This window comes from Pseudarthrobacter sp. NIBRBAC000502771, assembly GCF_006517215.1.
In the GTDB taxonomy this organism is placed as follows: domain Bacteria; phylum Actinomycetota; class Actinomycetes; order Actinomycetales; family Micrococcaceae; genus Arthrobacter; species Arthrobacter niigatensis.
Genome location: NZ_CP041187.1, coordinates 2,879,572 through 2,936,112, shown reverse-complemented (window position 1 = coordinate 2,936,112; position 56,541 = coordinate 2,879,572). Strand labels below are relative to the sequence as shown.

The 56,541-nt window shown below is 67.1% G+C and carries 47 protein-coding genes, 3 tRNA genes, 1 pseudogene and 1 riboswitch (1 of these 52 only partly in view); of the genes and pseudogenes, 17 read left to right on the top strand and 34 right to left on the bottom strand.

Translation table 11 applies throughout. The features are described from left to right. From NIBR502771_RS13730 to NIBR502771_RS13685, 10 genes are all read right to left on the bottom strand, one after another. Positions 1-950 carry the 5' portion of a hypothetical protein gene (locus NIBR502771_RS13730; RefSeq protein WP_141160231.1) on the bottom strand. The gene continues 331 nt to the left of window position 1, outside the view, so only the first 950 of its 1,281 coding nucleotides appear in the window; the start codon lies at positions 948-950; the stop codon falls past the left edge of the window. A 7-nt stretch (positions 951-957) separates the two neighbouring features. Then, positions 958-1,572 carry a nicotinate-nucleotide adenylyltransferase gene (gene nadD, locus NIBR502771_RS13725; RefSeq protein WP_246839667.1) on the bottom strand — a complete coding sequence of 205 codons (615 nt, stop codon included), beginning with the start codon at positions 1,570-1,572 and terminating at the stop codon, positions 958-960. A 55-nt stretch (positions 1,573-1,627) separates the two neighbouring features. Then, on the bottom strand, positions 1,628-1,867 hold the full coding sequence (locus tag NIBR502771_RS13720; RefSeq protein WP_141160230.1) for a hypothetical protein: 240 nt from the start codon (positions 1,865-1,867) through the stop codon (positions 1,628-1,630). Between the two features lie 78 nt (positions 1,868-1,945). Next, positions 1,946-3,313 (bottom strand): glutamate-5-semialdehyde dehydrogenase, encoded by a 1,368-nt coding sequence (locus tag NIBR502771_RS13715; RefSeq protein WP_141160229.1) that lies wholly within the window; start codon positions 3,311-3,313, stop codon positions 1,946-1,948. 26 nt (positions 3,314-3,339) lie between these two features. Further along, positions 3,340-4,476, bottom strand: coding sequence for a glutamate 5-kinase (gene proB / locus NIBR502771_RS13710; RefSeq protein ID WP_210411223.1), 1,137 nt, complete (start codon positions 4,474-4,476; stop codon positions 3,340-3,342). A gap of 4 nt (positions 4,477-4,480) precedes the next feature. Then, on the bottom strand, positions 4,481-6,070 hold the full coding sequence (gene obgE, locus NIBR502771_RS13705) for a GTPase ObgE (RefSeq protein WP_141160227.1): 1,590 nt from the start codon (positions 6,068-6,070) through the stop codon (positions 4,481-4,483). A 117-nt stretch (positions 6,071-6,187) separates the two neighbouring features. Further along, positions 6,188-6,451, bottom strand: coding sequence for a 50S ribosomal protein L27 (rpmA, locus tag NIBR502771_RS13700; RefSeq protein ID WP_009372867.1), 264 nt, complete (start codon positions 6,449-6,451; stop codon positions 6,188-6,190). A 61-nt stretch (positions 6,452-6,512) separates the two neighbouring features. Next, positions 6,513-6,821 (bottom strand): 50S ribosomal protein L21, encoded by a 309-nt coding sequence (gene rplU / locus NIBR502771_RS13695; RefSeq protein ID WP_003803420.1) that lies wholly within the window; start codon positions 6,819-6,821, stop codon positions 6,513-6,515. Between the two features lie 262 nt (positions 6,822-7,083). After that, complete coding sequence (thiD, locus tag NIBR502771_RS13690; RefSeq protein WP_141161557.1) at positions 7,084-8,604, bottom strand: bifunctional hydroxymethylpyrimidine kinase/phosphomethylpyrimidine kinase; 1,521 nt, start codon at positions 8,602-8,604, stop codon at positions 7,084-7,086. Positions 8,605-8,611: 7 nt separating this feature from the next. Further along, positions 8,612-8,709: riboswitch (TPP riboswitch) on the bottom strand. 159 nt (positions 8,710-8,868) lie between these two features. Continuing rightward, on the bottom strand, positions 8,869-12,273 hold the full coding sequence (locus tag NIBR502771_RS13685; protein ID WP_141160226.1) for an Rne/Rng family ribonuclease: 3,405 nt from the start codon (positions 12,271-12,273) through the stop codon (positions 8,869-8,871). A 438-nt stretch (positions 12,274-12,711) separates the two neighbouring features. Here NIBR502771_RS13685 and NIBR502771_RS13680 point away from each other — a divergent pair, with 438 nt between their 5' ends. Then, positions 12,712-13,380, top strand: a complete 669-nt coding sequence (locus tag NIBR502771_RS13680; protein WP_141160225.1) for a vitamin K epoxide reductase family protein — start codon at positions 12,712-12,714, stop codon at positions 13,378-13,380. Between the two features lie 63 nt (positions 13,381-13,443). Here NIBR502771_RS13680 and ndk read toward each other — a convergent pair whose 3' ends face one another. From ndk to ileS, 4 genes are read right to left on the bottom strand one after another with little or no spacing between them, the layout of a single operon-like run. Beyond that, positions 13,444-13,863, bottom strand: a complete 420-nt coding sequence (ndk, locus tag NIBR502771_RS13675) for a nucleoside-diphosphate kinase (RefSeq protein ID WP_141160224.1) — start codon at positions 13,861-13,863, stop codon at positions 13,444-13,446. A gap of 51 nt (positions 13,864-13,914) precedes the next feature. Then, positions 13,915-14,379 (bottom strand): DUF4233 domain-containing protein, encoded by a 465-nt coding sequence (locus tag NIBR502771_RS13670; RefSeq protein WP_141161556.1) that lies wholly within the window; start codon positions 14,377-14,379, stop codon positions 13,915-13,917. 2 nt (positions 14,380-14,381) lie between these two features. After that, positions 14,382-15,740 carry a folylpolyglutamate synthase/dihydrofolate synthase family protein gene (locus NIBR502771_RS13665; protein ID WP_141160223.1) on the bottom strand — a complete coding sequence of 453 codons (1,359 nt, stop codon included), beginning with the start codon at positions 15,738-15,740 and terminating at the stop codon, positions 14,382-14,384. Between the two features lie 3 nt (positions 15,741-15,743). After that, positions 15,744-19,061, bottom strand: coding sequence for an isoleucine--tRNA ligase (ileS, locus tag NIBR502771_RS13660; RefSeq protein WP_141160222.1), 3,318 nt, complete (start codon positions 19,059-19,061; stop codon positions 15,744-15,746). Between the two features lie 480 nt (positions 19,062-19,541). On the opposite strand from ileS, the gene NIBR502771_RS13655 reads away from it, so the two are divergent. Further along, entirely contained in the window at positions 19,542-20,618 is a 1,077-nt protein-coding gene (locus NIBR502771_RS13655) for an endonuclease/exonuclease/phosphatase family protein (protein WP_141160221.1), read from the top strand. 38 nt (positions 20,619-20,656) lie between these two features. Next, entirely contained in the window at positions 20,657-21,619 is a 963-nt protein-coding gene (locus tag NIBR502771_RS13650) for an endonuclease/exonuclease/phosphatase family protein (protein WP_246839666.1), read from the top strand. Here NIBR502771_RS13650 and NIBR502771_RS13645 read toward each other — a convergent pair. Continuing rightward, a complete protein-coding gene (locus tag NIBR502771_RS13645; protein WP_141160219.1) occupies positions 21,616-22,374 on the bottom strand; it encodes an SDR family oxidoreductase in 759 nt (252 codons plus the stop codon). The two genes, NIBR502771_RS13650 and NIBR502771_RS13645, sit on opposite strands and share 4 nt — an antisense overlap. Before the next feature lie 224 nt (positions 22,375-22,598). On the opposite strand from NIBR502771_RS13645, the gene valS reads away from it, so the two are divergent. Then, entirely contained in the window at positions 22,599-25,220 is a 2,622-nt protein-coding gene (valS, locus tag NIBR502771_RS13640; RefSeq protein WP_141160218.1) for a valine--tRNA ligase, read from the top strand. Between the two features lie 344 nt (positions 25,221-25,564). Here the strand turns inward: valS and NIBR502771_RS13635 are convergent, their stop codons facing one another. The 6 genes from NIBR502771_RS13635 to NIBR502771_RS13610 all read right to left on the bottom strand — a co-directional run bounded on the left by NIBR502771_RS13635 (position 25,565) and on the right by NIBR502771_RS13610 (position 30,749). Further along, positions 25,565-26,179 (bottom strand): DsbA family protein, encoded by a 615-nt coding sequence (locus NIBR502771_RS13635; RefSeq protein WP_141160217.1) that lies wholly within the window; start codon positions 26,177-26,179, stop codon positions 25,565-25,567. A 14-nt stretch (positions 26,180-26,193) separates the two neighbouring features. Further along, a complete protein-coding gene (gene clpX, locus NIBR502771_RS13630) occupies positions 26,194-27,474 on the bottom strand; it encodes an ATP-dependent Clp protease ATP-binding subunit ClpX (RefSeq protein ID WP_141160216.1) in 1,281 nt (426 codons plus the stop codon). A 175-nt stretch (positions 27,475-27,649) separates the two neighbouring features. After that, positions 27,650-28,309, bottom strand: coding sequence for an ATP-dependent Clp protease proteolytic subunit (locus NIBR502771_RS13625; RefSeq protein ID WP_018769476.1), 660 nt, complete (start codon positions 28,307-28,309; stop codon positions 27,650-27,652). A gap of 38 nt (positions 28,310-28,347) precedes the next feature. Beyond that, positions 28,348-28,971: an ATP-dependent Clp protease proteolytic subunit gene (locus NIBR502771_RS13620; RefSeq protein WP_018761581.1), complete on the bottom strand. Its 624-nt coding sequence runs from the start codon at positions 28,969-28,971 to the stop codon at positions 28,348-28,350. A 233-nt stretch (positions 28,972-29,204) separates the two neighbouring features. Further along, entirely contained in the window at positions 29,205-30,596 is a 1,392-nt protein-coding gene (gene tig, locus NIBR502771_RS13615; RefSeq protein WP_141160215.1) for a trigger factor, read from the bottom strand. 78 nt (positions 30,597-30,674) lie between these two features. After that, a tRNA-Pro gene (locus NIBR502771_RS13610) sits at positions 30,675-30,749 on the bottom strand. Positions 30,750-30,880: 131 nt separating this feature from the next. Between NIBR502771_RS13610 and NIBR502771_RS13605 the strand changes: the two genes are divergently transcribed. Next, a tRNA-Gly gene (locus NIBR502771_RS13605) sits at positions 30,881-30,954 on the top strand. A 46-nt stretch (positions 30,955-31,000) separates the two neighbouring features. Here NIBR502771_RS13605 and NIBR502771_RS13600 read toward each other — a convergent pair. The 3 genes from NIBR502771_RS13600 to NIBR502771_RS13590 form a co-directional block, all read right to left on the bottom strand. Further along, complete coding sequence (locus NIBR502771_RS13600; protein WP_141160214.1) at positions 31,001-31,960, bottom strand: Fpg/Nei family DNA glycosylase; 960 nt, start codon at positions 31,958-31,960, stop codon at positions 31,001-31,003. Next, on the bottom strand, positions 31,960-32,454 hold the full coding sequence (locus tag NIBR502771_RS13595; RefSeq protein ID WP_141160213.1) for a ribose-5-phosphate isomerase: 495 nt from the start codon (positions 32,452-32,454) through the stop codon (positions 31,960-31,962). The genes NIBR502771_RS13600 and NIBR502771_RS13595 overlap by 1 nt, the downstream gene beginning before the upstream one ends. 86 nt (positions 32,455-32,540) lie before the next feature. After that, the gene (locus NIBR502771_RS13590) at positions 32,541-33,554 is read right to left on the bottom strand and encodes a hypothetical protein (RefSeq protein WP_141160212.1); all 1,014 of its coding nucleotides are present in this window, start codon (positions 33,552-33,554) and stop codon (positions 32,541-32,543) included. A 172-nt stretch (positions 33,555-33,726) separates the two neighbouring features. Here NIBR502771_RS13590 and pepN point away from each other — a divergent pair, with 172 nt between their 5' ends. From pepN to NIBR502771_RS13570, 4 genes are all read left to right on the top strand, one after another. Then, the gene (gene pepN, locus NIBR502771_RS13585; RefSeq protein WP_141160211.1) at positions 33,727-36,300 is read left to right on the top strand and encodes an aminopeptidase N; all 2,574 of its coding nucleotides are present in this window, start codon (positions 33,727-33,729) and stop codon (positions 36,298-36,300) included. Next, positions 36,297-36,770: an OsmC family protein gene (locus NIBR502771_RS13580; RefSeq protein ID WP_141160210.1), complete on the top strand. Its 474-nt coding sequence runs from the start codon at positions 36,297-36,299 to the stop codon at positions 36,768-36,770. The genes pepN and NIBR502771_RS13580 overlap by 4 nt, the downstream gene beginning before the upstream one ends. A gap of 171 nt (positions 36,771-36,941) precedes the next feature. Beyond that, positions 36,942-37,625, top strand: a complete 684-nt coding sequence (locus tag NIBR502771_RS13575; protein ID WP_141160209.1) for a mechanosensitive ion channel family protein — start codon at positions 36,942-36,944, stop codon at positions 37,623-37,625. Between the two features lies 1 nt (position 37,626). Beyond that, positions 37,627-38,085, top strand: a complete 459-nt coding sequence (locus NIBR502771_RS13570) for a globin (RefSeq protein ID WP_141160208.1) — start codon at positions 37,627-37,629, stop codon at positions 38,083-38,085. Between the two features lie 32 nt (positions 38,086-38,117). Here the strand turns inward: NIBR502771_RS13570 and NIBR502771_RS13565 are convergent, their stop codons facing one another. Further along, positions 38,118-38,777 carry a hypothetical protein gene (locus NIBR502771_RS13565; RefSeq protein WP_141160207.1) on the bottom strand — a complete coding sequence of 220 codons (660 nt, stop codon included), beginning with the start codon at positions 38,775-38,777 and terminating at the stop codon, positions 38,118-38,120. 64 nt (positions 38,778-38,841) lie between these two features. Between NIBR502771_RS13565 and NIBR502771_RS13560 the strand changes: the two genes are divergently transcribed. Beyond that, on the top strand, positions 38,842-39,762 hold the full coding sequence (locus tag NIBR502771_RS13560; protein WP_141160206.1) for an acyl-CoA thioesterase II: 921 nt from the start codon (positions 38,842-38,844) through the stop codon (positions 39,760-39,762). A gap of 96 nt (positions 39,763-39,858) precedes the next feature. Here NIBR502771_RS13560 and ettA read toward each other — a convergent pair. From ettA to NIBR502771_RS13545, 3 genes and pseudogenes are all read right to left on the bottom strand, one after another. Further along, positions 39,859-41,540 (bottom strand): annotated as a pseudogene (ettA, locus tag NIBR502771_RS13555) (energy-dependent translational throttle protein EttA). 61 nt (positions 41,541-41,601) lie between these two features. Beyond that, on the bottom strand, positions 41,602-42,147 hold the full coding sequence (locus NIBR502771_RS13550; RefSeq protein ID WP_141160205.1) for a hypothetical protein: 546 nt from the start codon (positions 42,145-42,147) through the stop codon (positions 41,602-41,604). Between the two features lie 170 nt (positions 42,148-42,317). Continuing rightward, positions 42,318-42,869 carry a single-stranded DNA-binding protein gene (locus tag NIBR502771_RS13545; RefSeq protein ID WP_141160204.1) on the bottom strand — a complete coding sequence of 184 codons (552 nt, stop codon included), beginning with the start codon at positions 42,867-42,869 and terminating at the stop codon, positions 42,318-42,320. A 207-nt stretch (positions 42,870-43,076) separates the two neighbouring features. Between NIBR502771_RS13545 and NIBR502771_RS13540 the strand changes: the two genes are divergently transcribed. Beyond that, positions 43,077-43,149: transfer RNA gene (locus NIBR502771_RS13540), tRNA-Arg, on the top strand. Positions 43,150-43,200: 51 nt separating this feature from the next. Here the strand turns inward: NIBR502771_RS13540 and NIBR502771_RS13535 are convergent. Then, entirely contained in the window at positions 43,201-44,427 is a 1,227-nt protein-coding gene (locus tag NIBR502771_RS13535; RefSeq protein WP_141160203.1) for an ROK family protein, read from the bottom strand. Between the two features lie 148 nt (positions 44,428-44,575). Between NIBR502771_RS13535 and xylA the strand changes: the two genes are divergently transcribed. Together xylA and xylB are read left to right on the top strand one after the other, a co-directional pair. Continuing rightward, complete coding sequence (xylA, locus tag NIBR502771_RS13530) at positions 44,576-45,763, top strand: xylose isomerase (RefSeq protein WP_141160202.1); 1,188 nt, start codon at positions 44,576-44,578, stop codon at positions 45,761-45,763. 3 nt (positions 45,764-45,766) lie between these two features. Continuing rightward, entirely contained in the window at positions 45,767-47,185 is a 1,419-nt protein-coding gene (gene xylB / locus NIBR502771_RS13525; RefSeq protein WP_141160201.1) for a xylulokinase, read from the top strand. A 73-nt stretch (positions 47,186-47,258) separates the two neighbouring features. Here xylB and NIBR502771_RS13520 read toward each other — a convergent pair whose 3' ends face one another. The 3 genes from NIBR502771_RS13520 to NIBR502771_RS13510 are packed head-to-tail and all read right to left on the bottom strand — an operon-like array spanning position 47,259 to position 50,478. After that, complete coding sequence (locus NIBR502771_RS13520; protein WP_141160200.1) at positions 47,259-48,098, bottom strand: sugar phosphate isomerase/epimerase; 840 nt, start codon at positions 48,096-48,098, stop codon at positions 47,259-47,261. Beyond that, positions 48,095-49,309, bottom strand: a complete 1,215-nt coding sequence (locus NIBR502771_RS13515) for a dihydrodipicolinate synthase family protein (protein WP_141160199.1) — start codon at positions 49,307-49,309, stop codon at positions 48,095-48,097. Before NIBR502771_RS13515 ends, NIBR502771_RS13520 begins: the two co-directional genes overlap by 4 nt. Continuing rightward, complete coding sequence (locus tag NIBR502771_RS13510; protein WP_141160198.1) at positions 49,306-50,478, bottom strand: Gfo/Idh/MocA family protein; 1,173 nt, start codon at positions 50,476-50,478, stop codon at positions 49,306-49,308. The genes NIBR502771_RS13515 and NIBR502771_RS13510 overlap by 4 nt, the downstream gene beginning before the upstream one ends. A 167-nt stretch (positions 50,479-50,645) precedes the next feature. On the opposite strand from NIBR502771_RS13510, the gene NIBR502771_RS13505 reads away from it, so the two are divergent. After that, positions 50,646-51,728, top strand: coding sequence for a LacI family DNA-binding transcriptional regulator (locus tag NIBR502771_RS13505; protein ID WP_141160197.1), 1,083 nt, complete (start codon positions 50,646-50,648; stop codon positions 51,726-51,728). Next, positions 51,728-52,495 (top strand): alpha/beta hydrolase, encoded by a 768-nt coding sequence (locus tag NIBR502771_RS13500; protein WP_141160196.1) that lies wholly within the window; start codon positions 51,728-51,730, stop codon positions 52,493-52,495. The genes NIBR502771_RS13505 and NIBR502771_RS13500 overlap by 1 nt, the downstream gene beginning before the upstream one ends. Here NIBR502771_RS13500 and NIBR502771_RS13495 read toward each other — a convergent pair. Next, the gene (locus tag NIBR502771_RS13495) at positions 52,492-53,394 is read right to left on the bottom strand and encodes an aldose 1-epimerase family protein (RefSeq protein ID WP_141160195.1); all 903 of its coding nucleotides are present in this window, start codon (positions 53,392-53,394) and stop codon (positions 52,492-52,494) included. The two genes, NIBR502771_RS13500 and NIBR502771_RS13495, sit on opposite strands and share 4 nt — an antisense overlap. Before the next feature lie 79 nt (positions 53,395-53,473). Between NIBR502771_RS13495 and NIBR502771_RS13490 the strand changes: the two genes are divergently transcribed. Then, entirely contained in the window at positions 53,474-54,190 is a 717-nt protein-coding gene (locus NIBR502771_RS13490; RefSeq protein ID WP_141160194.1) for a DNA alkylation repair protein, read from the top strand. On the opposite strand, the gene mptB is transcribed toward NIBR502771_RS13490, so the two are convergent. Beyond that, positions 54,187-55,743 carry a polyprenol phosphomannose-dependent alpha 1,6 mannosyltransferase MptB gene (gene mptB / locus NIBR502771_RS13485; RefSeq protein WP_210411222.1) on the bottom strand — a complete coding sequence of 519 codons (1,557 nt, stop codon included), beginning with the start codon at positions 55,741-55,743 and terminating at the stop codon, positions 54,187-54,189. The two genes, NIBR502771_RS13490 and mptB, sit on opposite strands and share 4 nt — an antisense overlap. Positions 55,744-55,940: 197 nt before the next feature. Between mptB and orn the strand changes: the two genes are divergently transcribed. After that, positions 55,941-56,528, top strand: coding sequence for an oligoribonuclease (orn, locus tag NIBR502771_RS13480; RefSeq protein WP_246839907.1), 588 nt, complete (start codon positions 55,941-55,943; stop codon positions 56,526-56,528). The last annotated feature ends 13 nt before the right edge of the window (positions 56,529-56,541 follow it).

Below are 56,541 nucleotides of genomic sequence, written 5' to 3'. Positions count from 1 at the left end.
GCGCCCGGTACTTTCGTGCCGGGCACCTTGGTACCGGGCCGGGTGGTCACCGGAACGTGGGAGGTGGCCGGCGGTTTCATGACCGGCCGCTCCACGCCCGGCACCTGGACGAACTCCAGGGGCGTCACCATCGCGAGGTTGCTGGCCGTTGACGGGCCCGCGGTGTCCTTTTGCGCCGGAGCGTTGCGGGGGGCGCCGGCGGGATTGCCGGCCTGCTCGGCAAGTTTCTGCCGGGCCATGGCGCGGCGGTTCAGGACGGCGGCCCGTTCGGCCAACGCAATTTGCTCAGCCAGGATTTCGGGATCCACGGCTTCCGGATCCAGGGAAGCGATGTGCTCCATCTTGGCAATCTGGTTCCTGGCCTGCGCGGCGATGAGTGCGCGCGCTTCCAGGGCCTGTTCCACCGTCATGCCCTCCGGGGCGCCGGCGGGGGCATGGGCAGGGTTGATTGCGTTGGTATTGTCCGCGCCCTCTCCTGCCCCGCCGGTGTCTTTGCCTGGCGCGGCAGGCTTGGGGGTACCTGGCGTGGCCGCCTCGCCCGCAGGAGGAGGGGCGGCCGGAACGATGGGGTTGGCGGACGTCAGGGCCTGCTCCTTGAGCTGCTGCAAGCGCAGCTGGCGCCGGGTGGGGGGCCCGCCGGCAGCAAGCTGCCCTTCCTTTTCCTCAAGCTCCTTGATGGTGCGCAGTGCGGCACGGTCGCGGGCGCGGATCTGGGAGGAGCGTTGCATGGCGGCCTGGTCCGACGGCGCCTGGGGGCGGGCTGCCGGGGCGGCTCCCCCTGCGGAACCGGAGGCGGGCGCCGAGTCCTGGCCGTCCCGTGAGGGTGCAATGTCAGCCGGCCGGTTAGCGGCCGGTGGGCGCTGCTCCGTGGCAGGCAAGGTGGCCTGCTGGGCGTCCCTGGCCTTCCGGAGTTCCCGGCGGCTGCGGATTGGGGGCTGTTCCTGACTCATTGAGAACTCATTCAGTACTGGCTGGTTCGCGTGCTTCGGACGTTGCGTCATCCGCGCCTGCCGGTGCGTCCGAGTACAGACCGTACTTGGCGATGTACTGGACCACCCCGTCCGGGACGAGGTACCAGACCGGGCTGTTGGAGGCTACCCGGGCGCGGCAGTCCGTCGACGAGATGGCCATGGCGGGCACTTCCAGGAGGCTGACGTCGTCCCGGCCCATGCCGTCCAGAACGTGCCCGGGCCGGGTCACGCCAACGAAGTGGGCGAGCGACCAGAGTTCGTCGATGTCCTTCCACGACAGGATCTGCGCCAGCGCATCCGCGCCGGTGATGAAGAACAGGTCGGCGTCCGGGCGCTGCGCCCTGAGGTCGCGCAGGGTGTCGATGGTGTACGTGGGACCGGGGCGGTCGACGTCGACACGGCTGACGGTGAAGCGTGGATTGGAGGCCGTGGCGATGACGGTCATCAGGTAGCGGTGTTCGGGCTCGCTGACCTGTTTATGGGACTTCTGCCATGGCTGCCCGGTGGGAACGAAGACCACCTCGTCAAGGTCGAACTCCGCTGCGACTTCGCTGGCCGCCACAAGGTGGCCGTGGTGGATGGGATCGAAAGTCCCGCCCATCACGCCCAGCCGCAGCCTCCCCCGGGCCCCATTGCGTTGCAGGTTGTGGGAAATGTTAGTGGCCCTGCCCGCGATCGTGCTTGTTGGGGTGCTGGCGGTGCGGATCCGCGTGCTCATCCGTGGCAGCGTGCCGGTTGCCCAGGTTGTTGTAGGACCAGGCAATGAGCATCAGCACCACCAGGATGCCGAACATGGACACGCCGAAGACCCACGGCTCGGCCCACAGGGGCGCGAGCTCCTCGTGGCCTGATTCGCCTGCAGCGGCGACGGACGTGGCAATCTGCTGGAGCAGCATTTTCTCCCCTTGTTCAAGGATTTACAGGCAGCGGAACCTTCCGCTGCTTTCCGGGTTCTGGTCTATGTTACCGCGTTGCTACCCGCGGACCTGGCCTTCGCCCTGGACGATCCACTTCGTGGTGGTGAGTTCGGTCAGGCCCATGGGACCGCGGGCATGCAGCTTCTGCGTGGAGATGCCAACCTCCGCACCCAGGCCCAGTTCCCCGCCGTCGGTGAACCGGGTGGAGGCGTTGACGATTACGGCAGCGGAGTCAACCTCGGCGATGAAACGCTCGGCGTTGGCGAGGCTGTTGGTGAGGATCGCCTCGGTGTGGCCGGTGGACCAGGTCCGGATGTGCTGGACGGCTTCGTCCAGGCTGTCCACCATTGCCACGGCCAGGTCCAGGTCCATGTACTCCGTTTCCCAGTCCGCGTTCGTCGCCGGTTCGGTTTCGACCGTGGCGGGCAGTGCGGCACTGATGCGCCCGTCCACGTGGAGCCGGACACCGGCGCTGCGAAGGGCGGAGGCGACGGCGGGAAGCACCGTTGAGCCGGAATGGACCAGCAGTGTCTCCACGGTATTGCAGACACTGGGCCGCTGGGTCTTGGCGTTGAGCAGGATCTCCACGGCCATGTTCTCGTCGGCGGACTCATCGATGAAGATGTGGACGTTTCCCTCCCCTGTTTCGATGACCGGCACGGCGGAGTTGGTGACCACGGTCTGGATCAGGTCCCGGCCGCCCCGGGGAACCAGGACATCCACCCTTCCGCGGGCTTTCATGAGGACGGTGGCGCCTGCACGGCCGTACTGGTCCACGGTCTGGACTGCGTCAGCCGGCAGGCCAACGGATTCCAGGGCTTCGCGGAGGATCCGGACCAGCACCTGGTTGGTGGCTTCTGCCGCGCTGCCGCCGCGGAGGATGACGGCATTGCCACTCTTGAGGGCAAGTCCTGCGATGTCAACAGTGACATTGGGCCGTGCCTCGTAGATGGCAGCAACCACCCCCATGGGCACATTGACCTGGCGGAGGCGCAGCCCGTTGGGGAGGGTCTGCCCGCGCACCACGTTGCCCACGGGGTCCGGAAGGCCGGCCAGGTTTTCCAGGGCCGCCACCAGCCCGGCGACGCGGGATTCGGTGAGGGTGAGCCGGTCCAGGAGGGCAGCGGAGGTCCCGTTGGCCTTGCCCCGCTGCACATCCATGGCGTTGGCAGCGAGGATGGCCGGGACATTCTCCTGCAGGGCGGCGCCCACGGCACGGAGGGCACGGTCTTTCCAGGCCCGGTTGGCGGTGGCCATTCGACGGGCGGCCAGGCGGGCGCGATCGGTGATGGCGTGGACGGCCGACTCCACCCCGGCAGCGGACAAGGGTGCCTCGGCCGATTCCGGTCCTGCTGCGGGAACCGGCTGCTCCTGCGCAGCGGTGGTTCCGGAATGTTCAGCAGCGTGGATCAGGGCGTCAGTCATGATCCAAGTTTAGGCGAGGTGGCAGCTCAGACCAGCACCAGGTCATCAACATGAACAACTTCACGGTTGTAGCCGCTGCCCATTTCCTCGCCCAGCTCATGCGTTGACCGTCCCAGCATCCGCGGCAGCTCCTCGGAGGAGTAGTTCACCAGGCCGCGGGCAATAATGGTGCCGTCGGCTCCGGCCAGCTCAACGGCGTCGCCGGCTTCAAATTCGCCATGCACGGCGGAGATGCCGGCCGGCAGCAGGGACGTGCGGTGGTGCCGCACAGCGCGGACTGCCCCCTCGTCCAGGACCAGCCGGCCCTGGACCGACGCAACGTGCGCCAGCCACAGGAGGCGGACCGGTTTTCGGGAGCCGTTGACGGCGAACCACGTGCCCACGTCCTCGCCGTTCAAGGCCGCTGCGGCATTGGGTGTGGACGTCACCAAGGCGTGGATTCCCGATCCTGCCGCCATGCCGGCGGCCTCCACTTTGGTCATCATGCCCCCGGTGCCCACGCCCGCCTTGCCCGCCTTGCCAAGGGATACGCCCTCGAGGTCGTGGGCGCCGGTGACCAGCGGGATGCGCCTGGCACCCTGGGAAGGTGGGCCGTCATAGAGGGAGTCGACGTCGGACAGCAGCACGAGTGCGTCGGCGCGCACCAGGTGGGCCACCAGGGCGGCCAGCCGGTCGTTGTCGCCGAAGCGGATCTCATGGGTGGCCACGGTGTCGTTTTCGTTGACCACCGGGACTACCCCAAGGTTCAGCAGCCGGTCCATGGCGCGGAGGGCGTTGGTGTGCTGGCTGCGGCGCATCAGGTCCTCGGCGGTCAGCAGGACCTGGCTGACGGTGACCCCATGGGCACCGAAGGCCTGGGTGTACCGGGCCATCAGGAGCCCCTGGCCCACGCTGGCAGCGGCCTGCTGGGTGGCCAGGTCGCGGGGCCGTTTGGCCAGACCAAGCGGCGCCAGGCCTGCGGCGATGGCGCCCGAGGACACCAGGATGATCTCGGCGCCTGCATTGCGCTTGGCCGCCAGGGCGTCAGCGAGGGCGGTCAGTGATTCCTCCGAGATGCCGCCCTTGATGCTGGTCAGCGACGAGGAGCCTACCTTGACCACGATCCGGCGGGCCCCGGCCAGCGCGCTCCTGTCCCCCGCGGGCACGGCGGGTACTGCAGTCATGCCCCTAGAGGTCATCGTCCGCTTCCAGTCCGCTTTCCTTGACGGGCTGGGCGGCACGGCGGCCGCTGACGGACTCGGTCCAGATCCCGGCCTTCCGCTCTGCCTCGAGCTCCGCCCGGGCGGCAGCCTTGGCGTCGCGGCGCTCCTGCTGCTCTTCGCGCTTCTGGCTGCGGGTGGGGCGGTCGCCGATATCGGCGAACCGGACGTCGGTGCCGCGCGGCGACGCCAGGAGCTCAGCCCCTGCCATCATGGTGGGCTCCCAGTCGAACACCACGCCGTCGTCCTCGCCAATGACCACGGTGTCACCGGGCTTGGCGCCCTGCTTGAACAGTTCGGTTTCAACGCCGAGCCGGGCGAGCCGGTCCGCCAGGTAGCCGATGGCCTCTTCGTTGGTGAAGTCGGTCTGCTTGACCCAGCGCACGGGCTTTTCGCCCAGGACGCGGAACAGCGGTTCCAGGTTCTTTTCCTCGCGGCGGATCTTGAACCCGGCTTCGTTGACTGCACGCGGCCGCAGCACCGCGGGCTGCACCTTGGGCGGTGCGGCAGCCACCGCATCCCGGGCTGCCTTGACGATCTCCGCCATGGCGAAACCGAGCTGGCGCAGGCCCTCATGGCTGGTGGCGGATACTTCGAACACACGGTAGCCGCGCGACTCGAGTTCCGGACGCACGAATTCCGCCATGTCCTTGCCGTCGGGCAGGTCCACCTTGTTCAGCGCGACCAGCCGTGGGCGGTGGTTCAGGGGAACCACTTCACCGTCCTGGCCGGCATAGCTCATGTCGACGGCGTATTTCTCCAGCTCACCCTCGATGATGGCGAGGTCCGTGAGCGGGTCCCGGTCCGATTCAAGGGTGCCGCAGTCCAGCACGTGGACCAGGGCCGCACAGCGCTCGACGTGGCGGAGGAAGTTGTGGCCCAGGCCCCGCCCCTCACTGGCGCCCTCGATGAGGCCGGGGACGTCGGCGATGGTGAACCGTACGTCGCCGGCCTGCACCACGCCGAGGTTGGGAACCAGGGTGGTGAACGGGTAGTCGGCGATCTTGGGCCGGGCGGCGGACATGGCTGCAATCAAGCTGGACTTGCCCGCTGACGGGAAGCCCACCAGCGCGATGTCGGCAATGCTCTTGAGTTCCAGGACGATGTCCCGGGAATCCCCCTCGATGCCGAGCAGCGCGAAGCCGGGGGCGCGGCGCTTCTGTGAGGACAGGGCAGCGTTGCCGAGCCCGCCCAGGCCGCCGGCGGCTGCCACGAACTCGGCGCCTTCCCCCACGAGGTCGGCCAGGACTTCGCCGTCCTTGGTCTTGACCACCGTGCCGTCCGGAACGGGGAGGATCAGGGTCTCGCCGTTCTTGCCGCCGCGCCAGTCGCCCATGCCGGGACCGCCGTTGCTCGCGTGCCGGTGCGGTGCGTGGTGGTAGTCGAGGAGCGTAGTGGTCTGGTGGTCCACGCGCAGGATCACGTCGCCGCCGTTGCCGCCGTTCCCGCCGTCGGGACCGCCGAGTGGCTTGAACTTCTCGCGGTGGACGGAGACGCAACCATGGCCGCCGGTTCCGCCGGATACATGCAGTACTACCCGGTCTACAAAGCTGGCCACGTGGATCTCCTCAGGTGCTGTTTATGGGGCGCCCGGGGACGCCACATCGATTGTAATGCTGTTAAAAGAACAGTGGAGCGGACCCTCAGGCCCGCTCCACCGCTTCAGAACTGGTTGTTACTCTGCAGCTGCAGCAGCAACGATGTTGACTACGCGACGACCGCGGCGGGTGCCGAATTCAACGGCGCCCGGGGTCAGTGCGAACAGGGTGTCGTCACCGCCACGGCCAACGCCGGCGCCGGGGTGGAAGTGGGTGCCACGCTGGCGGACGATGATCTCGCCGGCGGAAACAACCTGGCCGCCGAAGCGCTTGACGCCGAGGTACTGAGCGTTGGAATCGCGACCGTTGCGAGTGGAGCTCGCGCCCTTTTTATGTGCCATCTGAAATGCCTGCCTCTAAATTCTGGGGAATCTGTTGAAATACCTGAACAGTAACCGGTGGTTACTTGATGCCGGTGATCTTGACCTTGGTCAGTTCCTGGCGGTGACCCTGGCGCTTCTTGTAGCCGGTCTTGTTCTTGAACTTCTGGATGACAATCTTAGGACCACGCAGGTCCTGGAGGATTTCAGCCGTAACAGTTACCTTGGCCAGGTCAGCGGCGGCAGAGGTGACCTTGTCACCATCAACCAGGAGCAGTGCGGGCAGCTCAATGGTGCTGCCGGCTCCACCGGCGACGCGGTTCAGGGTAACGAAGTCTCCAACGGAAACCTTCTCTTGGCGGCCGCCTGCGCGGACAATCGCGTACACCACTTGGGAACTCACTTCTCTCGACGTTTATTACAAAATTTGCGTGCGGAACCGACTCAAAAAAGCCAGGGTTCGCGCTGTGCCTCAACGCCGTGGGGTCATAACCCAAGTGTTGGCGTAAGCACCGAAGATCCAGAATACGCTAAATCCATCTACGGCCGCAAATGAGGCTGGTTCCGGCGGCCCGGGTGTGGTAGTAACCACACTCCGACAGGCAGCACCGCAACCATGGACTCCATCATAGCGGCGGCGCTGCCCGGAGGGTTCAGGAATGCAACCTCGGCGCGTCGAAGAATTCCACTTCCAGGCGGCAGGACTGCTTGAACGCAGTCACCATCGCCGCGCGTTCGTGGTCGGAGGCCCTCCGTCCTGCTGCGTCCACGATGGCGATGGCCCGGCGGGTGGCCTCGGCGAAGCCCTCGTCCGCGTAGGTCCGGAGCCAGGCTGCGTAGGCGTGGCCGCCCGGCTCTCCCGAGGCAAGGAACCGGGCGTGCAGCTTTTCCCCGACTTCGGCGTAAAGCCAGAAGCAGGGCAGGACGGCGGCGGCCAGGACGGCGTAGCTTCCCGACGCCGATGCTGCGGTGAGGTGGTCCACGTAGGCCTTGGTGACGGGGCCAAGTCCGCCCTGGGCGGGGCGGGTGCTGAGCCACGAGCGGTGCAGTTCCGACTCCACCTCCAGGCACTGCTGCGATGATCCGGCCCAGAACAGCTGCTCCCCTTCTGACGGGGCCAGGGCACTCGCCCGGGCAAGGACCCGGGAGTAGCCGTTCAGGTACAGGGCATCCTGCGCCAGGTAGTAGGCGAAGTCCTTCTCGGCCAGGTCCCCGGCGGCCAGGCCGTGGATGAAGTCCAGGGCGTAGATGTCCGCCAGGTCCTGCTGGGCTTCCGTCCACAGCCGGGCAGCGAAAGCGCCTTCCGCGAGGGCCGGCCGCACATGGTGGAAATGGTGCACCGGGCCGTTTCCCCAGCCCACTTCAAGCTGCTCCGACTTCTCAAGGGCGACGGCCAGCCATGGCTTGACCGTTCGGAGCGATGCCTCCCAGTCGCCAAGGCGTGCCTGGACGGTGGCCATCGCGGAGGACAGGGAACAGCCGGTGCCGTGGCTGTTGCGCGTGTCGATGCGGTTTCCCTGCACCTCCACCACTTCCCCTGGCAGGAGGCCTGCCGTATTGACCAGCGCATCCGGGCAGTCCGCACCCGCCAGGTGCCCGCCCTTGACAAGGATGGTGGCGCCGGTGGCATCCGCCAGGCGCCTCCCCTGCTCCAGCGCAGCCGCCCAGCTGTCTGCTGGATCCGCGCCCACCAGCATGGCAAGCTCCGGCAGGTTGGGGGTAATGAGGTGGGCCAGGGGCAAGAGGTCCCGGAGGGCGGCCTCGGCGGACTCTTTCAGCAGCCGGTCGCCGCTGGTGGCCACCATCACCGGGTCCAGGACAACGACGGCGGGACGGACCTTCTCCAGCCAAAGCCGGACAGTGCCGATCACGGCCTCGTCCCCCAGCATGCCGATCTTGACGGCGTCAATGGAGATATCATCGCTGACCGCGTCCAGCTGCTTCGCCAGGAAGGCCGCGGGAGGAACGTGGACTGCCTGTACACCGCACGTGTTCTGCGCCGTCAGGGCCGTGATAGCAGCCATGCCGTAACCGCCGTGGGCGGCAATGCTTTTCAGGTCGGCCTGGATGCCTGCGCCCCCTGACGGGTCGGAGCCGGCGATGGACAGGACCCGCGGGACTTCCCGGCCGGTTGGCAGCCCGGTGCTGGCGGCGGAGGAAGCTGGCAGGGGCATGGAAAGGGTCGAAGACAAGAGACATCCCTTCGCCGGTACTAGCCGGACAGGTTCAACGGGTCTGGATCTCAGCCGGCCTGCTGCGCGGCACCCCGTGTCGGTTCCTACCCTAGCCCGTGTGCCGCACCCGGGAAAAAGGTGACAACGGCCGCCGCAAAAATGGGCCATCCCGCAACGGCAGGAATCCCCGCCCCGCACGGTACCCCCGGTAATCCGGGTGGACCGATGCGCAGGACGGGGATTCCTGGCTGGAAGCTCCTGTGCCTAGAGTTCCGAGGCAGGCACCCCGACGCCGAGGATGATGGGTTCCTCGGCCGCCTTCCGCGGTTCCGGCTGGTCCTTCGCGGGTTCGGGGGCCTTCGCTGCGTGCGAGTGCCCACCGGCATCAGCCTGGACGTTTTCATGGTGCTGGACGGCGGTCTCGTTGGCGGCACCCTGGGCACGGCTGGCGGCCCGGTGGCGCCGGGGCCGGCGCTGCCGGGACTGCTCCAGCGTGTGGTCCGAATAGTCCTTTTCAGGGGACGCCTCAGGAGCGGCACCGGCGCGGGCTCCCGCCGCCCCTGCCCCGGCCGGCTGCTCCGGTGCTGCCTCTTCTGCTGCCTGCAGAGCCTCTGCCTGACTGGCAGGCGCGTCCCCCACAGGGGAGGCCGGCTGGCCCAGGTGTGCGAATGCTTCCGCAAGCCGGTCCAGCGTCAGGGCAGGCTTCGGATGCTGTTCCCCGGCGTGCTCCACGAACGGAAGCGGGACTTCCTCGCCGCCGAACGTGAGGACGGCTGCGGGACGTGCCGGGGCATCGGCGTCGTGCTTCTCCTCAACGGGTACCTGCGCAGGCTCCGCGGCCGGCACCTGCCGGGCAGCCGCTACCTCGTCGTCGTGCAGGTGGGCCGCATGGGCGGCAGCGGCGATGTTCGCCAGGGCAAGCCTGGTTGCCTCCGCCTTGGCGTGCCGCTCGGCGTCGGACGGGTCCGGCTGGACGGTGTGGACATGGACGGCAGGTGCCGGGGCAGCCTCGGGCTGCTGGCCGCCGCGTCCCCGCCGCCGCTTGCGTTCGGACCGGACGCCGGGCTGGGCGTCGTTCCGCTGCGCTTCCGGGCGGGCCTCCGCACGGGTTTCGGGCCGGTTGTCGGTGCGCTGGACGTGGTGCTCGGCCGCCACCGTGTTGGCCCGGCGGTGCTCCACGGGGTCGTCGTGGGTCACGACGCCCCGGCCGGCGCAGGCCTCGCACTGCTCGCCGAACACCTCCAGCAGGCCGGTGCCCATGCGCTTGCGCGTCATCTGGACCAGTCCGAGTGAGGTCACTTCGGCAACCTGGTGCTTGGTCCGGTCGCGGCCCAGGCACTCAACCAGGCGGCGCAGGACCAGGTCGCGGTTGGATTCGAGCACCATGTCGATGAAGTCGATCACGATGATGCCGCCGATGTCGCGCAGCCGCAGCTGGCGCACCACTTCCTCGGCCGCTTCGAGGTTGTTCTTGGTGACGGTTTCCTCGAGGTTGCCGCCGCTGCCGGTGAACTTGCCCGTGTTGACGTCCACCACGGTCATGGCCTCGGTGCGGTCGATCACCAGGGAGCCGCCGGAGGGCAGGAAGACCTTCCGTTCGAGGGCTTTGTGGATCTGTTCGTCGATTCGCCAGGCGGAGAAGATGTCCTGGTCCTTGGTCCACTTCTCGAGCCGGCCCACAAGGTCCGGCGCCACGTAGGTGACGTAGGCCTCGATGGTGTCCCAGGCCTCCTCGCCGGAAACGATGAGCTTGGAGAAGTCCTCGTTGAAGACGTCACGGACCACCTTGATGGTCAGGTCGGGTTCGCCGTAGAGGAGCTCGGGGGCCAGGATCTTGGTGGAGGTGGACTGGCTTTCGATGCCTTCCCACTGGGCGCGCAGCCGGTTGATGTCGTGCGTGAGCTCTTCCTCGGAAGCGCCCTCGGCGGCGGTGCGGACAATGACGCCGGCGTGCTCGGGAAGGCGGTCCTTGAGGATGCGCTTGAGCCGGTTGCGTTCGACGTCGGGCAGCTTCCGGGAGATGCCCGTCATGGAACCGCCGGGGACGTACACCAGGTAGCGGCCGGGCAGCGAGATCTGGCTGGTGAGGCGGGCACCCTTGTGGCCCACCGGGTCCTTGGTGACCTGGACCAGCACGGTGTCGCCGGACTTGAGCGCGTTCTCAATGCGCCGCTGCTTGCCCTCAAGGTTGACGGCTTCCCAGTTGACCTCGCCGGCGTACAGGACGGCGTTGCGGCCGCGCCCGATGTCCACGAACGCCGCTTCCATGGATGGCAGCACGTTCTGGACCTTGCCCAGGTACACGTTGCCGATCAACGAATCCTGCTGGGTCTTGGACACGAAGTGCTCTGCCAGGACGCCGTCTTCGAGGACGCCGATCTGGATTCTGTCATCGCGCTGGCGCACGATCATCTGGCGGTCCACGGATTCGCGGCGGGCCAGGAACTCGGCTTCGGTGATCACCGTGCGGCGGCGGCCGGTGTCGCGGGATTCGCGGCGGCGCTGCTTCTTGGCCTCAAGGCGGGTGGAGCCCTTGACGCTGGTGACCCGGTTGTTGACCGGCGCTTCACTGACCGCGCGCGGCGCACGGACCCTCGTCACGGTATTGGGCGGATCGTCGTCTTCCCCACCGGTCAGCTCAAGGTCCTGGTCACCGCGGCGGCGGCGACGGCGGCGGCGGGACGTCACGCCGTCTTCAACCTGGCCTGCGTTGTCCTCGTCGGACTCGTCCTCAGCATCAGAACCGCTGTCCTCGTTGTCCTCCTCCGCCGTACCACCGATGCGGCTGCGGCCCCTGCGGCCACGGCTGCGGCGACGGCGGCGGCTGGAGGAATCCTCGGCGTCTTCGGATTCTTCTTCCTCAGGCTCCGCGGCGGCCGGCGCTGCGGGCCGGACTACGGTGCTGAGGTCCGGGGCCTGGAAGAGTACTGAGGTGGGGGAAGCGGGTTCCAGGAACAGGGAGCCGAAGGGGCTGGCGGCAGCGGCGGCCTCGCCGTCTTCCACTGCCGGCGCTTCCGTGGGCTGCTCCGGTGCCGGAGCCCCTTCCGTTGCAGGAACGGCTTCCTGCCCGGCGGGCACGTTCGCCTGCTCCACGTCCTGTTCCGCGATCTGGTCAGCGGCCTCCGGCAGCACTGCCTCCGGGGCTGCGGAGGCAGGTGTTTCACCAGCCGTTCCCGCGGAGTCGGCTGCGGGGGCGACGGCTGGAGAGGCAGCCTTGCGGGTGGCTACCCGACGGCGGCGGACCGGCTTGGTTTCGGGATCTGCCGTTGCCTCCTGGGCAGGAACGGCAGGGCTGTCGGCGCCGGGGTCCGGAACTGCGGCCGGCGCGTCAACGGTCGCCACTTCGGCAGCACGCTCCGCGTCAGCGGCGAAGGCAGGCAGGGGTTCCGCGGTGTCGGCCTTCTTCCGGGCCCGGGTGCGCCGGGCGGGCGCCTCCTGCGCAGTGCCGGCTTCTTCGGCAGCGGTTGCGTCCACAGTGGTTGCTTCAACCGCGGTTTCTTGACCGGCCGGGTCTCCACCGGGGGCCGAATCGGCATCCGGTGCGCTGGTCACGGCATCCGCAGGGGCATGCCCGGTTTTGGGTGCCGCCTTGCGGCGGGTCCGCGGTGCCCTCTTGGGCGCGGCAGCCGCTGCTTCATCGTTAACGGCGAGTTCCTGGTCATTCTCCATATGTGGCAACACTCCTGCCCCTGACGTACCGCCACATCCGGCACCCATTGGGGCACATATTGTCAACACCCGCAGGCATTGACAGAAGTCAAGTGGATACTCCCAGGTTCGCACCGTCGTTGGGGTGCGGCAGCCCGTGGGAGCCGGCGGATGTTCTGAAAACCCGTTGTTCTGCGTGCTACAACCAGGTGCCGCCCAATGGAGTCGCGGGTGTGCCGGAAGAATCCGAAGCCTGCCCTGCTCATCATTGGCGGTCTTGGGAACAAACCACCGGACCGGAGTCCGAATGTGGATCGGCTTCCAGCCACGTTCATTCTCTCATACCCGCGCCGGATCGCAGCGGAAGCGGGCGTTGCTGTTCCTTTGCCTGTGTGGTGGCTCCAGCCGGCGGCGTTACAATCAGGCACAGGAGCACCGGACGAAAAGGACGCCATACCCATGCCCAGCATCTCCCCCGTCAGCGCCCACCAGCAGGAACGGGCCGCCGAGCCGCAGACCAGCGCCGCCGGAAGCCTTCCGCGGATGGCGCGCAACCGGCCCTTTGGTTGGTTGCTGGTCATCACCGGAATCGTCGGCTGGCTCGCTTCCGGAACCCTGGTCCTGGAAAAATTCGAGGTACTCAAGGACCCCAACCACACCACCGTGTGCGACGTGAATCCGTGGATCTCCTGCGGCCAGGTCATGCAGACCTGGCAAAGTTCCCTCTTCGGCTTCCCCAACATGTTTATCGGCATCGTGGCCTTCGCCATCACCATCACGGTGGGCATGGCCCTGCTGTCCGGAGCGACCTTTGCCCGCTGGTACTGGCTCGGGCTGCAGGCAGGAGTCACGCTCGGCTTCGCGTTCGTCGTCTGGCTGTGGTCCCAGGCCCTGTACTCCATCCACATCCTGTGCCCGTTCTGCATGATCGTCTGGGCGGCCATGATCCCGCTCTTCGTGTGGACCACCATCCGGAACATCACGGCCGGCGTCATCCCCCTGCCCGCCCGGGCAACCCGCATCCTTGGCGATTCCGGCTGGATCATCACGGCGCTGCTGTATGTTGCCGTCATCGCCACCATCTTCTTCGCGTTCATCCAGGTGTTCGCGGGTACCTCGGGCTTTTAGGCCGCAGACGACAGAAGCCCTTGGTTCCGAAGAACCAAGGGCTTCTTGCTGTTCCGGGGCCGCTCAGCCCTGGAACCAGATCTTGATCTCCCGGTCGGCTGACTCAGTCGAGTCGGAGCCGTGGACCAGGTTCTGCTGCACCTTCAGGCCCCAGTCCCGGCCGAAGTCGCCGCGGATGGTGCCGGGGGCCGCCGTCGTGGGGTCCGTGGTGCCCGCCAGGGAGCGGAAGCCTTCGATGACACGGTGGCCTTCGAAAATGGCCGCCACCACGGGGCCGCTGAGCATGAATTCCACCAGGGGCTCGTAGAACGGCTTGCCAACGTGCTCCTCGTAGTGCTGCTCCAGGAGCTCACGGGTGGCGTCAACCTTCTTCAGCTCAACAAGGCTGTAGCCCTTGGCTTCGATGCGGGCCAGGATGGCCCCGGTCAGGTTACGGGCGACGCCGTCGGGCTTGATCAGGACGAGGGTGCGCTCAGTGGTCACAACTGCTCCAATGCGTTGGTGGGGTTTCGGGACAAGTCTACGGGGACTGGCTTATGGGGTCTGCGGTTGGGCGGGACCCGCGGCCTGGTCGGGGTGCGTGGCTTCCCATTCGGCCTGTTCGCGGGCGCGCTGGGCGGCTTCCCGGTCCAGCCGGATGCCGGTGCGGATGCCGTACCACCAGGCCACCGCAAAGAGGGCGCCCACCAGGAACATGGCCGGCTCGAAAATGCCGGTCAGGATCAGGACGATCTGCAGGACCCATCCAAGGCCGATGCCCCAGGGCTTGTTGAGGACCGCGCAGGCGAAGACCATGACCACGCTGAGGGCAATGCCGACGCCGAGGATCAGGGCGGGCGGGAATTCCCCGCGGCGCAGCCCAAACACCACCAGCGTGGCAAAGAACATGACAAACGCTTCGAGCAGCAGCACGGTGGAGGCGAACATGACCTTGGTGGAACGCCGCTTCCTGGGCATGCCGGGCCGCCACTCGCGCTGCGCTTTTGTCAGTCTGGCCATGGTCATGCCTCCGTTTTTCCGAGCAGGATCCGCGCCTCGGCCACCAGGGTGATCGAGCCTGTGACCAGCACGCCGCCGGAAAGGTCGTCGTTGGCCTCGGCCCGTTCCACAGCCCATTCCAGTGCATCGTCCAGTTTCTCGGCGACGTGGACGTTGTCCTCGCCGAAGCCCAGGTCGATGGCCAGCTCCGCCAGTTCCGCCGCGGGAACGGCGCGCGGGGAGTTGGACTGGGTGAAGCAGTATTCCCCAGCCACGCCCCCCAGGGATTCCTTGAGCTGGCGAAGGATCTCCTCTGCGTCTTTCTCCTTGAGCACTCCCACCACCGGAACCAGCCGGGTGAAGGTGAACGCTTCCTGCAGCGCGGCGGCCGAGGCCTTGATGCCGTCGGGGTTGTGGGCGGCGTCCACGATGATGGTGGGCGCGGTGCGGACCACTTCGAGGCGCCCGGGTGACGTCACCGCGGCGAACCCTTCCTGCAGGACCTCGAAGTCGAGTTCCTTTTCGCCCCCGAAGAATGCTTCCAGGGCTGCCACGGCCACGGCGGCGTTCTGCGCCTGGTGGGCGCCGTGCAGCGGTACCAGCAGGTCCGGGTAGCGGCCGGCGATGCCCTGGATGGTGACCATCTGCCCGCCCACGGCCACTGCCCGTGACTCGACGCCGAACTCAACGCCCTCGAAGCGGAAAGGCACACCCACTTCCTTGGCCTTTTCCAGCAGAACCTGGGCCGCGTCAAGGGGTTGCGCTGCGCTGATGAGGTAGCCGCCGGGCTTGATGATGCCGGCCTTTTCGTAGGCGATGTCCTCGGTGGTGTCGCCCAGCAGGTCCGTGTGGTCCAGCGAAATCGGCGTCACCACCGATACCTGGCCGTCGCCCACGTTGGTGGCGTCGGTGATGCCGCCAAGGCCCACTTCGATGATGGCCACGTTGACGGGCTGGTCGGCGAAGATGGCGAAGCCCAGGATGGTGAGGCACTCGAAGTAGGTCAGGCGGGGCTGGCCCTCGGCTTCCAGTTCGGAGTCCACGATCTGCAGGTAGGGCCTGATCTCGTCCCAGATCCGAACGAACGTCTCATCGGACACGGGGTGGCCGTCGATGCTGATCCGTTCGGTGACCTTGGACAGGTGCGGGCTGGTGTACCGCCCCGTACTCAGGCCATGGGCGCGGAGCACGGATTCGATCATCCGCGAGGTGGAGGTCTTGCCGTTGGTTCCGGTGACGTGGATGATCGGGTACGCCTTGTTGGGCTCGCCGAGCACGTCCATGGCGCGGAACAGCGGAGCAAGCCGGGGTTCCATCTTGTTTTCCGGCGCACGTCCCAGGAGTTCGGCGTAGACGCTTTCCACGGAGAATTCGTCGGTCATGTCCTAGGCCTCCACTTTTTCGACTGCGACGGCGGGTTCGGACACGTCGCCCGGCCCTGCGGCCAGCTCTACCGTCAGCGTCTCGCCCTTGACCAGTTCAGCGTTGGCCAGCAGGGCATCCACCACGTGCTGCGCGGCTGTGACCGTTGTCCGGATCCGGTCGCTGACGTTGAGCCCGGCGTCCTTCCGGGCCTGCTGGATGGCGCGGACCATGTCGCGTGCCAGGCCTTCGGCCTCCAGTTCGGGGGTGACCTCCGTGTTCAGGACCACGAACCCGCCTCCGGGCAGCACGGCAACAGCGGCAGACCCGCCCTCGGACTCAGCCACCACCGTCTCCAGCGTGTACTCCTGGGGCTCCAGTTGCAGCCCACCCGCGGTGACCACACCGGCGTCGTCCACGGACCAGTCGCCGGACTTGGATCCCTTGATGGCCACCTGGACGTTCTTGCCCAGGCGCGGGCCCGCGGCACGGGCGTTCACCACCAGCTTCTGCTGGATGCCGAACTCTTCAGGGGAAGCGGTGGCCGCGTCGAGCAGGCGCACGGAGCGCAGGTTGAGTTCATCGGCGACGACGGCGGCGAAGCCTTCCAGCACATCCGCCCCGGGTGCCACGACGGTGAGTTCCTGGAGGGGAAGGCGGACCCGCAGGTTGGCTGCCTTGCGGAGCGAGGACCCGGTGGAGCAGATCTGCTGGACCCGGTCCATGGCCTCCACCAGCGCGGGGTTGGCGGGGAAGAGGTCCGCGTCCGGCCAGTCGGCCAGGTGCACGGAGCGGCCGCCGGTCAGGCCGCGCCAGATCTCCTCGGAGACCAGCGGGAGCAGCGGGGCTGCGGCGCGGGTGACGGTCTCCAGCGCGGTGAACAGGGCGTCAAAGGCGTCCTGGTCCTCGTCGAAGAACCTCTGCCGGCTGCGGCGGACGTACCAGTTGGTGAGCATGTCCAGGTAGCTGCGGAGCGAGTCGCAGGCACCGGAGATGTCATAGGTGTCCAGCTGCACGGTCATGTTTCGCACCAGGTCGCCGGTGTTGGCCAGCAGGTACTGGTCCAGGGTGTCCGCATAGCCGTCGTAGCGCAGCTTCGCATCGTAGCCCTGTCCTGCGGCGGCAGCGTTGGTGTAGAGCGTGAAGAAGCTGTACACGTTCCAGAGCGGCAGGATCACCTGGCGCACGCCGTCGCGGATGCCTTGCTCGGTGACGATCAGGTTGCCGCCGCGCAGGATGGGGCTGGACATCAGGAACCAGCGCATGGCGTCGGAGCCGTCGCGGTCCAGGACCTCGGAGACGTCCGGGTAGTTGCGCAGGCTCTTGGACATCTTCTGCCCGTCCGAGCCCAGCACGATGCCGTGGCTGATGACGTTCCGGAACGCCGGCCGGTCGAACAGCGCGGTGGACAGGATGTGCAGCATGTAGAACCAGCCGCGGGTCTGACCGATGTATTCGACGATGAAGTCAGCAGGGTTATGCGTGTTGAACCAGGCCTCGTTCTCAAATGGGTAGTGCACCTGGCCGTACGGCATCGAGCCGGAGTCGAACCAGACATCCAGGACGTCTTCCACCCGGCGCATTACAGACTGGCCCTCTTCGGGCGTGCGGGGATCGTCCGGGTTGGGCCTGGTGAGCTCGTCGATGAACGGGCGGTGCAGGTCCACCTGTCCGTCCTTGTTCAGCGGCAGCCGGCCAAAGTCGGCTTCGATTTCCGCCAGGGAGCCATAAACGTCCGTGCGCGGGTACTCGGGGTCCGTGGACTGCCAGACGGGGATGGGGCTGCCCCAGAAGCGGTTGCGGCTGATGGACCAGTCGCGCGCGTTCTCGAGCCACTTGCCGAACTGGCCGTCCTTGACATTGCCGGGGATCCAGTTGATCTCCTGGTTCAGTTCGGACATCCGGTCCTTGAACTTGGTGACCTCCACGTACCAGGAGGACACGGCACGGTAGATCAGGGGGTTGCGGCAGCGCCAGCAGTGCGGGTAGCTGTGCTCGTAGCTGGCCTGGCGGACCAGGCGGCCCTGGGCACGGAGCACCTGGGTGATCGGCTTGTTGGCCTCGAAGACCTGCAGCCCCACGATGTCGTGGAGGTCGCCGTGCTTGAACAACGGCAGGAACTTAGCGCCCTCGTCCACGGAGAGCACCACGGGGATGCCTGCCTCCTCGCAGACTTTCTGGTCATCTTCACCGTAGGCGGGCGCCTGGTGCACGATGCCGGTGCCATCCGTGGTGGTGACGTAGTCGGCCACCACGAAGCGCCAGGCGTTCTCCATGCCGTATTTCTCGTTGTCGGCGAAGTCGTCCCAGAGGCGCTGGTATTCCAGACCCTCCAGCTCGGCGCCGGTGTGGGTGGATACGACGGCGGCTTCAGCATCCTCGAAGCTGTCATAGCCAAGGTCCTTGGCGTAGCTGCCCAGCAGGTCCGCTGCAAGCATGAAGCTCCCGGTAACCGGGGCGTCGGCGGAGGCCGCCTTGATGCCGTTGGGGCCTGCCGGCAGCACGGCGTAGGTGATGGAAGGCCCGACGGCGAGCGCGGCGTTGGTGGGCAGCGTCCAGGGGGTGGTGGTCCAGGCGAGGGCCTGCACGCCGTCGAGCTGCTTGGACAGCGCGGAGTCGCCGGCCAGGATGGGGAACGTGACGGTGACGGTCTGGTCCTGGCGGTTCTTGTAGACGTCGTCGTCCATGCGCAGCTCGTGGTTGGACAGCGGCGTTTCGTCCTTCCAGCAGTAGGGCAGGACCCGGTAGCCGTTGTAGGTCAGCCCTTTGTCGTGCAGCTGCTTGAACGCCCAGAGGACCGACTCCATGTACTCGACGTTGAGGGTCTTGTAGTCGTTGTCGAAGTCCACCCAGCGTGCCTGGCGGGTGACGTAGCTGCGCCATTCGTCGGCGTACTTCATCACGGACGCGCGGCAGGCGTCGTTGAACTTGTCGATGCCCATGGCCTCGATCTGGGTCTTGTCCGTCATCCCCAGCTGTTTCATGGCCTCGAGCTCGGCAGGCAGGCCGTGGGTGTCCCAGCCGAAGCGGCGCTCCACGCGCTTGCCGCGCTGGGTCTGGTAGCGGCCCACCAAGTCCTTGGCGTAGCCGGTGAGGAGGTGGCCGTAGTGCGGCAGGCCGTTGGCGAAGGGCGGGCCGTCGTAGAAGACGAATTCGTTGCTGCCGGGCTCGCCGCCGGGGGCGTCGGCACTGCGCTGGTCGATGCTGGCCTGGAAGGTGCCGTCCTGGTCCCAGTACTTCAGGATGCGCTCTTCGATCTCCGGGAACTTCACGGAGGCGGAAACGCCGGCGCTGCCGTTGGAACCGGTGCTGGAGGCTGAGGCCTTGGGGTAAAACGTCATGTTCGACATCCTGGGTTGAGCGTGGTGAACCCCGGCAGGACCGGATGTTCCGTTCAGGATGCGAGGACGGCTGCCGTGCCGTCTTTGAAAGACTTCACGCCCACCGCGGTACCACCTCACTTACCGGCGCCGCGTGTCTTCCGCAAGGAACACGCGCTGCCCCGGCCTCTCATTACTGCTGTGACGGGCTTACCCGTCCGGTTCTACTGGCGCGGCCACCCTTTACCTGGGCCGCGTGTTCTTCCGGAAGCTCACCGGTGATTGCCGGGTCATCGCCAACCCAGATTCTACTATCGCCATGGCGTCCCGTGCCATTCCGGTCCGTCGCACCGCATCCCGTTCCCGGTCCGGAGGCTCCGGGACCCGGTGCCTCCCGGGGAACCGGTGCAGGGAACTGGTGGTGACGGGGTGCGGAATTAGGGAGGCAGTTACGGGCAGCGACCGCTGTCCGGCCCGGACCGGGCCGCGAATAATGGACAGATGCAAGCGGTGCAGCCATCCGTGCCGGGCATGCGGCCCAGCCTTTTGCGCCGGGCGGGTTCGTGGACCTGCTGGTCAATCGCGGCCGTCCTGTGGCTGCCCGCAGCAGGACTGACCATCGTGCGCCTTGCCGGCGGGTCCGGCACTCCGTGGGTCCAGTTGCTGTCCCTGTTCCCCGCCAGTTTGTTCGCGTCCCTTGCCGCGGCGGCAGCCGCACTGGCCGCCGTTGCCCTGGAACTCCGGGGTGCGCGCATTGTGCTGGCCGTGTTGGCCACCTGTCTCCTGCTAGGCCACATGTCGATAGTGGCGCCGCGCATCGTCCCGGCGTCCGCGGCCCCGGGCACACTCTTTGAGCGGCCGGCCCACGCCGGTGCGGCCGCAAGCCATGCCGGTGTCCACCCACTGACCGTGATGGCATTGAACGTGGGATCCACGGGCGTGGATCCCACCGTCCTGCTGGGGCAGGCCCGGGCACGGGACGTGGACATTCTCGCCCTTCCTGAACTGGCACTGGAAGGCCTGGCAGGCCTTGAGGCGGCAGGAATTGGCGTGGACTTTCCGTACCGGGTCATCGACGTTGACGGAGCCGGCACCGGCAACGCCATCTTCTCCCGCTATCCACTCGTGCCGATGCCGCGGGTGCCCGGTACGTCCTTCTACCAGACCCGCGCCGTCGCCGATGTCCCGGGCACCGCCGGCGGCATCCGGCTGACCTCGGTGCACGTTGACTCCCCCCGCCCTGGACATACGCCATCCTGGCGGGCGGAACTCGACCAGCTGGCAGGCCTGCAGCAGGGACTACCGGCGGACGGGAGCTCAGTCCTGCTGGGCGACTTCAACGCCGGGCAGGACCATGCAGAGTTCCGGAACCTGCTCACCACCGGCCTTACCGATGCCGCCGGGACCGTAGGGATGGGCCTGGTCCCCACCTGGCCCATGAATGCGCCGGTCCCCGCCTTTACTGCGATCGACCACATCCTTGTGAGCCGCGGCATCAGGGTGGCGGGGTTCAGCACCGTCGGATTCCCCGGGACGGACCACGCCGCCGTCGTCGGCATACTGGACACCTGGCCTTGAACCGCGCCCCTGTCCCGTGCCGGAGGAGGGCGGCCACCGTGTGCCGGTGGCTGTTCGTACCGGTTGCGTTGCCGGTGGCTGCCGTGTCGGCCGTCCGCGCCATACCGGTGGAATGGCCCGTCCTGGGGGTGCAGCTGGTGGCGTTCATGCCCTGGGTTGCCGCGCCTGCCGCGGCAGCCTTGCTCCTCGCATTACTGGGGCGTAGCCGGTGGCAGCGGGTCCTGGCTGCATCGCTGATGGGCTGCCAGGCCTTCTGGCTGCTTCCGCTGGATGTCCGCGGGCCCACCGCCGAGGCGGCCGGACGGCCGGTCACCTTGGTGGCCATGAGCATCAACGCGGAACTGGGCGGCGCGGACGCAGGGAAGATCGTGGACCTGGTCCGTGAACGGCGCGTGGGCCTGCTGGCAGTGCAGGAGTACACGCCCCAGCTCTCGCTGAAGCTGACGGCGGCGGGGCTGGACGGACTGCTTCCGCACCGGATTGCCCACGCCAGGGAAGGCGCCGGGGGAACTGCGGTCTACTCGTCGTCCATGCTAGAGGACGCCGGGGTGCTTCCGGACACCCGGTTCAGCATGCCGGTTGTCCGGCTCGACCTGGGCGGTGGCGGGGGTGCAACCCTTCGTGTCGTGGCCGTGCACACCCTGGCGCCGGTGGGCAGCGCCGTGAACCAGTGGCGCAAGGAACTGGCCACAGTGGCCGGGGCCGGCACCGGCTCCGGTCCCCTGCTGTTGGCCGGAGACTTCAACGCAACCTATGACCACCGGGAATTCCGCTCGCTGCTGGCCGGGGCTGGGGGCGCCCGGACCCTGGTGGACGTGGCGGCGTCAGCGGGCAGCAGGCTGGTGCCCACCTGGCCCATGCGCGGCTACCACCTGCCGGGCATTGCCCTGGACCACCTGGTGACCACCCGCGACATCACCGGCTCCGGCTACTCGGTCCACCCGATCGCTGGGACGGACCACGCCGCCGTGGTGGCCACCCCGCACGTCCAGGTCCCCTAGCCCTTCCGGATCAGCTTGTGCGTGGCTGCCTGCGCCACCGGCCGGACGACGATCTGGTCAAGGTTGACGTGGTGTGGGGCGCTGACGGCGTAACGGACGACGTCGGCCACGTCTTCTGCGGTAAGCGGCTTCTCCACGCCCTGGTAGACCTTTTCTGCGGACTGCGCATTCCCGAGCCGGTTGAGGGCGAACTCCTCGGTCTGCACCAGCCCCGGCGCCACCTCGATGACCCGCACATTGTGCTCGGCCTCTTCGAGCCGGAGGGCGTTGGTCATGGCGTGCTGCCCGAACTTGGCAGCGTTGTAGCCGCCCCCGCCTTCGTAGGCGTCCAATCCGGCGGTGGAGGTGAGGTTCAGGACGGTGCCCTCACCGGTGGACCGCAGCATCGGAAGGAACGCGCGGGTGAGCTTGAGGGTTCCCAGGACGTTGACCCGGTACATCCACTCCCAGTCGGCGGTGTTGGCATCGCCCACCTTGTCTGCACCCCTGGCACCACCGGCGATGTTGATCAGCGTGTCAATGCCGCCTGCTTCGGTGACCTGGGCGAGGAGCCGGGACACGTCGTCGTCCTCTGCGATATCGGCCGGGATCGCCACGGCGCCTGTCTCCCTTTCCAGTGCCGCCAGCCGCTCCGCCCGGCGTGCCACCGCGAAGACCGTCCACCCGCCGGCGCGAAGCGCACGCACCGTTGCCTCTCCGATTCCGCTGCTCGCGCCGGTCACCAATGCTGCCTTTTTCTGCAAGTCCTCAGTCATGGCACCACCCTAGCGGGATCAGCCGCCGGGCCGTCCCAGGAGGTAATCAAGCAGGACCCGCGGGTGGTTGGCGTCAGTATCACCGGCGGGCGCAGGTCGACGGCGGCGTTTTCCCTGGCCATCCCCCGCGGCCCGGGCCGGTCCACCAGCACCCGGAAGCCGTCGTCGTCGTCCCCCGGGGTGACGGGTTGGGTGGGATGGAGCCAGCATGAAAGAATTGCCCAATGGCTGAAGACACGCAGGGTACAGACACGCCCACCACCGCCCCCATCAAAGTTCCGGACAAGCCGGCCCTCGAAGGCCTCGAAGCCGCGCTCACCCGGCGCTGGCTGTCCGAAGGAACCTACAAGTTCAACCCCGACACCACCCGGGAGCAGGTCTACTCGATCGACACTCCCCCGCCCACCGCGTCGGGATCGCTGCATGTGGGGCACATGTTCTCCTTCACCCAGACTGACGTCCAGGCACGCTACATGCGCATGACCGGCAGGAACGTCTTCTACCCCATGGGCTGGGATGACAACGGCCTGCCCACCGAACGCCGGGTCCAGAACTACTACGGTGTCCGCTGCGATCCGGCCATCCCGTACAACGCCGACTACCAGCCGCCCGCGCAGCCGGCCAAGAACCAGCGCGATTTCGACGTCGTGTCCCGGCAGAACTTCATCGAACTGTGCGAAGAACTGGCCGTTGAGGACGAGAAGGTCTTCGAAAACCTGTTCCAGACCCTGGGCCTGTCCGTTGACTGGGACCTGACCTACCGCACCATCGATGACACTTCCCGCGCAGTGTCCCAGCGCGCCTTCCTGGCCAACCTGGCGGCCGGGGACGCCTACATGGCCGAAGCTCCCACACTGTGGGACGTCACCTTCCGCACGGCCGTGGCGCAGGCCGAGCTTGAGGACCGCGAAGTCGCCGGGGCCTACTACCGCTACCCTTTCTTCACCGAAGACGGGGACAAGGTCTTCATTGAGACCACCCGTCCGGAACTGCTGGCGGCGTGTGCCGCATTGGTGGCGAACCCCGACGACGAACGGTACCAGCCGCTGTTCGGCAAGACCGTGAAGTCCCCGCTGTTCGATGTTGAACTCGAGGTCAAGGCCCACCCCCTGGCAAAGGCGGACAAGGGCTCCGGCATCGCCATGGTCTGCACCTTCGGTGACCTGACCGACGTCACCTGGTGGCGCGAACTGCAGCTTCCCACCCGTGCCATCATGGGCCGCGACGGCCGCATCATCGCCGAAACGCCCGAGTGGATCACCAGCGGGGCCGGCAAGGAGGCGTACGCCGCCATCGCCGGGAAGACTGCTTTTTCCGCCAAGGAAGCCGTGGTGGAACTGCTCAAGGAAGCCGGCCTGCTGGACGGTGAGCCCAAGAAGATCACGCATCCGGTGAACTTCTTCGAAAAGGGCGACAAGCCCCTGGAAGTCGTTACGTCCCGCCAGTGGTACATCCGCAACGGCGGCCGTGACGAGGACCGCCGCGAACGCCTCATTGGCCGGGGCAAGGACATCGACTTCCACCCGTCGTTCATGCGTTCCCGCTATGAAAACTGGATCGCCGGCCTGAACGGTGACTGGCTGGTCTCCCGCCAGCGGTTCTTCGGCGTGCCCATTCCCGTCTGGTACCCGCTCGACGCGCAGGGAAACCCGGACTACGACAACCCCATCCTGCCCTCCGACGAGCTCCTGCCCGTCGACCCTGCCGCCGACGCCGCCCCGGGCTTCGACGAGGCACAGCGCGACCAGCCCAACGGCTTCACCGGCGACGCCGACGTCCTGGACACCTGGGCGACGTCCTCCCTGACCCCGCAGATCGTGGGTGGCTGGAGCCGGGACGAGGACCTGTTCGCCAAGGTCTATCCGTTCGACCTGCGCCCCCAGGGCCACGACATCATCCGCACCTGGCTGTTCTCCTCGGTGGTCCGCGCGGACTCCCTGCAGGACTGTGCCCCCTGGAAGCACGCCGCCATCTCCGGCTGGATCCTTGACCCGGACCGCAAGAAGATGTCCAAGTCCAAGGGCAACGTGGTGGTCCCCACGGACGTCCTGAACGAGTACGGCTCCGACGCCGTCCGCTACTGGGCCGCCTCTGCACGGCTGGGCGCAGACACCGCCTACGAGATCGCGCAGATGAAAATCGGCCGCCGGCTCGCCATCAAGCTCCTGAACGCCTCCAAGTTCGTCCTGAACCTGGGCGCCACAGAGAACTCGGTGCTTTCGGGCGATCTTGCCGTGCTGACGAACCCCCTGGACCGTGCGCTCCTGGCCCAGCTGGCCGACGTCGTGGCCCAGTCCACCAAGGCATTCGACAACTATGACTACGCCCGGGCGCTGCAGCTCACGGAGTCGTTCTTCTGGCAGTTCACGGATGACTACGTGGAGCTGATCAAGGACCGCGCCTACGGAGCTGCGGGAGATCCCGAGCAGGCCTCGGTTCTCGCCGCCCTGGCCACCACACTGGACACCCTGCTGCGGCTGTTCGCCCCGTTCCTGCCGTTCGCCACGGAGGAAGTGTGGAGCTGGTGGCGAAACGGGTCCGTGCACCGGGCCGAATGGCCGGCTGCACTGGAGATCCCGGACGGCGACACCACCATGCTGGCAACGGTGGGGGTGGCACTCAGCGGTGTCCGCAAGGCCAAGTCCGAGGCCAAGGTCAAGCAGCGCACCGAGGTGCTGTCCGCCAAGATCACTGCGCCGGAAGCGCTGACAGCGCAACTGCAGGCCGGGCTGGCTGATTTGAAGGCTGCGTCCAACGCCCGGGAGATCACCCTGGCGGTGGGCAGCGGCGACCTCACGGTCTCCGACGTTGCTTTGGCACCCAGCGACGAGCCGGCCAAGGCCTGACGCCGGACCATAGCCAGGTCAGCCTTTTCGAGGCAAAGGGGAAGCCCCATCAGCGTTTTGCCGTTGGTGGGGCTTCGACTTTTCGGCCATCCGGTGACGTGCTCTGATGGTCTGGCAGGATCCGCTGATCTTCAGGTCTTACTACCCCGTCACTGGTAGCTTGCATTCAACTTTGCCGATGGCTGCGTTAACTGACAAATCACTGAATCTTTGGTTCCTGCGTCCCCTTCTTTCGAAGTGGTAGGACCTATTGTTCTCCTGCGCCGGACCACGTGCAAGGGCCCCGGGATAACTACATTCAGGTAGTTTTCCCGGGGCCCTCCCAGAGCGTCAGTGCCCGGCGTTCAGTCGAATTCCGGGCTCTCGGTGCGGCTGCGCTTCAACTCGAAGAAATGCGGGTAGGCAGCGATGGCCGTGGTGGCGTCCCAGATCCTGCCGGCTTCCTCACCGCGGGGGATACGCGTCAGCACCGGGCCGAAGAACGCGGTGCCATTGAAGGCGACCACCGGGGTGCCGACGTCCTGGCCCACCAGCGAGATACCTTCCTCGTGGCTGGCCCGGAGCTTCTGGTCGTACGCGTCGGAGGTGGCGGCATCGGCCAGGGAGGCGGGGAGCCCGCACTCCGCAAGGGCTTTGGTGATGACCTCGGTGCGGTCTTTTTCGCCCTGGTTGTGGATCAGCGTGCCCATGGCATCGTAGAGCGGCTTGATGACCTGCGGTCCATGCTCTTCACGGGCGGCGATGATCACCCGGACCATGCCCCAGGCGTTGTCCATGGATTCACGGTAGCCGGGGTCCAGGTCCCGTCCCTCGTTCAGGACTGCCAGGCTCATGACGTGCCACTCGGTCTCGATGTCCCGCACCGTTTCCACTTCCCCGATCCAGCGGGAGGTCACCCATGCGAACGGGCAGAGGGGGTCGAACCAGAAATCGGCTTTGTTCTTGGCGGGTACAGTCACGGAGGTCCTCTCGGTCAGGCAGACTTACGGCGCTTGGCCACGTGCGGAATCATGGTGGGTTCGGCGCCCCTCAGGACCACGTCCTCGGTGATCACCACGCTGGCCACGTCCTCGCGGCTGGGAAGATCGAACATCACGGGAAGCAGGACTTCCTCCAGGATCGCGCGCAGGCCGCGGGCGCCGGTGCCCCGTTCCAGGGCCTGGTCGGCAATGGCATCCAGGGCGGTGTCGTCGAACACCAGCTCCACGCCGTCGATCTGGAACATCTTCTGGTACTGCTTCACCAGGGCGTTCTTGGGTGTGGAAAGGATTTGGATCAGTGCATCGCGGTCCAGGTTGGACACGGTGGTGATGACGGGGAGCCGGCCGATGAATTCGGGGATCAGGCCGAACTTCAGCAGGTCCTCCGGCATGACTTCACCGTAGGAGTCCACCTTCTTGCTGGCCTCGTTCAGTGGAGCGCCGAAACCGATGCCCTTGCGGCCGGAGCGGGAGCCAATGATCTCTTCCAGGCCGGCAAAAGCGCCGGCCACGATGAACAGGACGTTGGTGGTGTCGATCTGGATGAATTCCTGGTGCGGGTGCTTCCGTCCGCCCTGCGGAGGCACGGATGCGACCGTACCTTCGAGGATCTTCAGGAGGGCCTGCTGCACGCCCTCGCCGGACACGTCGCGGGTGATGGACGGGTTCTCGCTCTTGCGGGAGATCTTATCGATCTCGTCGATGTAGATGATGCCCTGTTCGGCCTTCTTGACGTCGTAGTCAGCGGCCTGGATGAGCTTGAGGAGGATGTTCTCCACGTCTTCGCCCACGTATCCGGCCTCGGTCAGGGCAGTGGCGTCGGCGACGGCGAACGGGACGTTCAGCCGGCGGGCGAGGGTCTGCGCAAGGTAGGTCTTGCCGCAGCCGGTGGGACCAATGAGGAGGATGTTCGACTTGGCGATCTCGACGTCGTCGTGGTGGGCGCCGTCCCCGAGGTTCCCGGACTTAGGGGCGTGGCCGGCCTGGATGCGCTTGTAGTGGTTGTACACCGCGACGGCGAGGGACCGCTTGGCGGGCTCCTGGCCGATGACGTATTCCTGCAGGAAGTCGAAGATTTCGCGCGGTTTGGGAAGCTCGAAGCTGCCGAGGTCGGCGACCTCCGCCAGCTCTTCCTCAATGATTTCGTTGCACAACTCGATGCATTCATCGCAGATGTAGACACCGGGGCCGGCAATCAGCTTGCGCACCTGCTTCTGGCTCTTTCCGCAGAAAGAGCACTTCAGCAGATCCGTGCTCTCGCCAATCCGAGCCATATGTGAACCCCTTAGTATCCTGCTGCCTGGCAGCCTTGCACCATTGCTGAAATCTCTCCCGGGCCGCACGGCCCGGTTTGTGACAACATCCACTCTAGGTCACATTGGGCCCCAAGGGTGGAATGAAAAGGCCGGTGCGGCCAAATGAACTGGACCGCACCGGCTTCCGGTACTGCTACCTCGTGATTGCCTGGGGCTTGATCTTGCGGGAGTCAAGAACCTGGTCGATGAGGCCGTATGCCTGGGCTTCTTCGGCGGTAAGGATCTTGTCGCGCTCGATGTCGTTGTTGACCTGCTCCGACGTGCGTCCGGAGTGGTGGGCCAGGGTGTCCTCCAGCCAGGAGCGCATGCGCATGACCTCTGCGGCCTGGATCTCCAGGTCGGAGGCCTGTCCGCCCTGGCCGCCGGACAATGCGGGCTGGTGGATGAGGACGCGGGCGTTGGGCAGCGCCAGCCGCTTGCCGGGCGTGCCCGCAGCGAGCAGGACGGCAGCCGCGCTGGCGGCCTGGCCGAGGCAGACGGTCTGGATCTCGGGGCGGATGTACTGCATGGTGTCGTAGATCGCCGTCATGGCCGTGAAGGAGCCACCGGGCGAGTTGATGTAGAGGGTGATGTCGCGGTCCGGGTCCGTGGACTCCAGGACCAGCAGCTGGGCCATGATGTCGTCAGCGGAAGCGTCGTCCACCTGCACGCCGAGGAAGATGATGCGGTCCTCGAAGAGCTTGGTGTAGGGGTCCTGGCGCTTGAAGCCGTAGGGGGTGCGTTCCTCGAACTGCGGCAGGACGTAGCGGCTGGACGGAAGATTACCGGCTGACCACCCGAAGTTGTAGTTCATTGTGTTTGCTCCTGATCGAAAGGGGTTCTGGATGCCGGTTAGTTCTGGGAGGCTGATTCGCCGGAGGAACCGTTGGACGTTCCGCCGCCGCCTGAGACGGAGCCGGCGTGCGCGGCGATCTTGTCGAAGAAACCGTATTCGAGGGCTTCGGTGGCTGTGAACCACTTGTCGCGGTCGTTGTCCTTGAGGATGGTTTCAACGGTCTGGCCGGTCTGCTCGGCGGTGAGTTCCGCCATGACCTTCTTCATGTGCAGGATGAGCTCGGCCTGGATCTTGATATCGGAAGCGGTGCCGCCGATGCCACCGGACGGCTGGTGCATCAGCACGCGGGCGTTGGGCGTGGCGTAGCGCTTGCCCTTGGTGCCGGAGGAGAGCAGGAACTGTCCCATGGATGCGGCCAGGCCGGTGGCGACGGTCACGACGTCGTTCGGGATGAACTGCATGGTGTCGTAGATGGCCATGCCTGCAGTGACGGAGCCGCCGGGAGAGTTGATGTAGAGGTAGATGTCCTTTTCCGGGTTTTCGGCCGAGAGCAGGAGCAGCTGCGAGCAGATCGCGTTGGCGTTGTCATCACGCACCTCCGAGCCCAGCCAGATGATCCGCTCCTTGAGGAGGCGGTTGTAAATGTAGTTGTCCTGGGCTGCAGGATCGACGGTCGCCATCCGGGGGGCCTCTGAGTGCTGTGACATGTTTACTTACCTCTCACTGGTGACGGTGACATCACTGAAAATCACTACTTGGACACTAACCGGTTTCACGGGTGTTTTGTTCGCGCACCGACGGCTGTTCGCTGACGGCGCACGATCACCGAACCGGCAGCGGGCTGCTTCCCGCAGAACGCGAACGGCCCCCGGATCGAAGGGATCCGGGGGCCGTTGCTGCGGGTCAGGAAGGACTACGCCTTGGCGTCAGCCGTAGTGTCCTCGGCTTCGACAACCTCTGCCTCGGCAGCCTCGGCCTCAACACCCTCGGCGTCGGCGGCGGGAGCCTCTTCACCGGCGGGGCGGACGAAGTCGCTGAGGTCAACGGTGTTGCCCTCGGTGTCGGTCACGGTGGCCTGGCCCAGGACGACGGCCAGTGCCTTGCGGCGGCGCACCTCGGAAACCATCATGGGGACCTGGCCGCTCTGGTCGATGATCTGGGCGAACTGGTTGGGGTCCATGCCGTACTGGCTGGCGGTGGTGACGATGTAGTCGATCAGCTCGCTCTGGCTGACGTTGACTTCTTCCTTTTCCGCGATGGCGTCGAGGATGATTTCGTTCTGGAAGGCGCGGGCCGTGTTGGCGCGGACCTCTTCGCGGTGCTCTTCGGTGTCGTGCTCGCCGTCGCCGTGGCCGTTGCCCTCCTGGAAGTGGGCTTCGAGCTGCTCTTCGACGACGGAGTCCGGAACGGGAACCTCTACGAGTTCAACCAGCTTGTCCAGGACCTTGTCGCGGGCTTCAACACCCTGCTCAACGATCTTGGACTCGGCGGCCTGCTTTGCCAGGTCTTCGCGCAGTTCGGCGAGGGTGTCGAACTCGGAGGCCAGCTGGGCGAAGTCATCGTTCGCCTCAGGCAGTTCGCGTTCCTTGACGGCCTTGACCACTACCTTGACCTGGGCGGCTTCGCCGGCGTGGTCGCCGCCCACCAGGGTGGTGTCGAAGATGGCGTCTTCGTCGGCGCTGAGGCCGGTTACGGCTTCGTCCATACCCTCGAGCATGGTGCCGGCGCCTACCTGGTAGGACAGGCCGGCCGCGGAGTCGACCTCTTCGCCGTCGATCGTGGCGGTGATGTCGATGGTGAGGAAGTCGCCGTCGGCGGCCGGACGGTCAACGGACTTCAGGGTGCCGAAGCGGCCGCGCAGTTCGTCCAGGGCCTTGTCCACGTCGGCGTCGGAGGATTCCGCAGCGGCAACCTGGACCTCGAGGCCGGCGTAGTCCGGGAGTTCGATCTCGGGGCGGACGTCGACCTCGGCGGCGAACTTCAGGCCACCGTCGGTGGCGGTGGGGTCGGGAACCTCGGTGATTTCCACCTCGGGCCGGCTCAGCGGGCGGATGCCGGATTCCTGCACGGCAGCCTGGTACCAGCCGTTGAGGCCGTCATTGATAGCGGTCTCCAGGACGTAGCCACGGCCGACGCGCTGGTCGATGAGCTTGGCGGGAACCTTGCCCTTGCGGAACCCGGGAACCTGGATCTGCGACGCGACGGTCTTGTAGGCCGAGTCGATGCTGGGCTTCAGTTCCTCAAAGGGGACCTCAACATTGAGCTTGACCCGCGTGGGGGTGAGGTTCTCGACAGCGCTCTTCACGGTCTAAGTACTCCTGGGTTGTGGGATGGGTTTCTGCAACGCAATGTGTGTCCAGGCCGGCTGGTCCTGGCCGCAGAGTCGGGGTGACAGGATTTGAACCTGCGACTTCCTGCTCCCAAAGCAGGCGCTCTAGCCAAGCTGAGCTACACCCCGTAAGTGCACAGGCAAGTCTACGGTGATACGCGTCGCGAATGCACATTTGACACGTAGGCCATGGATTAGGTTTAGTTGTATCCGGCTTGGACAGCCAGCCCGGAGTTTCCGCGAAAAACGGATCTTCCTTCGGGGACGTAGCTTAATGGTAAAGCCTCAGTCTTCCAAACTGATTACGCGGGTTCGATTCCCGTCGTCCCCTCCATGGCAAAAGGACCCCTCGGTTGAGGGGTCCTTTTGTGCGTTTGCCCCTAGGCCTGCGGCTGCTGGCAGTAGGGGCACCAGTAGAGGTTCCGCCCGGCGAGGTCGGCCATGAGCACGATGGTGCGGCATACCCGGCAGGGCAGACCGTGCCGTTTGTACACGAAATGGACGTCGTCACGGTGCGGGAAGTGCGCGCTCCTGGCCGGCACCGGTTCCCCTGCCGCGGCCGCCTTGGCCGCCGTGGTGCCGTTGAGCGTCCAGTATTTCGGCGGGGTGGTGATGATCCGCCCATCGGCGACGCCGTCGTTCATGACGGTAACGACGTCGCGCCACAGCCTGCGGGCGTCGGCCTCCGGCAACTCAGCCCCGGGAAGGAGCGGATCGAGGCGGCGGCGGAACAGGACTTCGGCGCGGTACACGTTTCCGACGCCGGCAATCACCTTCTGGTCCATGAGCAGGGCCGCCAGCGGGGTCTTCCGGGTCCGGACATTGGCGGCGAACCGCCCGGCGTCGCCGCGAAGGTTCCGCAGCGGATCAGGTCCCAGCCGCGCCAGGACCGCGTCGGCCTCCGCTGCGGTGATGGTTTCGCAGGTGGTGGCCCCGCGCAGGTCCGCCCAGCCGTGGCTTCCGGCGAGCCGGACCCGGACGGCCCCGACGGGCGCCGGCGGACCTGCGTAGGCGGCGCCGCCGTCGTCGTCCCCGTCAGTGAAGGCCTCCCGCTCCCCTACCCGCCGCGGCGCACCGATGCTTGACGCGCCGGTGAAGGTGCTGTCGCCGCCGAAGCTCCAGGCCCCGTAAAGGCCGAGGTGGACGTGCAGCACCAGCGAGTGGTCGAAGTGCAGGAACAGGTGTTTGCCGTGCGCCTCTGCGGCGACCATGGCGTGGCCGTCCAACAGCGCCGCTCCCCCGCTGAACCGGCCCTGGGGACTGGAGACAGCAAGTACTTCGCCGGTGAAGACGTCCCCGAACTGGCGGGCGAGCCGGCGGACGGAATGGCCCTCGGGCACTACTCGATGACCTCGCCGGTCGCTTCGTAGGCCGCGATCTTGCCGATCCTGCGCACGTGCCGTTCGTCATTGCTGAACGGTTCGGACAGGAACGCCTCGATCAGTTCGGTGGCTTCCTCCACCGTGTGCTGGCGTCCGCCCACCGCCACGACATTCGCGTCATTGTGCTCGCGGGCAAGGGTGGCGGTGGAGAGGTTCCAGGCCAGCGCGGCGCGCACGCCCTTGACCTTGTTGGCGGCTATCTGCTCGCCGTTGCCGGACCCGCCCAGGACGATGCCCAGGGCGTGTACGCCCGCCTGCTGGTCTGCGACCACGGCGAGGGCGGCGTTGATGCAGAACGAGGGGTAGTCGTCCTGGGCGTCGTAAGCCTTGGGCCCGTGGTCCACCACCTCGTATCCCTTCCCGGTCAGGTGGGACACCAGGTGGGCGCTGAGCTCCATGCCTGCATGGTCGGTGGCAATGTGGACCCGCGGGAAGGCAGGGGTAGTGGTCACGTGCTGATTCCGTTCGTTGGTGGGGCTGGCAGGCCGCCGGTGGGGGCCGGAACGACACCGATAAGGATACTAGGGCGGCGGTGGGGTCAGGGGTTCCGGACATCCGGTGGCGGCGGACCACCGCCACGGGCCCTGGCCGCCACCCGGGTGAGCACTTCGGCAAGCCGCGCGGCCGAGGCCTGGCTGCCGCCGCTGACGGCAAGGCGCTGGCCGTCGGTCTTGCTGACGACGACGGCGGGCCCGCTGCCGACGAGCATGGCGGCGGTTCCGCCGTGGTGCCGGTAGCCCCACCCGCCGTAATCGGCGGCCCTCACGTCGGCCGCGCTGGCGTCGGAAATGGCACCGGCGGGTACGTCCATCACCGGCACCACGCCGGCGAGCAGGACCTTCAGCCCACGCCGGTCCGCGCGGACGCGGGCGAAAAGGAATGCCGCACCCAGGAGGGCCAGGATCACCAGGAGGATCCCCAGCCAGGGCACCACGACCGCGATCAGGGCCGCCGGGAACAGGGAGGCGATGGCGATCATCACGAACACCGAACTGCGGGCGTGGACCCAGAGCCGGATGCTGTCCCGGGCAAGGTCCGGGTCCAGTTCCCTGGCGATGGCGACCTGGAGCGCGCGGTCATCATCAGGGGACCACTGCCGGTCGGCCTTGTACACCATAGCCATGGTCACGCCGAGGGAAACAGCCGCACCGCTCCCCAGGGCGAGGACCGTCATGTCCACGTGCGACTGCCGGGCGTCAGCCAGCCCCGTTTGGCCGATCAGGCCTGCGGCGAGCGCGGAGGTGATGAACAAGCTAAGGAAAAGCCCGGCACCCATCATGATCCTGCGCATCAGGACGGGCCGGCTTAGCGGCGCGGCCTGGAGCAGGACCAGCCACCCGGACACGATGATTCCCGCGGCGCCGGCCCCCACGTAGGCGCCGAAGGGCGCGAAGGCGGCGCCGCCGCTGTCCGTCCACTGGACCGCAAGCGGCTCCGGCAGATCCGGGCGCAGCAGGAACGCGCAGTAAACAAAGGCGGCAGCCAGGACGACAGGAAACCCGACGGCGAACCGCAGGGCCCTGGCATCCACCGAATCCAGCAGCTTTCCCATGCATCCAACGCTACCCCGCGGCTGCCGGGGCCGCCGCCCGGGCCTGCCCCATCCCCGCTGTGGGCTGCGCTACTTGCCATGGGAGGCAAGGGTGGAAGAATGCATCACAGTGCCGGCACCGGAACCACCGGCCGGCAGCCGAAAATTCTTTGGAGGACCTCCTTTGCCAGGCATGAACCTGACGCGCGCCGAAGCCCGTGAGCGCGCCGAACTGATTTCCGTCGAGTCCTACGATGTCAGCCTTGACCTGACCCGCGGCGGAGAGGTCTTTGGCAGCACCACCACCGTGAAATTCACGGCGGTTCCCGGAACGTCCAGTTTCATTGACGCCGTCACCCGCACGGTACACAGCGTGACCCTCAACGGCCGCGCCCTTGATCCGGACACCGTGGCCGACGGCGTGCGGATCCAGCTGGCGGACCTGGCGGAGCACAACGAGCTGACTGTGGTGGCGGACATGCCCTACATGAACACCGGCGAAGGCCTCCACCGGTTCGTGGACCCCGTGGACAACGAGGTCTACCTCTACACCCAGTTCGAGGTTCCGGATTCCCGCAGGATGTTCACCGTCTTCGAGCAGCCCGACCTGAAGGCGACGTTCGCCTTCACCGTTACGGCTCCGTCCCACTGGGATGTTGTGTCCAACTCCCCCACCCCCGAACCGGCACAGGCACAGGCCGCCGAAGACGGCGCCGCCCGGTCCGTCTGGACCTTTGCCCCCACACCGCGGTTGTCCTCGTACGTCACTGCCCTGGTCGCCGGCCCGTACCAGTCCGTCCGCAGCGAGGTCACCAGCTCGGATGGCCGCGTGATCCCGCTCGGGGTCTTCGCACGGAAGTCGCTGATGCAGTACCTGGACGCAGACAACATCTTCGAGCTCACGCGGCAGGGCTTCGGGTTCTTCGAGGAACAGTTCGGCTGCCCCTACCCGTTCGAGAAGTACGACCAGCTGTTCGTGCCGGAATTCAACGCCGGTGCGATGGAAAATGCCGGTGCGGTGACCATACTGGAAGGCTACGTTTTCCGCAGCAAGGTCACCGGGGCGCAGATCGAGCGGCGCGCCATTACCGTGCTCCACGAACTGGCGCACATGTGGTTCGGCGACCTGGTGACAATGCGCTGGTGGAACGACTTGTGGCTCAACGAGTCCTTCGCCGAGTACATGTCACACCTGGCCGCGGTGGAGGCCACGTCCTTCACCAGCGCCTGGACCACGTTTGCCTCCGTGGAAAAGTCCTGGGCGTACCGCCAGGACCAGCTGCCCACCACGCACCCGATCTTCGCAGAGATCAACGACCTGCAGGACGTGGAGGTCAACTTCGACGGCATCACCTACGCCAAGGGGGCCTCGGTGCTCCGGCAGCTGGTCGCCTGGGTCGGACCCGACCAGTTCATGGCCGGCGTCCGGGAGTACTTCGCCAAGCACTCCTGGCACAATACCGAGCTGCAGGACCTGCTGGTTGAGCTGGAGAAGGCAAGTGGCCGCGACCTGGACCACTGGGGCGGGCAGTGGCTGGAGACCGCCGGGGTTAACACCCTGGCTCCCGAGCTGGACGTGGACTCCGATGGAAAGCTGCGGTCCTTTGCCATCCTGCAGTCCGCGGTTCCGGAGTGGCCCACCATCCGGCCGCACCGGCTCGCCGTGGGCTTCTACAACCTGGACGACGCCGGCAAGCTCACCCGGGTGCACCGCGAGGAGCTTGACGTCGACGGCGAACGTACAGACGTCCCGGCGCTTGCGGGCGTGGCCCGGCCGGACCTGATCCTCATCAACGACGACGACCTTGCCTATGCCAAGGTGCGCCTGGATCCGGTGTCCCTGGCCACGGCCACGGCACACCTCAAGGACTTTGCCGAAAGCCTGCCGCGGACCCTGGTCTGGAACTCCGCGTGGGACGCTGCGCGGGACGGCGAAACACCGGCCCGGCAGTACGTGGACCTGATCCTGTCCAACGTCGCAGCGGAAACGGATTCCTCCGTGATTCTGGTCCAGCTCCGCCAGCTGGCAACCACCCTGAACTTCTATGTGGCCGAGGAACACCGCGAAGCCACCACCGTTGCGGCCGTGGACCGGTTGTGGGATTTGGCCTCGGCCGTTCCGGGCGGCTCCGACGGCCAGTTGCAGTTCATCAAGTCCTTCGCGCTCCTGGCCCGCAGCGCGTCCCAGCTGGACCGGGTGTCCGGCCTGCTGGACGGGTCAGTGGTCCTGGACGGCCTGGCCGTGGACCAGGACCTCCGCTGGGAGCTGGTGGCTTCGCTGGTGGCCGGCGGCCGGATGGGGCAGGACGGCATCGACGCCGAACTGGAGCGGGACAACACCTCCAGCGGGCAGAACGCAGCCGCCCTGGCCAAGGCTGCCATCCCCACCCCCGAGGCAAAGGCTGCGGCCTGGGAAGCCATTGTGGTCAAGGGAGAGCTGTCCAACGCGCTGCAGGGCTCCGCGGTGGCCGGTTTCATGCGGGTGCTGGACCGTTCCCTCCTGGAGCCGTACTCCGAAAAGTATTTCGCGGCCGTGCCGGGGATCGTGGCAACCCGCACCCACGCACTCGCCCAGCAAATCGTCGTCGGCCTCTACCCGGCGCTGCTTACCACGCAGGCCACCATCGACCGGACGGACGGATTCCTGGCCTCATTGCCGGCGGAAAGCGCGGCGCTGCGGCGGATGATGCTGGAAAACCGTGACGGCGTCGCCCGCGCCCTGCGTGCCCGTGCCGCCGACGTCCTGCCGGCGGGCGGCCCGGAGTGAACCTCCACGAACACCACTACGCACTGACGGTCCAGTGGACCGGCAACCTGGGGGCGGGCACGTCGTCCTACCGGGGTTACTCCCGGGACCATGACGTCGCCATTCCCGGCCTGCCGGTCCTGAAGGGTTCGGCGGATCCGACTTTCCACGGCGACCGCGGGCGCTACAACCCAGAACAGCTCCTCCTGGCTGCGCTGGCGCAGTGCCACATGCTGTCCTACCTGCACGTGGCGGTGAAGCACGGCGTGGTGGTCACTGGCTACCGGGACGAGGCCACCGGGCTGATGCGGCTGAACCGGGACGGCAGCGGACAGTTCGAGCGGGTGGTCCTGAACCCGCACGTGACGGTGGCCGACGCGGCGCAGGCGGATCTGGCGGCCTCGCTGCACCGTGAGGCCAATCAGGTCTGCTTTATTGCCCGGAGCGTGAACTTCCCGGTGGAGCACCAGCCGGTGACGGTGGCCGCCTAGTCCCTCCCGCCTGCCGCTGCCCTGTGGCGGCGGCAGGCCGGCCTTCCGGTGCCAGGAAATTTCCCGGGAGCAGAAGGCGGTTCCGCCGAGGATGGGAATGCGGATTGCTCCACGCTGCGGCGCTAGGGTTGAAAGAGAACAGAGCAATATCCCAAGGAGCTATTTCCACCCATGGTCAGCATGTTGTCCATCCTTCCCCCTGCCACCAGCCAGCCGAGCGGCGTGAGCCTGCCCGGCATCGTGATCAGCCTCGGCGTCGGCGTTGCCGTCTGGCTCGTGGCCACGTTCATCATTTCCCGCATCACCAGGCGGGTGGCGTCGGGCAGCAACTTCTTCAAGAAGCCCACGTTCAAGTGGGCTGCCCCGGCCTTCCGGGCCCTCGACCACGAACGCCGCGTCCAGCGTGCCGAAACCATCGGTTCGCTGCTCAACAGCGTGGTGGGCGTGCTGGTGGTGATCATTACCGGCATGTATGTGCTGCAGAACCTGGACATCAACATTGCCCCGCTGCTGACCAGCGTGGGCATCCTCGGTGTAGCCATCGGCTTCGGCGCCCAGCAGCTGATCCGCGACTTCCTGGCGGGGATCTTCATTACCATTGAAGACCAGTACGGAATTGGCGACGTCATTGAAACCAGCGAAGTGGTGGGCGTTGTGGAGTCCATGGGGCTGCGGATCACCCGCGTCCGCTCCGACGACGGCGCGATCTGGTACCTGCGCAACGGCGAGATCCTGCGCGTGGGCAACCGGTCCCAGGGACGCTACGTTCCGCTGCACGAGACCGACGACGGCACCACCGACCAGGGCTCGGCGCACGTTGAGACCAAGAAGACTGACCAGAAAGCCGGGGACTAGCATGTCGCTTCCCATTGAGCCGGGCCCGGGGCAGCGGCCCCAGTTGATGCAGAACGATCCGTTCAGCAAGCCGGACTACACCGACAGCTTCTATGACGCCGTGGGCGGCCACGGCACCTTCGTAAAGCTCATTGACGTCTTTTACGACGGCGTGGCCACCGATCCCGTGCTGCGGCCCATGTATCCGGAAGAGGACCTGGCCCCGGCGAAACGCCGGTTCCTGATGTTCCTTGAGCAGTACTGGGGCGGTCCGACAACGTACGGCGAGGAGCGCGGCCACCCGCGCCTGCGGATGCGGCACATGCCTTTCAAGGTCACGCCCGAGGCAAAGGACCGGTGGTTGTTCCACATGCGCACCGCCGTGGATGCCCTGGAGCTGCCTCCGCTTTACGAGGGCACGCTGTGGGACTACATGGAGCGGGCGGCGCTGTCCATGGTGAACAGCCCTTCCGGCTCCTGAGAACCTGTCCGGCAGGCGCCCTGCAGTCCGGCCTAGGGCAGGCCGCTGCCGGTCCGCGCCAGGACGTGGCCGCGGGGTCCGGTAAGCCGGAACCAGCGGCCCGCCCGGTAAAGCTTCTGGTCCCCGTCCCCCAGGAACCCCAGCGCGAAGGCAGCGAACGCCGCACCGGCGGGCAGGCCGGCGTCGTCCAGTTCCCGTCCCCAAACCGCGGCCCGGGCGTTGTTGACGATCAGCGCCCCCGGCTTGTCCGGCACGATGCCGGCCACCTCGGCGATACCCGCCTCCGCTGCCGCACGGAGTCGGGCGTCGCTGACGGACCCCAACAGCTCCCAACCGCCCCGCGGGGCGCCAACACCCGTCCAGGACTCGGTCACCGTGGTGGGCGGAACCGGCAACTCGACGTCGGCCTCCCCCGCACGTGCCAGCCTGTCCAGGACAGATGACAACGCCACGGTGACATCCGTTCCGGAAGGCTCCGCCAGCGCCATGGTGCGCAGGCCCAGGATGGTGGGGGTCGCTTCGCCCAGGAGCCGGGGCCGCAGGACGCACACGTAGGCGGCCAGGACGGAGCCGGCAGCCTGCAGGCGGATGGCACCGTCGTCAATGGCTCTGGCCCGGGTGGCGAAGGTCTTCAGGTCGGCCAGATCGCGTGGATCGGCGAAACGGAAGGACGAAGTGAGTAGTTCAGACACACCTAGAACACTACCGGCTGCACTCCGGTTGAGTGGTTTGCGGGGCGCCGTCTAGAGTCGGACCATGACTGAAGCCGAAGCCGGACTGCTGGCGCCGCCCAGCGGCGACCCCACCTCATCGCTGATCGAACTGCTGGACCTTGGTGAGCTTGAGGGCGCCCGCACGGATGAGGATATTTTCCTGGGCCCGTCGCAGAAGCAGCCGCACCACAGGGTGTTTGGCGGACAGGTGCTGGCCCAGTCGCTCGTGGCCTCGATCCGGACGGTGGATCCGGACCGGTTTGTCCATTCCATGCACGGATACTTCCTGCGGCCCGGTGACGCCAACAAGCCGATCACCTTTGGGGTGCAGCGGCTCCGCGACGGCCGGTCGTTTTCCGCCCGGCGCGTCCACGCCTACCAGGACGGCGTGCCCATCCTGTCCATGATCGCCTCCTTCCAGGGCGACGACGAAGGAATCGAACACTCCTCGGAAATGCCGGCCGGAATCCCGGACCCCGAATCCCTGCCCAGCACGGCGGACCTGCTCGGCCGGTTCGACCATCCGGTGGCACGCCACTGGGCCTACGAGCGGCCCTTCGACATCCGGCATGTCAACCCCGCCCTGTATGTTTCGGCGGCCGGTCCGCGGGAGGCCAGCAACGCCGTGTGGATGAAGACGTTCGGGCCGATGCCGGATGACGCCAACCTGCACCGCGCCGCCCTGGCGTACGCCAGCGACTACACGCTGCTCGAATCCATCCTCCGGCGGCACGGACTGAGCTGGATCACTCCGGGCATGAACGTTGCCAGCTTGGACCATGCCATGTGGTGGCACCGGCCGGCGCGGGTTGATGAGTGGCTGCTCTACGTCCAGGAATCCCCCAGCGCCCACGGGGCACGCGGCCTGGCAACGGGCAAGATCTTCAACCGCGAGGGCCAGCACGTCGCCACGGTGGCGCAGGAGGGGATGGTGCGCATTCCCACCGGTCCCGCGGGCGCCTGACGTCCCGGGCACCGTAAAGTACCGGGCACGCAGAAGGCCGGCACCCTCGAATTCCTTCGGGTGCCGGCCTTCTGCGTGCCGCGGGGTTCCGCGCTGTTAGTCGCGGGTCAGGCGGCGGTGGGTGACGCGGTGCGGCTTGGCAGCGTCGGGGCCCAAACGCTCCACCTTGTTCTCCTCGTAGGACTCGAAGTTTCCTTCGAACCAGTACCACTTGGAGGGGTTCTCGTCGTCACCTTCGTAGGCCAGGATGTGGGTGGCCACCCGGTCCAGGAACCAGCGGTCGTGCGAGACCACCACGGCGCAGCCGGGGAACTCGAGCAGCGCGTTTTCCAGGCTGCTGAGGGTTTCGACGTCGAGGTCGTTGGTGGGTTCGTCGAGGAGCAGCAGGTTTCCGCCCTGCTTGAGGGTCAGGGCCAGGTTCAGGCGGTTGCGCTCACCGCCGGAGAGCACGCCCGCCTTTTTCTGCTGGTCCGGGCCCTTGAACCCGAAGGCTGCCACGTAGGCGCGGGACGGCATCTCCACGTTGCCCACCTGGATGAAGTCGAGTCCGTCGGAAACGACCTCCCACAGGGTCTTGTTGGGGTCGATGCCGCCGCGGCTCTGGTCCGCGTAGGAGATCTTGACCGAGTCACCGATCTTCAGCTCGCCGCCGTCGAGCGGTTCCAGGCCCACGATGGTCTTGAAGAGGGTGGACTTGCCCACACCGTTGGGACCAATGACGCCGACGATGCCGTTGCGCGGCAGGCTGAAGGACAATCCATCGATCAGGACACGGTCCTCGAAGCCCTTCTGGAGGTTCTTCGCCTCCAGGACCAGTCCGCCGAGGCGCGGTCCCGGCGGGATCTGGATTTCCTCGAAGTCAAGCTTGCGGGTGCGGTCCGCTTCCGCGGCCATTTCCTCGTACCGGGCCAAGCGGGCCTTCGACTTGGTCTGCCGGCCCTTGGCGTTGGAGCGGACCCACTCAAGTTCCTCCGCGAGGCGCTTGGCCTGCTTGGCATCCTTCTTGCCCTGGATCTCGAGGCGGGCGCGCTTCTTCTCCAGGTAGGTGGAGTAGTTGCCTTCGTACGGGTACAGGTGGCCGCGGTCAACTTCGGCAATCCATTCCGCCACGTGGTCCAGGAAGTACCGGTCGTGGGTGACGGCGAGGACGGCGCCGGGGTAGCTCGACAGGTGCTGCTCGAGCCACAGGACACTCTCGGCATCCAGGTGGTTGGTGGGCTCGTCGAGGAGCAGCAGGTCCGGCTTCTGCAGGAGGAGCTTGCAGAGGGCCACGCGGCGGCGCTCGCCACCGGAAAGGTTGGTGACATCGGCGTCGGCGGGGGGCAGCGGAGGGCATCCATGGCCTGCTCCAGCTGGGAGTCGAGGTCCCAGGCATCGGCGGCGTCGATGGCTTCCTGCAGCTTGCCCATTTCCTCGAGGAGGGTGTCATAGTCAGCATCGGGGCTGGCCATTTCCTCGGAGATCTCGTTAAAGCGCTGGATCTTCCCGTAGATCTCGCCCACGCCCTCCTGGACGTTGCCCAGGACGGTCTTTTCCTCGTTGAGGGGCGGTTCCTGGAGCAGGATTCCCACGCTGTAGCCGGGGCTCAGCCTGGCTTCACCGTTGGAGGGCGTGTCCAGCCCGGCCATGATCTTGAGGATGGTGGACTTACCGGCACCGTTTGGGCCCACAACACCAATCTTGGCGCCCGGGAAGAAGGACATGCTTACGTCATCAAGAATGAGTTTTTCGCCAACGGCCTTACGGGCCTTGGTCATTGTGTAGATAAATTCCGCCATGGTCTCAAATCTAGTGGGTTGGCGGGCAGATCTCACATTTGCGGCCGGAATGCCGGCGGGATCAGGAGCCCACGAAGCACTTGCCGCTGGCCAGGACCGGAAGCACTGTGACGGTCACGGCACCTTCGCGCACCTGGCCGATGACACAGTCTTTCCCCTGCAGCACCGCAGCCTCAATGGCATCCGCCTCCAATCCGGTGGGCGTGCGGCTCTGCGAGACCTGAAGCGCCGCCGGCGCGATGCCCGCTCCCGTCAACGCGTCGCTGACCTGCGCCGTAGCCGGTTTTGGCGTCCCTGTTGCAAGTTTCGCCAACGTATCGGTGACAGTCCGCTTGACGTTGTCGGTGGCCGCGGTGCCTGCAGCGGACGTCGCACCGCCGGACGTGTTGGCCATCGCTTCCCCTGCGGGCGTACTGCCCTCCCGGGCTGCACCCGACGGCTGTGCGGGCGCTGCCGCCGTCGGCGTCAAGGATCCTTCACTGCCGCCAACTAAAGGGCTGTTTGCGGCAGGACCTGCGGCACACCCTGCCAAGAGTGCGGCCAGGGCGGCGCACGTCAGCGCTGCACCGGCCCGGTATATCTGCCGGCGGTAAGGGGTGGGACGCATGGTGCCATTGTTCCACGACCGGGGTGGCGCGGCCGCCGCGACCGGCCGTGGCCATCCACGGCACAGGACGGGGCAGTATGTCCTGGCGGGCGGACGGACGGCAGCCGGGGGGTGCTGCCAATCCGTCCGCCCGGGACTGAACGGGGAACGTCGATAGCTGATGCGTGTTCCTAGACTTCGGAGAGTTCCCCGGTTTCCAGGTCAAGGGACGCGAGGCCGCCGTCGTTGTCCTCGATGACCACCGCCGCGACGCCGTGCTCTTCGGGATGCCCGTCCTCGCGGTCCTCCGGTTCGTCAAGGTCAGGGTCCACCACAGGGCCATCCTCCGGGGACTGGGGCTGCTCCACGAGGGACAGCGCAGGCCTGGACGCGGTCCGGATGAAGTTCGCCGACCCGAAGGCAAGGTCGTGCCCCACGGCCTCGGCATCGATGATGGTGGAGTGGTAGACCCGGCCTTCCTTCTCCCAGGTGCGGATCTTCAGCTTGCCCACGACGATGACCGGCTGGCCCTTCCGGATACTGCAGCCCAGGGTCCCGGCCAGGTTGCGGTAGCCCTGCACGGTGAACCAGTTGGTGTGCCCGTCGCCCCAGGTTTTGGATTCCCGGTCAAACCGGCGCGTGGTGGAACCGAGCCGGAAGGAGGCTGTTGCCACTCCCCCTGGCGTGGTGGAACTCGTGATCTCGGTGGCAACAAAGCCCCGGATGGTAATCGTTTCGCTCATGTCTACGTCCTGTCTGGATGGTGGCGCCTGTAGCAGGCATGACCAGCATCACCCCGGATGCCGGCGGCGGGGAGGCACGGGTTCCCGTATGTGGACAACAGGCCCCAGCCCGCCACGTGGGGAGGAACAGTGGAGGCCGGATGACGCCGCCGGCAGCCGGGGCAATGTAAACTTTTTGAGGCGCCGGCCTGCAGGCCGGAAGCTGATGCCTCAGTAGCTCAGGGGATAGAGCAGCGGCCTTCTAATCCGCCGGTCGGGGGTTCGATTCCCTCCTGGGGCACCCTGGTGGCCGATGCCCCGGTCTTTGGACCGGGGCATCGTGCAGCTGTTGCTAAGCGCTCAGCCGGTGCGGGGCTTCCACCAGGGACCGGATCACGCTGCCGGCGGCCCCCAGCAGGGCGCCATACTCCCCCACTGCGGACATCGTGATGGCCTCCGGCGCATACTTGCCCGGCGCGTAGAACTTTACACTCTCCAGCAAGGGTTCCCGCAACCAGGGGTCCAGGACCGCGAAGTGGCCACCGAGGACCACCGAATCGATATCGACCACCCGGGCCGTTGAAGCCAGTGCGATCCCCAGGCAGCGGCCCGCATGCTCGACGGCGGCTACCGCCCCGGGCTCCGCGGCTTCCAGCGCCCGCAGGAGTGCGGCCATGGCGGCCGACCGGGAGCCCCCGTCAGCTGTCAGGCCGGCGGCGGAGAGGATGGCGTCCTGTCCCGCCGCCGTCTCAAGGCAACCGGTGCCTCCGCACGAACAGCGGCCGCCGTCCGGGTCCACCACAATGTGCCCCACTTCGCCGGCGTGGCCGCCGGGGCCAGTAAACAGCTCAGAACCAATGACGATCCCGCCGCCTACGCCCACCTCGCCGGAGACGAAGAGGAAGTTTGATGCGCCGTCCGGGCGGTGCCGCAGTTCGGCCAGGGCGGCAGCATCGGCCTCGTTGAACAGCGCAACCCCCAGTGCGGTTTCCGGCAACAGGGCGTCCAGGTCGAGGTCCACATCGATCCAGCCCAGGTTGGGAGCGGCCAACACCCGCGCAGCGGCCGGGTCCACCAGGCCGGGCACCGCCAGCCCTCCGCCCAGGACCTCGACCCCCCGCTCCCCTGCGGCGCTGCGCACCCTTGCGGCGAGGACTGCGAGCGCGGCGAGGACCGGCCGGTCCGGGCTGTTCCGGTTGTCACGTTCCTGCACCTCGCGGAGCAGCACCGTTCCGGCAAGGTCCACCACGGCTGCAGAGATGTAGTCAACGTTGACCTCCATACCCATGACCGCACGGGCAGGGCTCAGTTCCAGCCCAACCCCCGGCCGGCCGCGGCCCTGCGGGTTCAGGCCGATTTCACGGATGATCCCGGCCTCCAGGAGATCCAGCACCAGGCTGGACACAGAGGCCTTGGTCAGTCCGGTGGCTCCGGCCACCTGGGCGCGGCTGGGGCGGGCGCCGGGCGGGAACTCGGCAATCGCCCCCAGCACCAGCGCCAGGTTGCTGCGGCGCACATCCCCCACGTTTCCGGGGGCAGACCCTCCGGGTCCGGGCATTGCCGGCGCCGGCATCACCATCACACAGCTCCTCGGTCCGGCGCTTCCGCCAAATTTTTCCGGCGGCCTGCCTGCCGGACTATTGACCCCACCCTACGTCCGTCCATATAGTTCAGGCAATGAACTAATGCCTCGCAATTCCGCAGGCACCTGATCGCAAGGACGCATCATGACTCTTTCCCCCACCCCCGCTGACAAGTTCACTTTCGGTCTCTGGACCGTCGGCTGGACCGGTGCCGACCCGTTCGGCGTGGCCACCCGGTCCGCCCTGGATCCGGTGGAGGCCGTACACCGCCTGGCCGAACTGGGCGCCTATGGCCTTACGTTCCACGACAACGACCTGGTCCCGTTCGATGCCTCCGCTTCGGAGCGGGAGCTGATCCTGAAGAACTTCCGTGCAGCCCTGGCTGAGACCGGACTGAAGGTTCCGATGGTCACCACCAACCTGTTCAGCCACCCCGTCTTCAAAGATGGCGGCTTCACCTCCAACGACCGTTCCATCCGCCGCTTCGCCCTGTCCAAGGTCCTGCGGAACATCGACCTTGCTGCTGAACTTGGTGCCGAAACGTTCGTCATGTGGGGCGGCCGCGAAGGCAGCGAGTACGACGGTTCCAAGGACCTCGCTGCCGCCCTGGACCGGATGAAGGAAGGCGTGGACACCGCTGCCGGCTACATCAAGGAGAAGGGCTACAACCTGCGCATTGCGCTTGAGCCCAAGCCGAACGAGCCACGGGGCGATATCTTCCTGCCCACGGTCGGCCACGGCCTGGCCTTCATCGCCCAGCTCGAGCACGGCGACATCGTTGGACTGAACCCCGAAACCGGCCACGAGCAGATGGCTGGGCTGAACTTCACCCACGGGATTGCGCAGGCCCTCTGGGCAGGCAAGCTCTTCCACATCGACCTCAACGGCCAGCGCGGCATCAAGTACGACCAGGACCTCGTCTTCGGCCACGGCGACCTCACGAGCGCCTTCTTCACGGTGGACCTGCTGGAGAACGGCTTCCCGGGTGGCGGCCCCACGTACGACGGCCCGCGCCATTTCGACTACAAGCCCTCCCGCACCGACGGCTACGACGGCGTATGGGAGTCCGCGAAGGCGAACATGGCCATGTACCTGCTCCTTAAGGAACGTGCACTGGCGTTCCGCGCTGACCCGCAGGTACAGGAAGCCCTCAAAACCTCCGGCGTCTTCGAACTTGGCGAGCCCACCCTCAAGGCCGGCGAAACGACCGCCGACCTGCTGGCCGACGCCGCCGCCTTCGAGGACTTCGACGCCGACAAGGCCGCCGAGCGCTCCTTCGCCTTCGTGCGCCTCAACCAGCTCGCCATCGAACACCTCCTGGGCGCCCGCTAGGCCATGGTGCTTGTCGCAGGCATCGACAGCTCCACCCAGTCGTGCAAGGTGGTCATCCGCGATGCCCATACCGGGGAACTGGTCCGGGAGGGCAGGGCGGGGCACCCGGAAGGCACCGAGGTCCACCCCGACCACTGGTGGACGGCGCTGCTCAAGGCCGCCGCGGATGCCGGTGGCCTGGATGACGTGGCCGCCATCTCCGTCGGCGGCCAACAGCACGGGATGGTCTGCCTGGACGCGGACGGGACGGTGGTCCGGCCGGCACTGCTGTGGAACGACACCCGCAGCGCGGGCGCAGCCGCGGAACTCATCGCACAAGCCGGCGGCGGGGACCCTGCCGTTGGCGCGGCTTATTGGGCCCGGGCGACGGGGACCGTCCCCGTCGCCTCGCTGACGGTGACCAAGCTGCGCTGGCTCGCGGAGAACGAACCGGAGAACGCCGCCCAGGTCGCTGCCGTGTGCCTGCCGCATGACTGGCTCACCTGGCGGCTCGCAGGCCACGGTCCAGGCAGTGGCAGGGAAGGACTGGCGGCACTGGCCACCGACCGTTCGGATGCGTCGGGCACCGGGTATTACTCGACGGCGGAGGACCGGTACCTTCCCGATGTCCTTTCCGCCGCGCTCGGCCACCTTCCAGTCCTTCCGCGGGTGCTGGGCCCACTGGAGGCGGCCGGATGGACGCCGGCAGGTGCCCTGCTGGGGGCAGGCGCCGGGGACAATGCGGCCGCCGCCCTGGGGGCAGGTGCCGGGCTGGGCGACGTGGTGATGTCGCTGGGCACCTCCGGCACCGTGTTCGCGGTTTCCGCTTCGCCGGCGGCAGATGCCTCAGGGCTGGTGGCCGGGTTCGCCGATGCAGCCGGGCACTACCTTCCGCTGGTGTGCACGTTGAACGCCACGCGCGTTTTCGATGCCACCGCCGCCCTGCTGGGCGTCGACCTGGCGGAGTTCAACCGGCTGGCAATGTCCGCCGGGCCCGGTTCCGGCGGCCTTACCCTGGTCCCCTATTTCGATGGGGAAAGGACCCCCAACCTGCCGGATGCCACCGGCTCCCTGCACGGCATTACGCGGGCGAACTACACCGCCGCCAACCTGGCGCGCGCCGCCGTCGAAGGCGTGGTCTGTTCCCTGGCGGACGGCCTGGCGGCCCTGCAGGAGCAGGGGGTGTCCGCCCAGCGGATCCTCCTGGTGGGCGGGGGCGCCCAGTCCGCCGCTGTGCAGGACGTAGCGGCACGCCTGCTGGGGGCCCGTGTCACGGTGCCGCAGCCGGGCGAGTACGTGGCTGACGGCGCCGCGCGCCAGGCCGCGGCGGCACTCACCGGACATTTCCCCACCTGGGCGGCAGGCGCCGTCGACCTCCCAGAGAAAAAGGACGACGGCGCTGTGCTGGCAAGGTACCGCCGGTTCGCCTCGTTGTCCGCCTGAGGCCACAGCGCAGAGGAGGCCCGGACCGTCCGCGGTCCGGGCCTCCTCTGCGCTGGCGCGGAATTATGCCGGGTCAGGCGAACGGGAGGACAAGCTCCGCGTACCGCTCCTTGACCGTGGCCAGGACGGCATTGCCGTCCGTATCCCAAATCTCCTGGTTGAAAATCTCCACCTCGATGTACCCGGTGTAGCCGGCGTCCCGTACCCAGGTACCGATCGTGGCGAAGTCCACCACGCCGTCGCCCATGTACCCGCGGGACAGCAGCGGGTCCGCGGCGATCGGCATGTTGAAGTCGCACACCTGGTAGGAGGCGATGCGCTTCTCCCGGCCCGCGCGCCCGATCTGCGCCTTCAGTTCCGGGTCCCACCAGACATGGAAGGTGTCCACGGCGACGCCCACCGTTGCGGCATCGAACGGCGCTGCAAGGTCCAGCGCCTGCCCCAGCGTGGAGATCAGGGCACGGTCGGCCGCATACATCGGGTGCAGCGGCTCCAGGACCAGGCGGACGCCATGTTCGGCGGCGAAGGGAACCAGGTCGGCGAGCCTGTCGGCAACGCGCTGCCGGGCGGCCACGACGTCCTTCTCCCCCGGTGCAAGCCCGCCGACCACCAGGAACAGTTCCCGGGTGTCCAGGGCCACGGCTTCAAGGATCGCTGCGCGGTTGTCCGCGAGCGCGGCCGCCTGGCCTTCGGCGTCTGCGGCGGTGAGGAACCCGCCGCGGCACAGTGAGGACACGCGCAGGCCGGCGTCCTTGATCAGGCGCGCCGCCTTGTCCAGGCCGGCTTCCTCCACGCGGTCCCGCCACGGGCCGATCGAGGGAATGCCTGCGTTGACGCACCCCTCCACGACCTGGGCGAGCGTCCACTTTTTGGTAGTGGCGCTGTTGATGGACAGGCGCGCGAAGTCGCTCATACTCCCACCCCGTTGATGCGCAGGTAGTCGGACATCCGGAAGGCCGCCAGCGCGGGGTCTTTCAGCAGTCCGGCCTGGTCCGCGAGCTCAAAGGTTCTGGCCAGGTGGCAGACCGAGCGGCCCGAATGCAGGCCGCCCACCATCTGGAAACCGGGCTGCTTGCCGTTGAGCCAGGACAGGAAGGCGATCCCTGTCTTGTAGTAGAACGTAGGGGCACTGAAGATGTGCTTGCCCAGTTCCCGGGTGGAGTCGAGGATTTCGCGGGCCTTGGCGGCGTTGCCGGCGTCGTAGTTCTGCAGGGCAACCGAAGCGGCGGGGTAGATTGCCGCGAAGATTCCCAGCAGGGCGTCGGAGTGGTGGCTGCCATCGCCGTCGATGAGTTCCGGGTAGTTGAAGTCGTCGCCGGTGTAGAGCCGGACGCCGTCGGGCAGGGCCGCCCGCAGGGCCACCTCGTGGCCGGCATCGAGCAGCGAGACCTTGACACCGTCCACCTTGGCGGCGTTGTCCTTGATGAGGCCGAGGAACGTTTCGGTGGCCGTCGCGACGTCGTCCGATCCCCAGTAGCCGGCGAGGGCGGGATCGAACATGGTGCCCAGCCAGTGCAGGATGACCGGCTGGTCCACTTCCCGCAGGAGGGTGGAGTACACCGTCAGGTAGTCTTCGGGGCCCCGTGCCACCTTTGCCAGGGCCCGGGAGGCCATGAGGATGACCTTGGGGCCGGCCTCGGTGACGACGGCGATCTGCTCGCGGTAGGCCTCAAGGACGGCCTTGATTCCGGCCTCAACTGCAGGAAGCGAATCAGTCTCCAGCTGGTCGGTGCCGGCACCGCAGGAGACGAGGTCCCGGACGGACTTGCCGACGGTGGCCGCATTACCGGCCGAAACCACCGAGGCTGCTTCGACACCGGTGCGCTTGATGAGCTGCTGGGTGGCGGCCCAGTCAAGGCCCATGCCGCGCTGGGCGGTGTCCATCGCATCGGCCACGCCCAGGCCATAGGACCAGAGCTCGTGGCGGTACGCCATGGTGGCGTCCCAGTCGAGGCGTGCAGGGGCCCCGGGGGTGTTGTCCGCGAGTACTTCGGGAATGACGTGGGCCGCGGCATATGCCCGCCGGGCTGTCAGTGGCGCGGTGGGGCGGGCCCAGGTGGTGCCACCCTGCAGGCGGTACTCCCTGGTGCCCCCGTCGGAGGAGGGAAGGATGAGGGAAGTCATTGGACGGTGATCTCCGGGATGTCGATGGTGCGGCGTTCGTCGTTGGACTGCAGGCCCAGTTCCGCGAGCTGCACGCCGCGGGCGGCGGAGAGCAGGCCAAAGCGGTGTTCGCGGCCGGCCACGACGTCGCGGAGGAATTCCTCCCACTGCAGCTTGAAGCCGTTGTCCAGCTCGGCATTGGCCGGAACCTCCTGCCACTGGTCGCGGAAGGATTCGGTGACGGGCAGGTCCGGGTTCCAGACGGGCTTGGGCGTGTGCGCCCGCTGCTGGGCGACGCACTTGTTCAGGCCGGCCACAGCGGAACCGTGGGTGCCATCCACCTGGAATTCCACCAGTTCGTCGCGGTAGACGCGCACCGCCCAGGACGAGTTGATCTGACCAACGACCTCGTCGCCGCCCGGCGTCTCAAGTTCGAAGATGCCGTAGGAGGCGTCATCGGCGGTGGCCTTGTATTCCTTGCCCGCCTCGTCCCAGCGGGCAGGGATGTGGGTGGCGGTCTTGGCATTGACGCTTTTGACCTTGCCGATGATTCCCTCCAGGACGTAGTTCCAGTGGCAGAACATGTCAGTGGTCATTCCGCCGCCGTCTTCCTTGCGGTAGTTCCAGGACGGGCGCTGGGCGGCCTGGATGTCGCCTTCGAAGACCCAGTAGCCGAACTCGCCGCGGATGGAAAGGATCCGGCCGAAGAATCCCTCGTCCACCAGCCGGCGGAGCTTGACCAGGCCCGGCAGGTAGAGCTTGTCGTGGACAACACCGGCCGTCACCCCTGCCTGCTTGCCGATCCGGGCAAGCTCGATGGCCTCTTCAAGGGTTTCGGCCGTGGGCTTCTCGGTGAAGATGTGCTTCCCGGCCAGCATGGCCTTTTTCAGGGTGGCCGCGCGGAGGCTGGTCATCGAGGCATCGAACACGACGTCGACAGTGGGGTCGTTGATCACGGCGTCCAGGTCGGTGGTCCATTCCGAAACCTTGTGCTGCTCTGCCAATTCCCGGATTTTCGCCTCATTGCGCCCCACGAGGATGGGTTCAACCTGGACGCGGGTGCCGTCCTCGAGGGTGAATCCGCCGGCGTCGCGGATGGGCAGGATGGAGCGCAGCAGGTGCTGGCGGTAGCCCATCCGGCCGGTGATGCCGTTCATGGCGATGCGGATCGTCTTTGTTTCGAAGCCCATGTGTCCTCCACGGTGAGTGAGCAATGTACTCAAGCCAACTGGGAAAGCGCATTCCCACTGCATCCATGATGCATCGCGCCCTTTCTCTTGGCAAGCGCTTTCCGGAAGAAGTTTGAACTGCCATAATGTGCTTAGCCTTCGAGCCCGTACCGAGACCAGGAGATGCTGTGGCTGCAAGTACCCTTACCGAGGTGGCCCGCCTTGCCGGCGTTTCCCCCGCTACGGCCTCCCGCGTGCTTAACGGTTCCGCCCGGAAGCCGGGCGAGGACATCGCCGAACGGGTCAGGCAGGCGGCGGAGTCGCTGGGTTACGTGCCCAACGCCCAGGCCCAGGGGCTGGCGAAGTCCAGCTCCGGCCTCATCGGCCTTATTGTCCACGACATCGCGGACCCCTACTTCGCGGCCGTGGCCCGGGGCGTGCAGGCAGCCGCGCGGGAACAGCACCGGATGGTGCTGCTGGCCACTACCGGGGGCGGGCCCGCGGAAGAAAGGGAAGCAGTGGCAGCCTTTGCCGCCCGCCGGGCGGACTCGATTGTCATCGCAGGTTCCCGCTCGTGCCGGGATGAAGACAAGGAAGGCAACGCAGAGCTGGCAGCCGAACTCGACCGGTACTGCCGCAACGGCGGACAGGTGGCAGTGGTGGGCCACCCGGTGGTCGGCGCAACGGCTCCGGAGGGATACCACGTGGTGAAAGTCCCCAACCAGGAGCTCGCCGGCCGCCTCGCCGCGGAGCTTGCGCGCAGCTGGGACGGGGACTTCGTCATCGTCGGCGGCCCGGAAGGCCTCCTGACTTCCGATGACCGGGTCCGCGGCTTCCAGGAGGGACTGGACAAGGCCGGACGCCGTCCGGCCGAAGTGCTCCGCAGCGCGTTCAATCGGTCCGGCGGATATGACGCAGGCCTGGAACTGGCGGCCCGGATCAAGGCAGCCCAATCCGGCGACGCGCACGCCACCGCAAAACTCTGTATTTTCGCCGTCAACGACGTCATGGCCATCGGCGCCGCAGCGGCCCTGCGGTCCGAAGGGCTCCGCATCCCCCGCGACGCCGCCATCGCCGGTTTCGACGACATTGAAACCCTCCGGGACTTCCGGCCCGCCCTGTCCACGGTCCGCCTGCCGCTGGAGGACATCGGCCGGCTCGCCACGCTTGCCACCGGACCGAGGTCCGCCGGCGACGCTGCGGAAGCCGCCTCCCCCGGTGGCATCACAGGCGAGGTCACGCTGCGGCGCAGCACCGAAGCTGCCGCCTGATGGCGTTGCCGGCACTGACGGCAGTTCCGGCCCGCCCGGGGGGTGCCGGCTACCGCCCCGCCATCCTGGTCCTGCCCGGAGGAGGTTATGCCAGGCAGGCCGATCACGAAGCGGAGCCCGTGGCGGAATGGCTGGCAGCGCTGGGCATCCACGCCTTCGTGCTCCGCTACAGGGTTGCCCCTGACCGGCACCCGGCGCCCCTGGAGGACGCAAAGGAAGCCATGCTCCACATCAGGGGTGGACAACGTGGGTTGGCCGTCGACCCGGGGCGTGTCGGCGTCCTGGGCTTCTCCGCCGGCGGCCACCTGGCAGCCACCCTGAGCACGGCAGCTGCCACCGGGAATCCGGAACTGGACGTGCGCGCAGCCGTCCCCGACCTTTCGGTTCTTTGCTACCCCGTAGCATCACTGACCCACGAAGCCCACCAGGGATCGGTGGCGAACCTCCTTGGCGACGCACCGCCGTCGGCCCTTCTCAGGGCACTCTCGCCGGAGCTGAACGTCACGCCCCTGGCACCGCCGGCATTCCTCTGGCATACCGCCGACGACGATGCCGTCCCGGTGAGCAACAGCCTGAACTACGCCAGGGCGCTCTTTGCCGCCGGCGTTCCGGCGGAGCTGCATGTCTTCCCGGAGGGGCGGCACGGGCTGGGGCTTGCCGCAGACCAACCAGGACCCGGGCAGTGGACCGGGCTGTGCGCGGCCTGGCTGCAGCGAGCCGGGTGGACGGATACCCCCGCCGCAGCCCCTGGGACCGGCCGCAGTTAGTCCACTGCCCGAATGGTCCAGCTTGCCGAATGTGCCTGGCCAGGCTGCAGATGCACCAGGTCCGTCCCTGAACGCAGGGCATCCGGCGGGCAGGTCATGGGTTCAACGGCCAGGCCCAGCCGGTCCGGGCCGACGGGCTTGTCGCCGGTGTGCACCTGCACCCAGGGCCACTCGGTGCCCCACTCGAGTTCCACACCCGTACCAGTCGGGTCCAGCACCCGTACCCGGGCAAGGCCCTCTCCGTCACGGGCGATGTCCGTAAACGCATGGTCGATCTTCACCGGTCCCAGCCGCCGCGCTGACCGGAAGTCGAAGGCGGCCCCCGCCACCGGCCGCATGCCCACGGGCAGCAGCCGGTCAGGGGTCACCTCCAGGTAGGCGGCGGCCGGAAGTTCCAGCGACCAGTCATCCAGCGGGGACGGGCCGGCCACCAGATAGGGGTGGGGGCATACCCCGTACGGCGCGGGCGCGGAGCCGGCGTTGACCGCCCGCACCTCGCCGCGGAGCCCGCCTTCGGAGAGGGAGTAGCTGACGGCCAGTTCCAGGTCTGTGGGGTAATCGGGGCCGGCAGGAATGCGGCATCCCAGGACCGCCCGGCCCGCGGCTGTTTCCAGTACTTCCCAAGGCCTGTGGATGGCCAGGCCGTGCAAAGCCGAGCCACGCTCCGGCTCGTTAACGGCGGCGGTATAGCCAATGCCCGCGTAGGAGTAGCTGCCGTCCGCCAGCCGGTTGGGCCAGGGCGCGCAGATGACGCCCCGGTAGTCGGGCACGGGACCGTCCGGCCCAAATCCCACCACCAGGTCCCTGTCCCCGTGGCGCAGTGCGCGGAGCGCCCCGCCCCGAAGGGTGACGACGGCGGAGTAGGGTCCGTGGGCGAGGTGGACTTCGGTTCCGGGCATGGTTCCCTCTTCGTCGCGGGGTGTTAGCGCTCACCAGCCTACCGCACCGCACGCACTTTCCACCGGTTAAAGTTGCCCAATGGACTCCGCCCCCGACCAGGACCTCATCGCCTCCGTCAGGGCCGCCCTCCGGGCAATGGCCGATCCGGTGCGGGCCGCGGGAGCCCAGGCCTACATGAAGTCCCTGCTTCCATCGCTCGGCGTCCGGGTTCCCGACGTGCGGCGGATCACGGCGGACGCTGCGCGGACGTATCCCCCGGCGTCCGCGGCGCAGCTTCGCGCCACGGTGCTCGACCTGTGGCGCGCCGCTATGTTCCGCGAGGAAAAGTACGCGGCCATCGACCTGACAGCACACCGGCTGGTGACCGCCGACCTGGACATGCTTCCTGTCTACGAGGAGATTATCCGGACAGGGGCGTGGTGGGATTTTGCCGACGGCGTGTCCGGCCGGATCTGCTCCCTGCTGCTGGCGCACCCTGAAGAAATGGCCACCCTCCTTCGGCAGTGGAGCCGGGACCCGGACCTCTGGATCCGGAGGGCTGCCATCACGTCGCAGCTTCGCGCGGGAACAGCCACGGACACGGAGCTGCTCGCCGCCGTCATTGAGCCGAACCTGGCGGATCCGGAGTTCTTTATCCGGAAAGCCATCGGTTGGGCACTGCGCGAGTACGCCAAGAGGGCGCCGGACTGGGTTGAGGCGTTTGCGGCCCGGCACCGGGAGGCCATGAGCCCGCTGTCACGCCGGGAGGCCCTGCGCAGGATCAGCTCCGCGGCCCCGGACGGTAGCGGCCGCTAGATCACGGGACGTTCGACGACTAGCTCGTGCGACTTCCGGAACAGCCTGCGGGTGCCACGGTCCCAGAAGATCAGGTAAAGCCCAAAGAGCAGGGCGGTCAGGGCCGCCGCAATCCTGGCCAGCAGGAGGGCGAAGCCCAGGTCCTGGGTCTGGAGGTAGGGAAAGACGTCCAGCTGGTCCGAGATGGCGTAGATCATGAAGAACGACACCACGAAGTAGAGGGCCTTGACCTGCCAGTCGTTACGAATACCCGTCACGGCGAACAGCGGAATCAGCCACACCACGTACCAGGCCTGGATGATGGGGGCCAGCAGCACCACGGCAGCCAGGCCGAGCGTGAGGCGGCGCATCAGGCGGTCATGGTCGCCCTTGAGGATCTGCCAGGCAAGGATGGCCACGGCAAGAAGCTTGCCGGCGTCGAACACCCAGCCTGCGGGCACGGACCCGTCAAAACCGAAGGCGCCGGCCAGCGACCCAACCACCATGCCGATCAGGCCCACCGGGGCGTACCAGATGGAGATGCTGCCCGGCGCGGAAAGCCCGTTGATCCAGCCGAAGCCGAACCCGTTGACCATGCTCAATGCTGCCAGCAGCGCCAGGCTCAGGCCCGCCGTCAGCGCCCAAAATGCCACTTTCCGCAGCCAGCCCGCATTCCTTCCCGCCCAGAGGAGTCCAATGAACGGCAGGAAGACAATGGTGATGGGCTTCACCGCGATGGACAGGGTCACCAGGACGATGCCGCGGATCTGGCGCCGGGTCGCGGAGTAGTACAGGCCCGCCAGGGCCAGCCCGATCATCAGGGAGTCGTTGTGGACGCTGGCAATGAAGTTGGTCAGGAAAAGCGGATTGGCCACCGTCAGCCAGAGGGCCCGGTGCGGATTCACGCCGTGCAGTTCAGCGAGCCGGGGAACATAGATGACGCAGAGCAGCACGCCCGCCAATGCCACCAGCCGGAAGAGCATGACGCAGGCCTCCGGCTGGACGTTGGTCACCCAGACGACGAACTGCTCGATCCAGAGGAACAGCTGGCCGTAGGGAACCGGAGCTTCGGTCCACTGCTTGTCGGCTCCCAGCTGGAAGTAGTTGGACAGGGCGGAGATGCCGTTTTCGTACGGGTTGAAGCCTTCCACCATCAGCCTCCCCTGGCCAATGTAGGCATACACGTCACGGCTGAACAGCGGCACGCTGAACATCATGGGAAGTCCCCACGCCACCACCGCGGCCAGGGTTGCCCGCCGGGCCTGTTCGCCCCACACGCGGACTTTCTGCCCGAGCCGCAGCCAGGCACGCACCAGGAGCATGCCCCCCACGGCCACCAGGACAATGGACAGCGCCACCCCTGGGGCTTCGGTCCGCATCCAGATGAACACGGGCATGCGGCGCAGCTCCGAAACGGGAGCCAGCCAGCCCACGCCAATCGAGCCGATCATCATGGACAAGGAGCCCAGGAAGCCGGCAAGCAGGGGTGAGCGTGGATTGTCCACCTCGGCACTGCCCGCTCCGGCAACGCCGTCCGCCGCCATCTCCCCCGCTGCGGGCACAGGCGCCGTCATCTCAGGATCGTCCAATCTTCATGCGTTTTTCCGCGGTTCACCCGGCGGCCGCGCGGGCCTGCCGGAACAGGATTCAGGGCGGAAGGGCGACCCGCCGCGTACCCGAAATCCTAGCATCGGCAGGGTGCCCGGAGGTGTAACGGTAGGCTGGTCCGGTGCCTATATCTAACGAACGAATCGTCTGGATCGACTGCGAAATGACCGGCCTGGACATCAAGAACGACGCCCTGATCGAGGTGGCAGCACTGGTCACGGACTCGGAGCTCAACATCCTTGGCGACGGCGTCGACGTCGTCATCAAACCCGACGATGCTGCCGTGGCCCAGATGTCCGACTTCGTCCGGGACATGCACACCAGGTCCGGGCTGCTGGCGGAACTGCCGCACGGCAAGACGATGGCAGAGGCAGAGGCAGCGGTCATGGAGTACATCTCCGCCTGGGTCCCGGACCCGCGCAAAGCACCCTTGGGCGGGAACTCGGTGGGAACCGACCGCGTGTTCCTGTCCCGCGACATGCCCGCGGTAGTGGAGCACCTCCACTACCGGGTCATCGACGTCAGCACTATCAAGGAGCTTTCGCGCCGCTGGTACGCCCGGGCCTACTTCCAGTCGCCGGCGAAAAAGGGCGGCCACCGCGCATTGGGAGACATCAAAGATTCCATCGATGAGCTCAGGTACTACCGCGAAGCCGTATTCGTCCCCGCCCCGGGACCTGACAGCGCCACCGCCCAGAAGATTGCCAGGGGAATCGCCAATGCCGCTGCCGAAAGCAGCTCCGGAGAGTAATCTGCGCCACGTT

Excerpts from the sequence above, each read along its gene's own strand:
- NIBR502771_RS13490 (WP_141160194.1), top strand. The coding sequence starts at position 53,474 with ATGGACTCCGCCCCCGACCAGGACCTCATCGCCTCCGTCAGGGCCGCC.
- xylB (WP_141160201.1), top strand. The coding sequence starts at position 45,767 with ATGGTGCTTGTCGCAGGCATCGACAGCTCCACCCAGTCGTGCAAGGTG.
- NIBR502771_RS13575 (WP_141160209.1), top strand. The coding sequence starts at position 36,942 with ATGGTCAGCATGTTGTCCATCCTTCCCCCTGCCACCAGCCAGCCGAGC.
- NIBR502771_RS13545 (WP_141160204.1), bottom strand. The coding sequence starts at position 42,869 with ATGAGCGAAACGATTACCATCCGGGGCTTTGTTGCCACCGAGATCACG.
- NIBR502771_RS13670 (WP_141161556.1), bottom strand. The coding sequence starts at position 14,379 with ATGGCCAGACTGACAAAAGCGCAGCGCGAGTGGCGGCCCGGCATGCCC.
- clpX (WP_141160216.1), bottom strand. The coding sequence starts at position 27,474 with ATGGCTCGGATTGGCGAGAGCACGGATCTGCTGAAGTGCTCTTTCTGC.
- valS (WP_141160218.1), top strand. The coding sequence starts at position 22,599 with ATGGCTGAAGACACGCAGGGTACAGACACGCCCACCACCGCCCCCATC.
- NIBR502771_RS13665 (WP_141160223.1), bottom strand. The coding sequence starts at position 15,740 with ATGACCGACGAATTCTCCGTGGAAAGCGTCTACGCCGAACTCCTGGGA.
- NIBR502771_RS13680 (WP_141160225.1), top strand. The coding sequence starts at position 12,712 with ATGCCCAGCATCTCCCCCGTCAGCGCCCACCAGCAGGAACGGGCCGCC.
- NIBR502771_RS13500 (WP_141160196.1), top strand. The coding sequence starts at position 51,728 with ATGGCGTTGCCGGCACTGACGGCAGTTCCGGCCCGCCCGGGGGGTGCC.
- proB (WP_210411223.1), bottom strand. The coding sequence starts at position 4,476 with ATGACTGCAGTACCCGCCGTGCCCGCGGGGGACAGGAGCGCGCTGGCC.
- NIBR502771_RS13520 (WP_141160200.1), bottom strand. The coding sequence starts at position 48,098 with ATGAGCGACTTCGCGCGCCTGTCCATCAACAGCGCCACTACCAAAAAG.
- ileS (WP_141160222.1), bottom strand. The coding sequence starts at position 19,061 with ATGACGTTTTACCCCAAGGCCTCAGCCTCCAGCACCGGTTCCAACGGC.
- NIBR502771_RS13560 (WP_141160206.1), top strand. The coding sequence starts at position 38,842 with ATGACTGAAGCCGAAGCCGGACTGCTGGCGCCGCCCAGCGGCGACCCC.
- NIBR502771_RS13550 (WP_141160205.1), bottom strand. The coding sequence starts at position 42,147 with ATGCGTCCCACCCCTTACCGCCGGCAGATATACCGGGCCGGTGCAGCG.
- nadD (WP_246839667.1), bottom strand. The coding sequence starts at position 1,572 with ATGGGCGGGACTTTCGATCCCATCCACCACGGCCACCTTGTGGCGGCC.
- mptB (WP_210411222.1), bottom strand. The coding sequence starts at position 55,743 with ATGACGGCGCCTGTGCCCGCAGCGGGGGAGATGGCGGCGGACGGCGTT.
- pepN (WP_141160211.1), top strand. The coding sequence starts at position 33,727 with ATGAACCTGACGCGCGCCGAAGCCCGTGAGCGCGCCGAACTGATTTCC.
- NIBR502771_RS13510 (WP_141160198.1), bottom strand. The coding sequence starts at position 50,478 with ATGGGCTTCGAAACAAAGACGATCCGCATCGCCATGAACGGCATCACC.
- NIBR502771_RS13515 (WP_141160199.1), bottom strand. The coding sequence starts at position 49,309 with ATGACTTCCCTCATCCTTCCCTCCTCCGACGGGGGCACCAGGGAGTAC.
- thiD (WP_141161557.1), bottom strand. The coding sequence starts at position 8,604 with ATGCCCCTGCCAGCTTCCTCCGCCGCCAGCACCGGGCTGCCAACCGGC.
- rpmA (WP_009372867.1), bottom strand. The coding sequence starts at position 6,451 with ATGGCACATAAAAAGGGCGCGAGCTCCACTCGCAACGGTCGCGATTCC.
- NIBR502771_RS13535 (WP_141160203.1), bottom strand. The coding sequence starts at position 44,427 with ATGGTGATGCCGGCGCCGGCAATGCCCGGACCCGGAGGGTCTGCCCCC.
- xylA (WP_141160202.1), top strand. The coding sequence starts at position 44,576 with ATGACTCTTTCCCCCACCCCCGCTGACAAGTTCACTTTCGGTCTCTGG.
- NIBR502771_RS13655 (WP_141160221.1), top strand. The coding sequence starts at position 19,542 with ATGCAAGCGGTGCAGCCATCCGTGCCGGGCATGCGGCCCAGCCTTTTG.
- NIBR502771_RS13570 (WP_141160208.1), top strand. The coding sequence starts at position 37,627 with ATGTCGCTTCCCATTGAGCCGGGCCCGGGGCAGCGGCCCCAGTTGATG.
- NIBR502771_RS13645 (WP_141160219.1), bottom strand. The coding sequence starts at position 22,374 with ATGACTGAGGACTTGCAGAAAAAGGCAGCATTGGTGACCGGCGCGAGC.
- NIBR502771_RS13625 (WP_018769476.1), bottom strand. The coding sequence starts at position 28,309 with ATGAACTACAACTTCGGGTGGTCAGCCGGTAATCTTCCGTCCAGCCGC.
- NIBR502771_RS13620 (WP_018761581.1), bottom strand. The coding sequence starts at position 28,971 with ATGGCGACCGTCGATCCTGCAGCCCAGGACAACTACATTTACAACCGC.
- NIBR502771_RS13715 (WP_141160229.1), bottom strand. The coding sequence starts at position 3,313 with ATGACTGACGCCCTGATCCACGCTGCTGAACATTCCGGAACCACCGCT.
- NIBR502771_RS13685 (WP_141160226.1), bottom strand. The coding sequence starts at position 12,273 with ATGGAGAATGACCAGGAACTCGCCGTTAACGATGAAGCAGCGGCTGCC.
- NIBR502771_RS13590 (WP_141160212.1), bottom strand. The coding sequence starts at position 33,554 with ATGGGAAAGCTGCTGGATTCGGTGGATGCCAGGGCCCTGCGGTTCGCC.
- NIBR502771_RS13720 (WP_141160230.1), bottom strand. The coding sequence starts at position 1,867 with ATGCTGCTCCAGCAGATTGCCACGTCCGTCGCCGCTGCAGGCGAATCA.
- NIBR502771_RS13495 (WP_141160195.1), bottom strand. The coding sequence starts at position 53,394 with ATGCCCGGAACCGAAGTCCACCTCGCCCACGGACCCTACTCCGCCGTC.
- orn (WP_246839907.1), top strand. The coding sequence starts at position 55,941 with ATGACCGGCCTGGACATCAAGAACGACGCCCTGATCGAGGTGGCAGCA.